We start from the raw sequence: 55,496 nt of genomic DNA, 5'->3' as shown, positions 1-55,496 counted from the left end.
CGATGTCAAGCACGTCGTCGGCGAGCCGCCGGCCGTTCGGGAAGCCCTGCAGGTCGCCGCCGAGCACACCCAACCGGTTCGGGTTCGCGGTCACCGGCACGCTCATGTTCAGCCGCAGCTCCTCGGCCGGGACGAACTGCTTCGCGTCGACGTCGGCGTTGAGGATCTGCGAGTTGAGGTCGGCTTGGATCGGCGCGCGGGTGCCGTCGAGTGTCGGCGCGTCCTTGGCGATCCCGGTCAGGAAGATCTCGGCGAGATCGTTGCGCGGCGTGGCCGGCGCCGGGATGTTGTAGAGCTGCTGGATCACCCGCGGCAACTCCGGGTTGAGGACCCGGTCGACCAGCTTGGCGTTCTTGCTGTCGTCGGCCGGCGTGCTGGCGTTGAAGCCGTCCTTCTGGTCGGCCGCCGGGACCAGTTCGTTGACCAACGGGTTGCCCAGCCGGGATACCTGCACCTGGTCACCGCCGGCCTTCGGGTCCTTGACCTGCATGCTCTGCTTCGAGGTGGCGCTCCAGATCCCGATCACCGGGTTGCGGTCCTCGTCCTCGCGGAGCGCGAGCGCCGACTTCGGCACCTGCAGCGCGACCGTCTGCACGCTGTAGCCGGCAAGGGTGTCCTGGCCCCGCTCGGACAGGTTGGCGCCGTAGATCAGGTCGAAGACCCGCAGGTCGAGGAAGAACGGGTCGTCGGCCTGCCCGGCGAACGACTGGCCGCCACCCGCGACTGGCACGATCGCCTGGTCGCGGAGCCGGCCGTAGTCCGGCATCGACGCCGGGCCCACGTTCGACGGGGCAACCGGGGCGTCCTCCACCAGGACCCGCGACTCCGTGCCCCGCAGCTCGGTGAGCGTGTACCGCTGCTTGAACAGCAGCGTCGGATCGTCCAGGTTCCGGACGACGCCGTTGTTGTAGAGGAACGTCGTGCCGTCGCGGTCGTCGTCGTTTCTGAACACCCAGCGGTAGGTGACGTCCGCCCGGGCGTCGCCGTCGTTGTCGATGTTGATGTCGTAGTTGGCGTTGGTCTGGAAGAAGTAGAAGTTCGGTCCGCCGTTCGGCTCCTCGAACGGCAGCCAGTTCGCGATCAGCGTGACCGTGTCCTGCTTGTCCGGACTGACGAACGCGTACACGTCGGTGTTGTCCACCGTCGGGTCGCCGGCGATCAGCGGCGCCTCCCGGTGACTGGACGCGTCCGCGACGTCCGACACCAGCGCCGCCCCCCCGGTGGTCGCGACCAACCCGAGTGCGCCGGCGGCGGCCAGACAAGCCCACCCCCGGCGCCCCGGATTGCCGAATGCTCTGCCGTCCCGCATCTGCCCCTCACCCCCGTGACGGACGTGTCCTCGGCGGTTCACGTCTCAGCACCGATTCAACCGATTCACAGCGGCCGAGCGGTGGAAAAGTGAGAACTTGTCCGTGCGGGTGCGGCCCCTACCCGGTGAGGGCGGCGTGCAGTGCGCTCGGCAGGTCGCGGTGGGTGTAGCTGAAGCCGGCCTTGGTCAGCACGCCGGGCAGGACCCGCGCGCTGGTCAGGGCCTCGTGGGCGAAGCCGCCGAGGGCGATCTTCAGGGCCAGCGCGGGGACCGGGATGATCGCCGGCCGGTGCAGCTGGCGGGCCAGCTCCCGGGTGAACTCGGCGTTGGTGACCGGGCTCGGGCCGGCCACGTTGACCGGGCCGGCCAGGTCCTCGCGGGCCAGCAGGAACGCCACCGCGTCCAGCCAGTCGCGCATCGAGATCCAGGGCAGCCACTGCCGGCCGCTGCCCAACTTCCCGGCGATGCCCAGCCGGAACGGCAGCAGCTGCGGCTTGAGCATCCCGCCGTCGCGGTGCAGCGGCAGCCCGGTGCGCAGCCGCACCACGCGTACGTCGGCGTCCTCGGCCGGCCGGGTCGCGGCCTCCCAGACCCGGCAGACGTCGGCCAGGAAGCCGTCACCGGCGGGCGAGTCCTCCTCCACCACCCGGTCACCGGTGTTGCCGTACCAGCCGACCGCGGAGGCGTTGAGCATCGCCGCGGGCCGGTCGGCGGCGGCCAGCCCGGCGATGGTGATCGCCAGGGTGGTGGTGCTGTCCACCCGGCTCGACCGGATCACCTTCTTGTACTCGTCGTTCCAGCGCTTGTCGCCCACCCCGGCGCCGGCCAGGTTGATCACCGCGTCGGCGTCAGCCACCACCGCCGGGTCGAGCTGTGCGGCGGACGGGTTCCACTGCCGCTCGTCCCCGGTCCGCGGCGTGCGACGGACCAGGCGGGTGATCTGGTGTCCGTCCGCGGTGAGCCGGGCGACCAGTCGGGTGCCGAGGAAGCCGGAGGCGCCGGCCATGAGGATCCGCATGCTCATATCTTCGTTTACGGAACCGGAGCCGGATGGGTTGAGCGGGATGAGTCACTCGCCGGTCCCGGTGAATGAATCAACGAACGGCGGTCGCCGTACGCAGGTCGGCCAGGTGTCGCTCCACCTCGGCGAACGCCGCGGCGGGCAGCGGGCCGAGCGCGAGCGTCGCAAAGTTCTCCTCAGCCTGGGCCACGGTGCGGCAGCCCGGGATGGGCAGCGTCCGCGGGCTGCGCGCCAGCAGCCAGCCCAGCGCACCCTGTGCGAGGGTACGACCGTCGGCGGTCAACGCCTCGCGGATCTGCGTGACCCGGGCGGACCACTCCGGTGTCGGACGGCCGTCGGTGAACCAGACCAGCCACTCCGGGGCCACCCCGCGCACGTCGTCCCGGCCGGCGGCCCGGGTCGAGCCGGTGAGCAGGCCCATCGCGAGCGGGCCCCGGTTGAGGCTGGCCAGGTCGAGCGCGTCGCAGACCGCCAGCATGTCGGGGTTGTCGCGGAGCACCGACTCGTCGTGCTGGATCGCGGTGCAGTGCGGTCCGGCCTCCGCGAAGGCTCGGGCCGACGACGCGTTGTCGGTGCTCCAGCCGTACGCCCGGATCTTGCCCTGGGTGACCAGGTCCTCCAGGGTGTCGACCAGGTCGAGCGCGGCGGACGTCGGCAGTTCGTTGATGTGCAACTGGTAGAGGTCGACGTGATCGGTGCCGAGCCGGCGCAGCGACTCCTCCAGGCTGGCCACCGCGTACGCCGGGCTGGCGTCGGTGCCGATCCACCGCCGGGTGGTCTCGTCGGAGCGGTTGCCGAACTTGGTGGCGATCACCGCGCGGTCGCGGCGGCGGGCCAGCGCTCGGCCGAGGATCCGCTCGCTGTGGCCGGCGCCGTAGTTGCTGGCCGTGTCGAAAAGAGTGACGCCGAGGTCGAGGGCGCGTCGGATGGTGCGGACCGACTCGTCGTCGTCGACCTCGCCCCAGCCGAACGGTTGCCCGCCGTCACCCCAGAGCGGCCCGCCGATCGCCCAGCACCCCATGCCGAGCGCGCTGACCTCGATGCCGCTGCGGCCGATCGTCCGTGTCATCGTCATGCGAGCCAGTGTTCGACTTCTAGCGCTCTCGAGGTCAAGTGCCGGCGGCGGTCCCGGGCCGGTTTCGTCGGCTGCCAGTTGTGGCTGATCATGGTTCCCGGGATGCTTCGCGTGGGATCGCCCAGCCGAGGAATCGGCCGAAGAGCTGCTTCGGCTCCGGCCCGTCGTCCGGGTGGAGGCTGTGCAACTGGCCGGCGGCGTCGTGCAGCATCCCGCCCAGGTAGACCAGCAGCGCCACCCGGTCGTCGGCGTACTCGCGGAGCAGGGTGAGCCGGGCCGGGGCGCACGGCCAGGGTGCGGCGCAGTCCCGGCAGAGCCAGAGCGGCCGCAGCGGCAGGTGCGCGCCGCTCACCACCGGCCGCCGTTGGCCCGCCAGGTCTGCGCCGGGGTGAGCCGGCCGACCCGCCCGACCTGCGGGTTCGCCCGGGTCGCCTCGTCCCACCAGCGGCTGTTCGGTGGCGGTGCCGGCGGCTCGGTGGGGACCGGCACGTGCCGGTCTGGGCAGGCGGTCCAGCGCAGGCCGCACGAGCACCAGCGCCGCCCGCGCCGCCAGGTCCGCCCGTGCCCGGGCGCGAGTGGCACCGGCTTCGCGTTCCGGCGCGGCCACACCGTCAGCACCCCCGATCGGGTACGCGGACCAGCAGTTCGCCGCGTTCCGCCAGCCTATCGAGCACGTCGTCGGGCAGGCCGCGCGAGCGCAGCACCCGCCGTCCCCAGCGGTGCAGCAGGCAGGGGTACGGGGTCCGGTCGCTGCGGCACAGCGGACCGGTCGGCCAGTCCTCGGGCCGGTGCACCAGCATCGCCCGGATGGCGAGCTTGACGTCCGCCATCGTGACGACCCACGGCATCGGCAGCTCGCCGAGCACCTTCTCCAACGCGTCCACCGGTTGCTCGATCACTGACCGCACGCTGCTCCGCCTCTCGTTGGTGCGGCGCCGGGACGGGCGGGGACGGCCGGCTGCGCACGGTCGGCCGGTGCCCGGCACCCGCCCCGGGCCTGCTCACGGGCCCGCCGACACCGGGTCGCGGGCAGGGGGTGGCACCCGGCCGACTACCGGGGGAGTGGCCGGCCGGGTGGTCCTACGGACGATCAGCTCCGGGGTTTGCAGACCAGGGAGCCGGTCAGGACGAACTTTGTCAGACAAGACTAGTAAAGTCAACGCCGATCTAGTCCTTGCTTGTCGTGTAAAGCTCAGGCGTGATCAAATGGCGGTGCAGACCAGGGAGTCAACATGCCCGCCAAAGCCAAGTGGGCGCAGATCGCGGATCAGATCCGCGATCAGATCGCGTCCGGAAAGCTCGCACCCGGTGAGAAGCTGCCATCGACAGCTCAGCTGAAGGAAGAACACGGCGTCTCCGCTGGCGTTGTGCGTCAGGCGATCCTGGTCCTGCAGATGCAGGGTTGGGTGGAGGGCGTCCACGGGGTGGGCGTGTTCGTCGCCGAGCAACTGCCGAACGGACAAGACAAGTCCTGATAGCGACATGTCTGTGAGACATAAATATGACTCAGAGGCATATCGCTCCTGGGCGCGGTCATCTTCCTAGGGCGACACGCCCGGCGCGTCCACGAGCGGCTGGGCACAGTCGGGCGATAGCCGATCCTCATCGTGCGAACGGGCGGCTGGCGGAAGGGCGTGCAGGTGTCGGAGCCCGGTCGTGTCACTTCAGTAGTCGGCTGCGTGCGGCCGCCAACATCCCAGGTTCGACTCCCGCCTCCATCAGATACGGCGTGACCCCGCCGTAGCGCTCGTCAAGGTGCGCCAGGGTGCGGAGCATCGTTTGAGGTGAGCACCCGTCGGTGAGGGCGTAGTCCGCGGCGACATCCTGAGCGGCGACACCCGCCACCGTCAGCAGGAGCGCCACGAGCACGCCGGTCCGGTCCTTGCCGGCCTGGCAGTGCACGACGACACCGCCCTCCGGAGCCTCGGTCACTGCCCGGAATGCCGCGCCGATCCGGTGACGGTTGTGATCGAGCATCGGGGCGTAGGTGTCCGGTGGCGGCACGTAGTCCAGCACCTCGTTGAGCATCGGCGCGTGTCGGTAGATGCGATCGCTGGCGAACGGACTGGGGCTGGTCTCACATTCCCACGCCCGGCGCAGATCAACGATCCGGCTCACCGCGCCGCCCCGAACGGCCTGGATCGTCGCGGCCGTCAGCCGGTCATGGCTGTCCGAGCGGACAAGAGCCTGCGCCCGGATTTTGCGGCCGTCCCTCGCTGGCAGGCCGCCAAGGTCGCGAGCATTACCGCAGCCTGCCCAATCCAGGATCATGTCCCGGCTCCTTCCTGTCCTGCCGAGGCGGCCCGCAGTTGCCGTCCGACTCATGCATCGCTCGGGCCCAACTTTCGCAACAGATCATCGAGATCGATGCCCGTAGCGGGCACATCAAAGCCGGTTTGCACGTACGTGCACATCATCGCCTCGGTGGGCGGACGCGCACATCCCTCGGCATGCCTCGTGGTGTGCCGTCAGTCCGCAGCTCTCAGACGGGGCAGCAAGGTGCGGAGCGGGTCGACAGCGTCGGTGCGTACGACGAAGCGGGTGATGCCCCAGCGGCGCCGGTGGGCGGCGACCGACGTGACGATCTCGTCCTCGGTGCCGATGAGCACGAACGGCGTGGCGAGCAGCTCGGCGACGGTGAGGCCGAGGCGCTCGGCGGTCGGCACCGCGGTGGCCTCGGCGTCGTCGGTCACCGTGACCTGCTGGACCAGGGCCTCCAGCGCGGGCGGCGCGCTCCGCCCGGCCGCGCCGGCGGCCACGTGCGCCAGCTGCGCCTCGATCTGGTCGGCCCGCCACCGGGCCTCGTGCATGTGCCCGTCGGGCAGGGTACGGCCGAAGCCGGTCAGGCCGACCACGTCGGCGTGCGCGCCGGCCCAGCGCAGCAGCGTGGAGTTGGCCGTACCCATGGTGAGCGGGACCCGGGCCTGCACCGGCCGCAGTTCGGTGAGCCGCGCGGCGTGGGCGGCCAGGTCCGGGGTGTCCACGGTGACCTCCTCGCCGGCGAGCAGAGCCTGCACGGCCTCGGCCACGGCGACACAGCGGCGGACCCGGCCGGCGACGTCGGGGCGTTCGCGGCCGACGGCCCGCCACTCGGCCGGGGTGTGGCCGGCGCCGAGGCCGAGCCGGGCCCGCCCGCCGGAGACCACGTCGAGGGTGGCCACGTCGGTGGCGAGCAGGATCGGCTCCCGGACCCCGGCGTTGGAGACGTACGAGCCGAGGCCGAGCGTCGAGGTCACTGCCGCCGCGGCCGCGAGCGCCACGAACGGCGATGCGCCGTGGCCGGGATGGTCGGCGGCCAGCAGCGCGTCGAAGCCGGCGGCCTCGACCCGCCGGGCCAGGCCGGTCCAGCTCGCCGCGTCGGTGGGTCGGGCCTGCACGGAGAAGATCGCCATCGGCCCAGCATTGCGGTAGCGACCATGGTCCGGCCACCTCGCGCCGCCCGATTCTGCCGACGGCCGAACCCTCGGCGGTTAGCAGGGGCCCCCCGCTACAACGCCAGGCGTTAAGAAGGGACCGCTCCGGTGGGTGGTGTGACGCCGAGCAGTTGCACGGGGTCGCCGGCCAGCTGGTTCAGCGCGGCGACCAGTTTCCGCTCCTCGTAGGTGAAGTGCGACTCCAGCAGCGCGGCCAGGCCGTCCAGCTCGGCCCGGACCGAACGGCCGTCGGCGGCGTCGCCGAGCAGCGCGTCGATCCGGCGCAGGAGGTCGGCCACGACCCGGTGGTCCGCGCTCAGCTCGGCCAGGACGGGCCGCAGCTCCGGCACCTGCTCGGCCAGCACCTGGAAGGCGCCGCCGTCCTCGCCGGTGTGGTGGCGGTGCAGCGCCGCGCAGAAGCCGACGCAGTGTGCCCGCAGCTCACGGGTCAGGCCGGTGCCGGGGTCGCCGGGGGAGTCGAGACTCGCGCGGAGCTTGGCAAGCTCCTCGCGGAGCCAGTGGTGGATCTCGATCAACTGGATGCCGAGGGCGGTCAGCCGGCCGCTCGGCGAGTGGGATGGGTGCACATGGTTCCCTGCTGTGCCGCGCCTCCATGCCCACGGCGGCCTTCGTGCCGGGTGCACCGCGACGCTTCGTCGGAGGGTACGGCATCGGGCCGTCGTCGGCTGCGCGCTCAGGTTGACGGCTCCCCGGGCTCGGGCTCATGCCAGTGGGCTCGCCAGGCCGCCTCGTGTGCCTCGTAGGCGGTCCGTTCCAGAAAGACGAATCCGCGCAGGGCCCGCCGGGCCTCGCCGAAGACGATCACCTCGGTGGCCACCAGTGCCACGCAGATCAGGGCCACCAGCGCGAGGGCGCCCAGCGCCGGCAGCCGGGTGGCCACCGGGATGCCCGCGGCGAGCACCAGCACCGCGCCGACCCGGGTCCAGGAGACCGTGCGCAGCATCCGGAACTGGAACAGCATGTTGCCGCAGAGATAGCAGATCACGCCGCCGATGAGCAGCGGCTCGCCGGGGCCCTGGGCCGGCAGGTAGCTGGGGATGTGCGGGTCGGTGATCTGATGCACGATCTGCTCGGCGCCCAGCGCGAAGAGGATGATCCCGGCGATCATCGGCAGGAAGCAGTACGCGTACCCGTCCCGGGCCATGGCCACCCGGGGGCCGTCCTCGGCGGCGTGCAGGGCGATCCGCGCGGCCGGTCCGATCATGTCGTAGTGCGCCCACCAGAGGGCTGCGGTGAAGAAGATGCCGAGGATCGCGGCGACCACCGCCGACCAGGTCGGGGGCTGGCCGAGCAGGTTGCTTCCCACGCCGACGGAGATCACCGACTCGCCGAGCGCGATGATCAGGATGAGTTCGTACCGCTCGGTCCAGTGCTCGGCGGAGGTGACCCCCCACCCCCCGGTGCCCGCGAGGATCCCGGACCCGTACTGGAGGACCACGACCGCGGCCCACAGCGAATCCCGGGCCAGCGCCGCGACGCCGTTGTGGCCGAGGATGGGCGGGATCAGGGCGGCGACGAGCAGCAGGAGCGTGCTGAGGACCAGCTCCGGTAGGAACCGCAGGAGCTGCCGCCGCTCGTTCGGGCTGTCCCGCACAGCGTGCCAGTACAGGGCCAGGTGCACCGCCCGGACGACCACGTAACTGAATGCGGCCACGAACGGACCGGAGGCGGCTTCCGCCGGTTCCTTGAACGCCTGCGGCAACGACAGGGAAAAGGTGAACAGCGCCGCCATGCCGACGGTCATCAGCACCGGTACGAAGCCCTCGCCGAGCCGGACCTTGGCGGCGACGATGCTGTGCACCACCCAGCACCACCAGAGCACGGCGAGCACCAGCACGGCGTGCAGCAGCGCTCCGGGCGTGATGGCCAGCGCGGTGGCCCGGGTGATGATGAAGAACGAGAAGACGAAGACGAGGTCGAAGAAGATCTCGAACCGGTCGACCCGGGCTGCCGGGGCCACCGGCACCGCCGGCCCGAGGCGCCCCCGCCACCCGAAGCCGCTCACCGGAGAAGTCTTTCAGCGGCCGGTGGCCGCCGGGTCGGATTCGGCTCAGTCGGGGCGGTGACGCAGGCCGTCCATCAGCAGGTCCAGCAGGCGGCCGGCCTGCTCTCGCTGAGCCGGATCGCCGGCCACCAGGGAGACCCCGCTGAGACCGGCCAGCACGTCGGCGGGGGCCACGTCGGCGCGTACGGTGCCGGCGGCGGCGCCGGCGGTCAGCAGCCGGCCGAGCGCCTCGAGCAGGCGGTCCCGGCTGTGGGCGTACGGGTTGGCGCCGGAGGCGATGGCCAGCCGCAGCGCGTCGGCCATGCCCCGCTTGGTGGAGAGGTAGTCGACGAAGCGGTCCATCCAGGCACGGACCGCCTGGTCGGGCGGGCGGGTGGCGAGCAGGTCCGGCACCGCGTCGCAGAGCCTGGCCAGCTCGTTGCGGTACGCGGCCTCCACGAGCGCCTCGCGGGTGGGGAAGTGGCGGTAGAGGGTGCCGATGCCGACCCCCGCCTCCTTGGCGATGCGCTCGAGCGTTACATCGGCCCCCACCTGGGAAAACGCGCCTACCGCGGCGTCCAACAGCCGCTGCCGGTTGCGCAGCGCGTCGGCGCGCAGTGGTCGGTCGGGCACGTCTCCTCCTCGGGGCGTCCGTCGGCTGGCGCGGTCGACCGATGGGCAACCGGAGGATCCTCCGGTTAGGCTCAGCACGTAACGGAGGATCCTCCGCTTCTCATCGTACCGGCGGGACGACCGGTCCGTGCCGAACCGACAAGGATGGATCATGACCACCAGCACACCCGTCAGCACCCCGTTCTCGGCCGAGACCACCGCCATGGAGGTGGTCCACGAAATGAATCTGACCGGCCGGCGGGCCGTCGTCACCGGCGGCGCCTCCGGCATCGGGGTGGAGACCGCCCGCGCGCTCGCCGCCGCCGGGGCCGACGTGACCCTCGCCGTCCGTAACGTCGAGGCCGGCCAGCGGGCCGCCACCGACATCACCGGCACGACCGGCAACGAGCATGTCCTCGTCGCCCCGCTCGACCTCGCCGACCTGGAGTCGGTGGCCGCGTTCCTGCGTACCTGGGACGGGCCGCTGCACATCCTGATCAACAACGCCGGCATCATGGCCTCGCCCGAGATGCGCACCGAGCAGGGCTGGGAGATGCAGTTCGCCACCAACCACCTCGGGCACTTCGCCCTGGCCACCGGGCTGCACCGGGCCCTCGCCGCGGCCGAGGGCGGCGCCCGGATCGTCTCGGTCAGCTCCTCGGCCCACCTGCGCTCGCCGGTGGTCTTCGAGGACATCCACTTCCGCCAGCGGCCGTACGACCCGTGGGCGGCGTACGGGCAGTCCAAGACGGCGAACGTGCTGTTCGCCGTGGACGCCACCCGGCGCTGGGCCGACGACGGCATCTTCACCAACGCGCTCATGCCGGGCGCCATCCGGACGAACCTCCAGCGCTACGTCACCGACGAGGACCTGGCCCGGCTGCGGGCGGAGAGCGGCGGGGGAACCACACCGAGCTGGAAGAACACCGAGCAGGGGGCGGCCACGTCGGTGCTGGTCGCCACCTCGCCGCTGCTCGACGGCGTCGGCGGCCGGTACTTCGAGGACTGCCAGGAGGCCGGGCCGAACCAGCCCGGCACCCGCACCGGCTACGCCCCGTACGCCCGGGACCCGGAGGCCGCCGAGCGGCTCTGGGCGGTCTCCGAGGAGCACCTGCGCGGCTGAGCCCGGTCAACGACGAAGGGGGCGCGCGGCGTGTGCCGCGCGCCCCCTTTCCGTCAGGAGGTCAGAGCCCGAGCTCGCCCTCGAAGTTGCCGGCCTCCAGCCGCTCCTTGACCGCGACGAGGAAGCGGGCCGCATCCGCGCCGTCGATCAGCCGGTGGTCGTACGACAGGGCCAGGTAGACCATCGAGCGGACCGCGACGACCTCGCCCAGCTCCGGGTCGTTGACCACGACCGGGCGCTTCACCACGGCACCCGTGCCGAGCATCGCCGACTGCGGCGACGGCACGATCGGGGTGTCGAACAGCGCGCCCCGGCTGCCGGTGTTGGTCAGCGTGAACGTCGCCCCGGCGATCTCGTCCGGGCTGATCTTGTTGGTCCGGGTGCGCTCGGCCAGGTCGGCGACCCGCTTGGCGATGCCGCCCAGGTTGAGGTCGCCGGCGTTGTGGATGACCGGCACCAGCAGCCCGCGCTCGGTGTCCACGGCGATGCCGAGGTGCTCCGCGTCCGGGTAGGTGATCGTCCCGGCCGCCAGGTCCATCCCGGCGTTGACGATCGGGTACGCCTGCAGCGCCTCGACCGCGGCCAGGGCGAAGAACGGCAGGAAGGACAGCTTCACGCCGTGCCGCTGCTGGAAGGAGTCCTTCGCCTGGGCCCGCAGCTTGGCGATCTTGGTGACGTCCACCTCGATCACCGTGGTGAGCTGCGCCATCTCGTGCAGCGACTCCAGCATCCGCTTGGCGATGGCCGCGCGGATCCGGGGCAGCTTCTCGGTGGTGCCCCGCTTCGTGCTCGGCTGCGGCTTCGCGGCCGGCTTGGCCGGGGCCGGCGCCGCGGCGGCGGGAGCCGGCTGCGCGGCCGGCGCGGCCTTGGTGGCCTTCGCCTGCTCGGCCGCCTCCAGCACGTCCTGCTTACGGATCCGCCCGCCGACGCCCGTGCCGTTGACCGACGAGAGGTTGACGCCGTGCTCGGCGGCCAGCTTGCGCACCAGCGGGGTGACGTAGCCGGCGGCCTCCTCGCCGCCGGCCTGGGCCGGGACGGTCGGGCGCGCCGGCGTGGGGGTCGGCGCGGCCGGCTGGGCGGCCTGCTCGACCTTGACCGGCTCGGCGGCCTGCTCGGCCTCGGCGACCGGCTGGCCGTACGACACGCCCGGGGTCGGCTCCTCCACCTTGGGCGCGGGGGCCGGGGCCGGGGCGGGCTGCGGCGCCGGCTTCGCCTCGACCTTGGGCTCCGGCTTCGGCGCCGGCTGCGGCTGGGCCGGCGCGGCGCCGGCCGCCCCGACGATCGCCAGGACGCCGCCGACCTCGGCGGTCTCGTCCTCGGCGACCTTGATCTCCAGCAGCGTGCCGGCGACCGGCGACGGGATCTCGGTGTCGACCTTGTCGGTGGAGACCTCCAGCAGCGGCTCGTCCACCTCGACGGTCTCGCCGACCTGCTTGAGCCAGCGGGTGACCGTACCCTCGGTGACGCTCTCGCCCAGGGCCGGCATCTTGACCGGGGTGCCCTCGCCTGACGGCGCCGGGGCGGCCGGAGTGGGCTCCTCGACGGCCGGCTGCTCCGCCTCGGCCTGCGGCTCGGCGACGGCCGCCGCGGCCTGCTCCGCCGCGGCCTGCGGCTCGGCGACGGCCACCGCGGCCGGCTCCGCCGGGGCGGCGGCGCCGGCCGCCTCGCCCGCACCGGCGATGATCGCCAGCTCGCTGCCGACCTCGGCGGTCTCGTCCTCGCCGACCACGATCCGGCTCAGCACGCCCGCCGCAGGCGACGGGATCTCGGTGTCCACCTTGTCGGTGGACACCTCGAGCAGCGGCTCGTCGACCTCGACGGTGTCGCCCTCCTGCTTGAGCCAGCGCGTGACGGTGCCCTCGGTGACGCTCTCGCCGAGCCGGGGCATGGTGACCGATACCGGCATGTTCTCCAGACTCCTTCATTCCCCTGGTGGGATCATCGCCCGTCGCCGGACGCCGCGGTTGTCGTGGTCAGGCGTGCGCGTGCAGCGGCTTGCCGGCGAGGGCCAGGTGCGCCTCGCCCAGGGCCTCGGTCTGCGACGGGTGGGCGTGGATGAGCTGCGCCACCTCCGCCGGGTACGCCTCCCAGTTGTAGATGAGCTGCGCCTCGCCGATCAGCTCACCGACCCGGGCGCCGACCATGTGCACGCCGACCACCGGGCCGTCCTCGACCCGGACCAGCTTCACGTGGCCGGCGGTCTTGAGGATCTGGCTCTTGCCGTTGCCGCCCAGGTTGTAGTTGTAGGTCTTGATCTTGTCGGCGCCGTACTGCTCCTTGGCCTTCGCCTCGGTCAGGCCGACCGACGCCAGCTCCGGGTCGCAGTAGGTGACCCGCGGGATGCCGGCCTCGTCGATCACGGCCGGGGTCTGGCCGGCGATCTCCTCGGCGACGAAGATGCCCTGCTGGAAGCCGCGGTGCGCGAGCTGCAGGCCGGGCACGATGTCGCCGACCGCGTAGACGTTCGGCACGCTGGTGCGCAGCCGCTCGTCGGTCAGCACGAAGCCGCGGTCCATCTTGACGCCCTGCTCCTGGTAGCCGAGGTTGGCGGTGTTCGGGCCGCGGCCGACGGCGACCAGCAGCAGCTCGGCCTCGACGGTGTCGCCGCCCTGGATGGTCAGCCTGACGCCGTTCTCGGTCTTCTCGACCTTCTCGAACGGCTTGCCGACCTTGAAGTTGATCTTCCGCTTGCGGAAGGCCCGCTCCAGCGCCTTCGAGGACTCCTCGTCCTCGGCCGCGACCAGGCGGGGCAGCGCCTCGACGATGGTCACGTCGACGCCGAAGGACTTCCACACGCTGGCGAACTCGACGCCGATCACGCCGCCGCCGAGCACGATCACCGAGGACGGGACCCGGTCCATGACCAGGGCGTGGTCGCTGGTGATGATCCGCTCGCCGTCGATCTCCAGGCCGGGCAGGCTCTTTGCGTACGAGCCGGAGGCCAGGACGATGTTGCGGCCGGTGTAGCGCTTGCCGTCCACCTCGACGACGTTCTTCCCGACCAGCTTGCCGTGGCCCTCGACGATGGTGATCGCCTTGTTGCTCTTGAGCATCCCCTGCAGGCCCTTGTAGAGCCGGGCGATCACGCCGTCCTTGTACGAGTTGACGGCGGCCATGTCGATTCCGACCAGCTCGGCCTTGACGCCGAACTGCTCCGACTCGCGGGTCTGGTCGGCGATCTCGGCGGCGTGCAGCAGGGCCTTGGTCGGGATGCAGCCGTTGTGCAGGCAGGTGCCCCCGAGCTTGCCCTTCTCGATCAGGGCGACGGAGAGGTCCAGTTGGGCGGCACGCAGCGCCGCCGCGTAGCCGCCGCTACCACCTCCGAGGATGACGATGTCGAAGGTTGCGTCGTTCGGCTCGCTCACGTCCAACTCCCAGGTCGCGTCGCTGCATCGGGGGTTACGGCGGAGTAACAGGCACACCCCACCTCGGTCATCTTGTCACCACCGGGGACCGGGCGCGTAGTGAGGTGCCCAACGACACGTCGCCGACACGTACGCTTGGCACCGTCTTCGATGACGTACGGGGGAGGAGTGGGTCTGGTGGGGCTGTTCCGACGACGCAAGCGGACGGGCGCGGTGAGTCGCGACCGGGCCGCCGACCGCGCCGATCTGGACCACCTTGAGAACTTCGTCCGCACCCGGCGGGGGGTCGAGGCGTACCTGGAACCCCGGACCACCGTCACCGAGACCACGATCATGCTGATCGCCGACGACGGCGAGTGGACCCGGCGCCGGATCGGCGGCCCCGAGGAGGCCCGCCGCTTCGCGCACCGGATCGCCATCCCGATCTACGACGTCCGCCTGATGGGCTACCCGCAGCGGATGCGCGACTACAACGAACGCCGCAAGCGCCGCCCCGAACTGTTCTGAGCCGGACACGCGGACGGGGCGCCCCCGGAAAGGGGGCGCCCCGTCGTCGCGGTGACCTCGTCAGCCGTTGGCGGCGACGTCGTCGACCAGGTGGAGCAGGGTACGGACCGGGACGCCGGTGCCGCCCTTGGTCCAGTAGCCGGTCGGCTCGCCGGAGTGGTAGCCGGGGCCCGCGATGTCGATGTGCGCCCAGGCCACGTCGTCGGTGACGAACTCGCGCAGGAACACCCCGCCCTGGAGCATGTGACCGGCCCGGTCCATCACCGCGTTGACCTGCGAGATGTCCGCGACCTCGGAGTCCATGCCCTTGCGCACGTCGTCCGGCAGCGGCATCGGCCAGGCCGGCTCGCCGGTCGCCTCACCGGCGGCCTTCACCCGCTCGCACAGCTCCGGGGTGCCCATCACGCCGGCGATCTTCTTGCCCAGCGCGATCACCTGGCCGCCGGTCAGCGTGGAGGTCTCGAACAGGTAGTCCGCGCCGTCCTCGCAGGCCCGGGCGACGGCGTCGGCCAGGATCATCCGGCCCTCGGCGTCGGTGTTGAGCACCTCCACCTTCTTGCCGTTGTACATGCTGATCACGTCGCCCGGCCGGTAGCTGGTGCCCGACGGCATGTTCTCCGCCATCGGCAGGTAGCCGGTGACCGCCACGGACGGCTTGAGCGCCGCCACCGCCAGCATGGCCGCGCCGACCGCCGCCGCGCCGGCCATGTCGGACTTCATCTCCCACATGCCCTGGGCCGGCTTGATCGAGATGCCGCCGGTGTCGAAGGTGATGCCCTTGCCGACCAGCGCGACCCGCTTGCCGCTGCCGCCGCCCTCCGGCGTGTAGGTGAGCTTGACCAGGCGCGGCGGGGCCTCGGAGCCCTGGCCGACGGCGAGGATGCCGCCGTAGCCACCCGACTTCAGCGCCGCCTCGTCCAGCACCTCGACGCCGAGCCCGGCCTCCCGGGCGGCGGCGGCCACGGCCTCGGCGAACGCCGGCGGACGCAGCTCGTTCGGGGCGGTGTTGACCCAGTCCCGGCTGGTCAGCACCGCGCCGGCCACCGCCTGGGCCCGGGTGACCTCCGCCGTGGCGGTCGCGTCCGCGGCGTCGGGGACCGCGACCAGCACCTCGGCCACCGGCTCCCGCCGGGTCGGCTGCGGCTTGGTCTTGTAGCCGGCGAACCGGTAGCCGCCGAGCAGCGCGCCCTCGGCGACCGCGCGCAGCGCGGCCGGGGCGTCGGCGTCATCGGGCAGCGGCAGGGCGAGCGCGACGCGCGACGCGCCGGCCAGGGCGCGCACCACCGCGCCGGCGGCCCGGCGCAGGGTCTCCGGCGCGGGGGCGGCGCCGGTCGGCTCGGGACCGAGCCCGACGGCGGCGACCACCGGCGCGGTGACCGTGCCCAGTGTGGCCAGCTTGATCACCTCGCCGGGGCTGCCCGTCGCGCCGAGCAGGGCCAGCGTCTCGGTCAGCTTGCCGTCGAACGCCGCGGCGATGCTCTCGGCGCCGCTGGCCAGCAGCAGGGCGGCGGCGGGTGAGCCGGACTCCTGCTCGGCGGTCTGGCTGTGCACGCCGATCACGATCGCGTCGACGGCGAGTTCGGCGGGGTCGGTGTCGACCAGGCTGAGGGTGGTGCGGGGCGATGTCACTGAAGCTACTCCGGGCGGGCCGGGCCGGCCGCGTCGTGGCGTACCGGCGATGAAGGTCTCCGGCGGCAACCTACCCGCCGGACGCGTGGCTGTCCCGCCGATGCAACTCCGACGGGTCCCGCCGATGCTAACCAGGCGCTCAGGTGACGGTAAGTTGCCACCCATGACCGAGGTGACCTCCGCCGCCGCCGCGACCCGGCTGCGCCGTTCCCCCCTGCACGAGCGACACACCGCGCTCGGTGCCAAGTTCGCCCCGTTCGGGGGTTGGGAGATGCCGCTGGAGTACGCCGGTGGCGGTGTGCTCAAGGAGCACACGGCGGTGCGTACCGGGGTGGGCGTCTTCGACGTCTCGCACCTGGGCAAGGCCCGGATCTCCGGGCCGGGCGCCGCCGACTTCGTCAACGCCTGCCTCAGCAACGACCTCGGCCGGATCGGCCCCGGCAAGGCGCAGTACACGCTCTGCTGCGACGACGCCACCGGCGGTGTGGTGGACGACATCATCGCCTACCTGTACGCGGACGACCACGTCTTCCTCGTCCCGAACGCGGCCAACACGGCCGAGGTGGTCCGCCGGCTGCGCGCCGCCGCGCCGGCCGGCGTGGACGTCACCGACGAGCACGAGGCGTACGCCGTCCTCGCGGTGCAGGGGCCGCGCTCGGCGGAGCTGCTCGGCGCGCTCGGCCTGCCCACCGAACACGACTACATGAGCTTCTCGGCCGCCTCACTGGACGGCGTGGAGCTGACCGTGTGCCGCACCGGCTACACCGGCGAGCTGGGCTACGAGCTGGTCGTCGCGGCCGAGCACGCGCTGGCCGTCTGGGACGCGCTCTTCGCCGCCGGCGAGGCGTTTGAGCTGCGGGCCTGCGGGCTGGCCGCGCGGGACACCCTGCGCACCGAGATGGGGTACCCGCTGCACGGGCAGGACCTCTCCCTGGAGATCACCCCGGTGCAGGCCCGCTCCGGCTGGGCGGTGGGCTGGGACAAGCCGGCCTTCTGGGGCCGGGACGTGCTGCTCGCCGAGAAGGCCGCCGGTCCGCGGCGTACGCTGCGCGGGCTGGAGGCGGTCGACCGGGCGATCCCGCGCCCAGGCATGGCCGTGTACGCCGGCGACCAGCAGGTCGGCACCGTCACCAGCGGCACGTTCAGCCCGACGAAGAAGCAGGGCATCGCCCTTGCCCTCATCGACACCGACCCCAAGTTCCCCGACGGCGAGACCCTCGAGGTCGACATCCGCGGCCGCCGCGCCCAGATGCGCCTGACCCGACCCCCCTTCGTCCAGCCCTCCGTCCGCTGAGTTTCGCGTTGATCAAGGAGTTTGCGTCAGGATCCGGCCCTCCGGAGACGCAAACTCCTTGATCAACTCGGCTGGGTCAGGAGGCGGAGGTCACCTCGGTGGGGGTGTAGTGGCGCATCTCCTCGATGTCGTTGACGTAGGGGCGGATCTCGCGGAAGAAGGCCGGGAAGTGCGGGCCGGTGCGGAAGCGCCGGAGGTGGTCCTCAGCCGACGCCCAACGAATCCGCAGGACGTACGCGGCCGGGTCCTCGACGCAGCGGCTCAGCTCGTAGCCGAGGCACTCGGGCGCGGCGTCCAGCGCCCGCGCCGCCCGGGCGTACGCCGGCACGAACTCCGCCTGCCGTTCGGCCGGTACCCGGTACCTGATGTACTCGACGATCATGCCCACCAGCCCACACCGGGGCCGGCGTTTGCTCAAGTACGCACTTTCCGGTGAGTAGGGGGACCGCGTGCCCAGGCGCTACCACTGTGCGGTGGAGGTGGCCGTCGACGTGATCGGCGGCCGCTGGCGCCCGGTGATCCTCGCCCACCTCAAGGAGGGCGTGCACCGCTACGGCGAGCTGCGTCGCCGGATGCCGGACGTCAGCGAGAAGATGCTCGTCCAGCGGCTGCGCGAGCTGGAGGCGGAGGGCCTGGTCGCCCGGCACGACCTCGGCACCGTGAAGGCCCCGCACGTCGAGTACCACCTCACCGAGGAGGGGCGCAGCGTCGTCCCGGTGCTGGCGGCGCTGCACGCCTGGGGGCTGGCCCGGGCCGCCCGGACCGGCACCTTGATCGAGCCCTGAGGCCGGCTCAGTCGACGGTGGGCGGCTCGCCGGCGTCCAGGACGGCCTGGGTCCACCCACCCTCGAGCACTCCGGACCCGTCGAGGACGGCCCAGTCGACGACGTCGGACGCCTCCACCACCACCGGCGCGCCGATCCGCACCGTCGGGTCGCTGGCGGCGTCGCTGGCGCTGGCGCCGACGATCCGTTCCGCCTCGTCCCACGAGGTCACCCCGGCCCAGACGAACTCCGGACCGTCGTCGCCGGGCAGCCCGTACTTGACCACGAGCTGGGTATCGGCGGGGAGCCGGCCGGCGAGGAAGCGGGCGCGGATGTCGCCCAGCCCCTCGCGGGCCGTGGCGATCGCCCGGCTCATCGCGTCGCCCGGGCGGGCGTACCGGACGTCCGGCTGGATGCCGCTGAACAGGGTGGCGCAGGCGGCGGCGAAGTAGCGGCCGGGCGGGCCCGGGTGGCCCGGCGGCGGACGCAGGGTGAGGAACGAGTCGGCGTCCGGGTCGGTCGCCGGGTCCAGCTCCAGCGCCAGCAGGACCGGTGCCGTCGCGCCGTGCTGCTCCGGATTGCCGTACGCCACCGCGATGTCGTGCCCGGTCACCGTGGCCAGCACCGGGAGCTGCACGAACGCCGGCACCTCCTCGCCGGCCAGCCCCTCGGTCCAGTCCCGCAGCAGCCGCCGTGCGGCGCCGGTCATCACCGCGCCCCAGGCCCGGGTCAGATGGTCCGGCACCCCCTGGGCCTGCAACTCCAGCAGCCCGAACCGGCGCAGCCCCTTGGTGGTGAACCAGAGCCCGTCGGCGTCCGACGAGTACGGCACCAGCACCCAGTCGACCAGCCGGATCCGGCCCTGCTCGTCGGGGAGCGAGCGCAGCGCGGCCGCCGGGTCGAGGAACTGCAGGCCGAAGACGTCCACCACGTCCCCGTCGACCGTTTCCGCGACCGCCGCGGCCACCGCCCGGGCCGCCCACTCGTGCGCCGGCGGCCAGCCCGGCCGGTATTCGGCCTGGACCACCACCAGGTGCGTGGCGGCGGCCAGCCGGGCCAACTGGTCCTCGGTGGCGCCGAACGCGGTGAGCAGGTCCGGCGGCAGCTCGGGGAACTCGCTGATCGGCCGGGTGTCGACGCTCATCAGCGGGCTGTCCAGCATCTGCTTCGCCAGCCCGTGCACCGGCTCGGCGAGCCGCCCGGCCAGGCCCGCCACGGCGGTCTTGGGGCTGACCTTCGGCAACCCGGTGATGGGCACCAGATAGGTCGCGTCCAGCGACTCCGGGACCGGTACGGGCAGGAAGTCGTCCGTGATGAGCATGCCGTCCCCCTCGACACCGCCGGTGCTGTCGTTCACGAACGCTACCCGCCTGGACGGGTGGCGCTCAGGCGGACAGCACCAGTCCCAGGTAGGACAGCGTGGTGACGATCTCCACGGTGGCCCCGAGCACGTCCCCGGTGATCCCGCCGAGCCGCCGTACCACGTGCCGGAGCAGCCCCGCCGCGACGGCGAGCGCGGCGAGGACGGCGAGCGGGCCCTGCCACGGGCGGTCCGGCACCGCCGGCACGGCCAGCAGCGCCACGGCCGCCGTGCCGGCCACCAGCGCGCCGGGCCCCACCGTGCCGGCCACCAGCGCGCCCAGCCCCTCCGGCCGGGCGGCCGGCACGCCGCGCCGGCAGGCCAGGGCCACGCCGAGCCGGCCGGCCGCCGCCGCGGCGACCACCGCCGCCAGCGCCGCCGGTCGGGACCGCCCGGCCAGCTCCGCGAGCACCGCCGCCTGGAGCAGCAGTACGACCACCAGCGCGACCACGCCGAACGGGCCGACGTCCGGCTTCTTCATGATCTCCAGCGCCGCCGCCCCACGCCGGTACGACCCCAGCGCGTCCACCGTGTCGGCCAGCCCGTCCAGGTGCAGGCCCCGGGTGAGCAGCGCGCCGACACCGACGGTGACGCCGGCCGCGACCAGCGGCGGTGTGAGCGCGGCGGTCAGCAGCAGCACTCCGGCGAGCAGGGCACCGAGCAGCGCCCCGACCGCCGGGGCGAGCGCCATCGCGGCGCCCGCCACGTCCCGGTCGACCCGGCCGGCCCGCACCGGCAGCGTGGTGAAGGTGGTGACCGCCAGCCGGAGCCCGGCGACGAGGCGCGATTCAGTCGGCACGCCGGCCGGGGTGGACCGGCTCCTCCGGCCCGGTCGTGGCGGGCCCGGGACCGGCCGGCTCCGGCTCGCTGAACTCCGGCTCGGCGAACTCCGGCTCGGTGGTGGTCGGCCCCGGTCCCGCCGGCTCGGGCTCGCCGAAGTCCTCGTCGTCCTCGCCGCCGCCCAGCGCCGGGTGCACCGGCAGAGTGGCGGCGAGCGACAGCACCGAGCGCAGCAGCGGCAGGGTGGCCAGCGCGGTGGTCCCCTCGCCCAGGTCGAGCCGCAGGTCCACCAGCGGGGTCAGACCCAGCACGTCGGCGGCGAGCCGCACCGCGGGCTGCCCGCCGTGGTCGGGCAGCAGGCACCAGTGCCGGGCCTGCCCGGCCAGGTCCCGGCTGACCATGCCGGCGGCGACACCGACCGGCCCGTCCAGCAGCACCGGGACCCGCCGGGCGGTCGCGCCCAGCAGCACGCCGGTGGCCACCGCGACGTCGCCGCCGCCCAGCTCCGCCAGCACGTCCTTGGCCTCCCGCGAGGAACGCCGGGTGCGGTGCAGTGCGTCCCGGACCGCCGCGCAGCGGACCATCCAGGCCGCGTCGTCGATCTCGCCGTGCGCGGTCACCACCCGGCCCAGCACCGCCGGGGGTTCCGCGCCGGCCGTGGCCGCCAGCACCGCCGCCGCGGCCGCCTCGGTGCCGGCGCCGCACGCCGCCAGCACCAGCAGCTGTACGCCCGCGTCGGCGGCCTGCTCGGCCAGCCGCCAGCCGTACCGCAGGGCCGCCTCGACCTGGTCGGCGGTGAGCGCCGGCCCGTCCTCGATGGCCTCGGACGTGGGCGCCTCGACCACCTGGAGGCTGGCCCCGCTCTCGGCCGCCAGCCGGGCGAGCGCGCCCTTGCCGGCGCGCGCCTGCCGGGCGCGGCGGGCCGACTCGCCGGGCACCGCGCCGGCCGACGCCCCGCCGGCGTGGTCGCAGTGCACCAGCAGCACCCGGATCGACGCCCACGGCGCGGGGGTCGTGGTGCCCTGGGTGGCGGCGGCGAAGCCGACCACCCGTTCCAGCACGCCGAGGCCGGCGCCGGGGACGTCCAGCGTGGCGAGCCGGTCGACGGCCTGCGGGCCCGCGTAGTCGTCGGGCATCGGCAGTTCCATGCCGGGCTGGATGACCAGGCCGGTGGCGACCATCGGCAGCGCCATGGTCGGGGCGGCCCAGGTGGTGCCCTGCGCCGCCGCAGTGGGGGTGGGCGCGGGTGGCACGGCCGGGGTCAGCACCTCGGGCAGGGGCTCCGGCGTCGCCACCGTCTCGTCGGCCGGCTCCCGGGCGCCGCCGTCGAGCGCGGGAGAGGCCGCCGCGAGCGCGCTGGGCGACGGCTGGCCCGGGACCGGCGGCGCGCCGGCCGGCTTCAGCCAGGCGGGCTGGCCGGCCACCACGAGGACGACCGCGTCGCAGGCGTCGGCGACCGCACGGTTGGTCGCGCCGAGCGCGTCGGTGAACGCCCGCCCCAGCGGGGTGGTCGGCACCAGGGAGAGCCCCACCTCGGGGGTGACCAGCACCAACCGGGCGGCGCTCGCCCGCACCGCCGCCGCCAGCTCGGCGATGGTGGCGGTGTCGTCGGCGGGCTGGTGCGCCGGGTCGAGCAGCACGGTCACCCAGCCGCCCAGATCGTCGACGAGCAGCGTCTCGTTCGGCTCCGCCCCGGCGATCACGTCGGCCAGCCGGCGCGGATCCGCCGCGGTCTCCTCGGTGGTCCAGCTCCCCGGCCGACGGGCGCGGTGCGCCGCCAGGCGGGTCGCCCACTCGGTGTCCTCCGGATCCCCATCCGGGGCGGTGGCCACGTACCGGACCGTGGGCGCGTCGGCGACCAGCGATTCCGCGAACTCGGACTTGCCGGATCGGATACCGCCGAGCACCAGGAGCGTGTTCCACCCGTCAACGGACATGCCCGTACCTTAAGGCCGTCCGGCCGGTCGCCGCCCGCCGGCCCGGGCGGCGACCGACCGATGACCCGGCCCGGTCAACCGCAGTGCTCGAACGGGCTGCCGTAGCTGGCCCCGCCGGTCGACCCGCCCCACTTCACGCAGACGCCGGCGGCGCTGGCCCGCACCGGCCCGGCGTAGTACTTGTACGCCGCGCTGTCGGTGTTCCGGGCCTTCCCCTGCACCTCCAGGTACGTGGACACGGTGGTGGCCCGGCCGACGTCGGTGTCCTTCATCGTGACCACGCAGTTGGCCCCGCTGGTGGTGTTGTAGAGCAGGTAGACCCGGCCCTTGCGGACCCCGTTCGCGGTCAGCGTCGCCGAGTCGACCACCTGGTAGCCGCTGCCGCACACCTGCTTGGCGGTGTACGGGTTGGGCTGCTGCGGGGCGGCGGAGCTGGTCGTCGGCGCCGGCCCCGGCGCCCCGGTGCTGCCGCCGGTCGGCGCCGGCCCGCCGGTCGACGGGCCCGTGGTCACCGCCGAGCGGCTCGGCGCGGCCGACGGCGACCGCCCGTCCCGCCCGGTACGGCTGGGTGCGGCGGTGGGCGGTTCGCCGGTGGCCAGCGGCTCGGTGCCGGGCGGGTCGGCGACCGCGGACTCCCCGGCCAGGGCGGCGGGGCGCTGCCCCGGGTTGGGGTCGTCGGAGTGGCGCAGCGCCGTCACGCTCACCGCGATCACCACCGCGACGAGGACGACCGCGGCCGTGCCGGCCAGGGCGATCACCCGCCCACGTCCCGGACGGCGGCCCGCCGACTCCTCCAGCGTCGGCGGCACCCCGGAACCGGCGTGCCGGTCCTGCTCCGGCCCGTACCCGCCGGGGCGCGGGCCGGCGCCGCCGACCGACCCGGCCGGGCCGGCGGTGGGCTGGGGGTACGGCGCGGCCGGTGGCGGGGCGAACCCGGCCGGGCCACCGAAGCCGGCACCCGGGCCCGGGGCGGCCCAGCCGGGCGCGAAGCCCTGCGCGGCGCCGCCGCTCGCCGGGCCGGAACCGGCCACGTTGCCGCCGGTCGCCGGGCCGGAACCGGCCACGTTGCCGCCGGTCGCCGGGCCGGAACCGGCCACGTTGCCGCCGGTGGCCGGGCCGGTGCCCACCGGGCTCGGTCCGCGGGCGTCAGGGGCGGAGCCGGGCGCGGGATTCGCGCCGCTCGGGCGATCGACCGCGGAAACCGGGGCCGGGCTGGCGGCGGAAGCGGGAAGCGGGTGGCCGCCGGACGGCGTACCGCCAGGTTGGCACGGGGTGGCCGGGCCGGGAGCGGCCGGCGGGCCGGGCGTGGGCAGTGCGGCGGGCCCGGGGACGGCCGGGCCGGCCACCGCCCACGGCGGGCGGGGCGGGACCGGCAGCCGGGCCAGGGTGACGTCCCGGGCGTCCTGGGCCGCCTCGGCCATGGCGAGCCCGCTCGGGTAGCGGTCGCCGGCGCGCTTCGCCAGCGACCGGCGGACCACCTCGACCACCGCCGGGGGCGTGCCCTGCGGGAGCGGCGGCGGCTCGTCCTGGACGTGCCGCATGGCCACCTGGAGCGGGTTGTCGCCCTCGAACGGCGGCCGGCCGGCGAGGCAGAAGTACGCGACCACGCCGAGCGCGTACACGTCGGTGGCGGCCGAGACGGGCTGGCCGGCGGCCTGCTCCGGCGACATGTACGACGCGGTGCCGAGCACCATGTGCGCCGCGGTGATCCCGGCCATGGTGCTGGCCCGGGCGATGCCGAAGTCGACCAGCACCACCGTGCCGTCCCGCTTGACCAGCAGGTTCCCCGGCTTGACGTCGCGGTGGACGATCCCGGCGAGATGGGCGGTGTGCAGCGCCTGGGCGGCCTGCGCCACGACCGACATGGTCGACGCCGGGTCGAGCCGGCCGGCCCGCCGGATCCAGGTCACCAGCGGTTCGCCGTCGACGTACTCCATCACGAGGTAGCTGACCTGGCTGCCGTCGGCGAGCGTGGCGGAGCCGAAGTCGTGCACCTGCACGATGCCGGGGTGGCGCAGCGCGGCCAGCATCCGGGCCTCGGCGTGGAATCGGGTGGTGAACTCCGGGTCGGCGACCAGTGACGGCAGCAGCACCTTCACCGCGACCGCACGATCCAACAGGGTGTCGGTGCATTTCCAGACGGCACCCATGCCGCCCGTCGCGATGCGTTCGCTCAGCAGATAGCGGTCGCTGAGCACCACTCCTTGAGTCAGCACCGGGTCACCGTACCGGCCGCCCGGCGCGCCCATGATCCAGCGGTGGCCCCGTCCGGCCCGTGGGGGCCGGACCGTTCCGCGCCCGGCCGACTACGCTTGCGGAGGTTTCGTCCCAGGGGACGACGGCGGCGAGGGGAGACGCGGCATGGCGTGGAGCTGGCGGTACGAGGGCGTGAACGGCGAGTCGGCCGAGGGGCCGGCCGAGTCGTTCGGCAGCCAGGCGGACGCCGAGTCGTGGATCGGCCAGGCCTGGCGGGAGCTCGCGGCGACCGGCGTCACCTCCGTCGCGCTCGTCGAGGACGACCGGGTGGAGTACCGGATGAGCCTGCTGCCCGCGGCGGAATGATGATGGGCTACGACCGGCCGGGCGATCCGCTGGTGCTCGGGGTGCCCCGGGCGGCGTTCCGGCCCAGCCCGATCTTCCTCGCCCTGGCCGCGCTCTTCGTGACCAGCGGGGTGATGATCTGGCAGGGGTTCGGCAACGTCCGCTTCGACGTGTTCCTCTTCGTGGTCTCCGGCTGGCTGGTCTCGCTCTGCCTGCACGAGTACGCGCACGCGGTGGTCGCGTACCGGGCCGGGGACCGGGACATCGCGCACCGGGGCTACCTGACGCTCAACCCGCTCAAGTACACCAACCCGCTGCTGTCCATCGTGCTGCCGGTGGTCGTGGTGCTGCTCGGCGGCATCGGCCTGCCCGGCGGCGCGGTCTGGGTGGATCGGCACGCCATTCCCGGCCGGCTGCGGCACACCCTGGTCAGCCTGGCCGGCCCGGCCACCAACGTGCTGTTCACCCTGGTCCTGGTGGTGGCGCTGCGGATCGGGCTCGGCGCCGGCGGGCCGATCGAGTTCTGGGCCGGCGTGGGCCTGCTGGCGTTCCTCCAGCTCACCGCCAGCGTGCTCAACCTCCTGCCGGTGCCCGGCCTGGACGGCGGCAACATGATCCAGCCGTGGCTCAGCCCGGCGTACCGCCGGATGTACGACCTGTTCGCCCCGTTCGGGTTCATCCTGCTCTTCGCCCTGCTGTGGAACCCGCGGATCGGCGGCTGGTTCTTCGGCGCGATCTTCAGCGTCGCGGACCTGCTGGGCCTGCCCCCGGAGCTGTACGTCGCCGGGTTGCACCTGATCCGTTTCTGGCAGGGCTGAGCGGCCCGGTCCGGCCGGCGCCACCGCGCCGGCCGGACCGGGGAGCGCTCACGGGCGCTGGGCGGGGGACTCGGTCTTCGCCGGGTCCCGCTCGGTGATCGGCTCGACGATCTCGTCGATGGCCTTGAGCAGGTCGGCGTCGAGCTTCACGCCCGCCGCCTTCACGTTGTCGTGCACCTGCTCGGGGCGGGACGCGCCGACGATCGCCGAGGAGACGTTCGGGTTCTGCAGCACCCAGGCGATGGCCAGCTGCGGCATGGTCAGCCCGGCCTGGTCCGCGAGGGGCTTGAGCCGCTGCACCCGGGTCAGCACCTCGTCGGTCAGGAACCTGGCGATGAACCCGGCACCCGACTTCTCGTCGGTGGCCCGGGACCCGGCCGGCGCCGGCTGGCCCGGCAGGTACTTGCCGGAGAGCACGCCCTGGGCCATCGGCGACCAGACGATCTGGCCGACGCCCAGCTCCTCGCTGGTCGGGATCACCTCGGCCTCGATGACCCGCCACAGCATCGAGTACTGCGGCTGGCTGGAGACCAGCGGGATACGCAGTTCGCGGGCGAGCTGGTGGGCCTCGCGGATCTGCGACGCCTTCCACTCGGAGACCCCGATGTAGTGCGCCTTGCCGGAGTGCACGACGTCGGCGAACGCCTCCATCGTCTCCTCCAGCGGGGTGCTGTAGTCGTACCGGTGGGCCTGGTAGAGGTCCACGTAGTCGGTCTGCAGCCGGCGCAGCGAGCCGTTGATCGACTCCATGATGTGCTTGCGGGACAGGCCCCGGTCGTTCCGGCCCGGGCCGGTCGGCCAGTAGACCTTGGTGAAGATCTCCAGCCCTTCCCGCCGCTCGCCCTGCAGCGCGCGGCCCAGCACCTCCTCGGCCTTCGTGCCGGCGTACACGTCCGCGGTGTCGAACGTGGTGATGCCGGTGTCCAGGGCGGCCCGCACGCACGCGGTCGCCGCCTCCTCCTCGACCTGCGAACCGTGGGTGATCCAGTTGCCGTATGAGATCTCGCTGACCATCAGGCCCGAGCGGCCTAGGTGTCGGAATTCCATGCCTCGACCCTAGTCCCGTCCGATCATGGTCACGCCGAGGCGTCTCGCGGATGTGATCCCCGGGTCAGAGCACCGGGCTGGTGTCGGTGAGCAGTTGCTCGATCTCGGCGACCACCGCGGCGCGGCTCGGGTGCACCGGGTCGATCAGCGGCTGGCCCCGCCGGTCCCGCGCGCCCCAGCGGCCCGTGTCGTCGCCGACCAGGAAGGCGACCGGGTGCACGATCAGGACCGAGTACACCGGCGCGACCAGCACCCGGCCGGTCCGGTCCACCACGCCCCGGCGGCCAGCCAGCTCCACCCCGGCCAGGCCCTCCTCGGTGAAGCCGTCCACCTGCCGGCCGTCGGCCAGGGCGGTGGTGAGGCCGTGGTACCGGGTCGGTACGACGACCTGACCGCTCCGGTCGACCGCGCCCCAGCCGCCGTTCTGGCGCACCGCCGCCAGGCCGCCCCGGAACGGCCGTACGTCCTCGAAGCCCGGTGGGATCTTCACGATGTTGGTCGGGTCGACCGCCATCCATCGGCCCTTGCCGTCCATCGACACCCAGGCCAGCCCCTCCGAGAACGAGCCCACCGCCCGGTAGCCGTTGTTCGCCTCGATCAGTGCCACGCCGGTGGTGTCGATCAGCGCCCAGCGGGACGCCTCCGGCAGGCGTACCCAGGCCATCCCCTCCTGGAAGGGCTTCACCTCGGCGTACCGGTGGTCGACCACCAGGTTGCCCTCGGCGTCCGCGAACCCCCAGAGCTCGCGCTCCTCGTCGAGCGTGGGCACCGGGTACCGCTCGCCGCCCAGGATCGTCTCCCGGTCGCGCGGCTTCGGTCCGAAACCGGTGGTCGCGGCCCGCTCGGCGACCGCGTCCAGCGCCAGCTCCGTACGCGCATTCAGCTCCGCGTCGTCACCCTGACGCAGGTCCAGGGCCCGCTCGAGGTGCAGGCACGCCTCGGTCATCCGGCCCTGGTCGTAGCAGCATCGGCCGGCGTGCTCGTGCAGCGCCGCGCGCAGCCGGTCGGGCAGCTCCGGCGAGTTGGCCTCCGCGAAGAGCCGGTCGGCCTCCGCGTACTCGCCCCGCCAGCGCAGCACCTCGGCGAGCCGCGCACGGGCCAGCGCGGTGCGCCGCAACTCGCCGGTGGCGTCCGCGTACGTGAGGGCCAGCCGGGCGTCGGCGAGGGCGTCGTCCAGGTCGCCGAGGATCCGCGACGCCACCGCCCGCAGGCTCAGCAGCCGGGCTCGGCTGCGGTTGTCCAACGCGCTGCCCAGCTTGGTGGTGAGCCCGTCCCGGATCTCGCGCAGCGCCTCCGGGTCCGGAGCCTCCTCGCGCAGCGTCTCCGGGTGCAGCCGCCACCGGACCGTGGCCAGCGCCTGCTCCGGGTCCGGGTCCGGGTCCGCCGGGCGTACCTCCGGTCGCTCGCCCTGCTCCGGCTCCGGTTCGGGGGGCTCGGCGGCCGGCGGCGCGGACCCGGGCGACGTGGCGCTCTCCGCCGGCGACGCGGAGCCCTGTGCCGGCACGGACGCGGTCGGTGCCGGCGGCCCGGAGACCGGTGCCGCCGGCGCGGGCGATGCCACGTTCTCCGCCGGCGGAGCGGGTCGAGCCGGTACGGGGGCGGTCTGCGCCGGCGGTGCGGAGACCGGGCCCGGCGGTGCCGACCCGGGCTGTAGCGATGGCGCGGTGGTCTCGGCCAGCGGCATCGACGCGCGCTCGTCGGCTCGCGCCGGCGCCGGTGCCGGTGGTGACGACGACGCGGACGACTGCCCGGCCAGTTCCGACGCGGGGGTACCGGGTGGGGCGGAATCCGGTGCGGACGGCACCGGTCGGACGGTCGCCGCCGTCGGAAGATCCGGCGCGGCCGGCTCGGGCCCGGAGGGGGTGGCTGGCGCGGCCCGGTCGGAACCGGTGGCCGGTGCCGCGGCGGGCCCCGGCACGGAACCGGCCGGCGACGTGGGGGCCGAGGCCGGCGGTCCGGACCCGGGCCGCTCCGGCGTCGGTGCCGGTGCGGGTGGTGCGTACACGGGGGGCGGGGCCATCCGGTTGGCCGCCGCCGGGCCGGGCGGCGCGGTGGGCGCGGGACGTTCCGCCGCGGGCGGTCCCGGGACCGGCCGGGTGGCGGGCGCTGGACTGCCCGACGAGGGCTGCGCGGATGCTTCGGGGCCCCATGCGGGTGGGGCCGACATCGGTCGTGCGACGGCGGGCGCGGGTCCGGCGGCCGCCGGCTGCCGGGCGGCGTCGGCGGCCGGCGCGGGCGGCCCGGACATCGGCGTCACGGAGGAAGCGCCCGGCGTCGGGACCGATGCCTTGTCCGGCTCGGCGGACGGCGCCACGGCGCGGGCCGGGGCGTGCCCGTCCTCGGCGGGTCGGTCGGTGGCGGCCGCCCGTTCGTGAGCGGACGGGGACCGGCCGACACCGTGGGCGGCGTTCGTCCCCTCGGTGGACGGTGTCGGGGCAGGTCCGGCCGGGCCCTCCGGATCGGCGGTGGGACCAGGCAGGAAGTCCACGCGCAGGCCGGCGGCCGGCGACGCCGAGACGGGTGCCTCCGGCGCGGTCGGTGGTTCGGACCGGTCGCGCGGAGCGGCCTGCGGCTGCGCGGGCATCCCGGAGACCGGCCCGCCGGAGACGGGTGGAGCCGAGACGGGCGGCCCCGAGACGGGTGGCGCCGACACCGGCGGCCCGGTGACCGGCCCGCCCGACACCGGCGCGCTGGAGACCGGGACGCCGGAGACCGGCACGCCCGCGTCCGGGCGGGTCGGGGCGGGCGGCGTCGGCCGGTGCCGCGGCTCGTCGGGCCGGGTACGGGCGGCGGGCTCGACCGGTGGTCGCCAACCGTCGCCGGGACGGGCCGGGCCGGGCTCGGCCGGGCGAGTGGGCCGCTCCTCCGGATGCGGGCGGAATCCGGGCCGCTCCTCCGGGCGGTACCGGTCCTCGGGCCGGGGGCCGACGACCTCGGGGCGGGGAGCGTCGAAGCGAGGGCCGCCGGTCTCGGGGCGCGCACCGTCGTAGCGGGTCGTCGCCTCGTCGGCCGGACGCGGTGGCCGTCCGTCGGGGCCGGGCCGGCCGGGGGCGACCGGCGGTTGGTGCCGCTCGTCGGGCCGGTACGCGGCCGGCTCGGTTCGCGGCCGCCGCTCGACGACGGGCCACTCCTCGGGGCGCGGGCGCGTCGGGTCGCCCGCCGGGCGGTGGGAGTCCCAGCGCTCGTCCGGACCGTGGGCGGCGGGGCGCGGGTCGCCGTACCGGCCTGGCTCGGGGCGCCAGGGGTCCACGGGGCGGCGCTGGCCGTCCGGCGCCTCCCGGTACGCCTCGGCCCGCGCGGCGGCCTCCCGGCGCGGATCGCGCTCGTGCGGCAGGGGACCGTCGAAGCCCGGGTCACGCCGGTCCGCCCGGCGGTCGAGGTCGGGTTCGCGCCGGTCGCGGCGTCCGTCGAAGGCCGGCTCGCGTCGGTCCGCCGGCCGGTCGAAGCCCTGCTCGCGCCGGTCCATCGGGCGGTCGCGACCCGGCTCGCGGCGGTCGCCGTGTCCGTCGAAGGCCGGCTCGCGCCGGTCACCCCACCCGCCGAGCACCGGTTCGCGTCGGTCGACCGGGCCGTCGAAGCCCGGTTCGCGCCGGTCCTGCGGGCCACGTGGCGCCGCGGTGGACCGCCCGTCGGACGTGCCCCGGCGCTGCTCAGGCCGGGCCTGGGAGCGGTGCGGGTACTCGTCGGGCTCCGGGAGCCAGCCGGGCTCGGGCGCGGGGGAGACCGGCCGGTGCGGGCCACCGTCCGGCATCCGCCGGGCCGGCTCGGGGCGTACCCAGCGCTGGTCGTGCCGGTCGTCCCGCCAGGCCGCGGGCTGGTCGCGCTGGTCGTACCGGTCGCCGGGGTGCGGCACCGGGCCGCGGTCGCCGCGTCGGTCCGCCCAGGCCCGCCGCCCGTCGGGATGCGGCTCGTCGGGCCCACGCCGGTCGCCCGGGTACCCGCCGCGGCGCTCGTCGGGGCCGGCCGGGCTCACCGGGTACGCGCCGCGCCGGTCGTCGGGGCCCGCCGGGCTGACCGGGTAGGCGTCTCCCGGTGCGGGGCTGACCGGGTGCACCTCGGCCCGGCCGACCACGGCGGACCGGCCGCGCGGGGCGGGTGGGGTCAGGTGCTCGAGGCCGATGTCGCCCGGGTAGCGCTGCCCCGGGAACTGCGGGCGCCACTCGTGGGTGGGTTCGGCGGCCCAGGACGGTTCGGCCGGCTCGCGCCAGCGGTCCCAGCCACTCATCGGGGCACCCGGTGGCCGCCCGCGCGGCGCGGCCTCGGGGCCGGCTCGCGTCGCTCGCTCACGGCGGTGTCACCTCGTTGGAAATTGTCGCGCTGGGCGCCGGGCGTGCCGGTAGAGTCGCCCGGTCCGGCACGTCGTGGCTGCGGAAGGAGGGTAGCGGCGTGGGCTCTGTCACCGCCACTGTGGCACCGCCCACGGACCCAAACGTTACCCGATGGTTTCGGACATTCACCGCCATAGTGGCATCCGGCTTCCGGCGGCACGCCACCTACCGGCAGGCCGCCGTGGCGGGCGTGGTCACCAACAGCGTCTTCGGTTTCCTGCGCTACTACATCTTCCTCGCGGCGGCGGGCGCGGCGGGCCGGGTCGCCGGCTACGACCGAGCCCAGCTCGCCACCTTCGTCTGGGTCGGGCAGGGGCTGCTGGCGGTCGTCGCGATCTGGGGCTGGACCGAGCTGGCCGACCGGATCCGCACCGGCGAGATCGCCGCCGACCTGCTCCGTCCGGTCCACCCGGTCACCAGCTACCTCGCCACCGACCTGGGCCGGGCCGGATTCGCCTCGCTGTCCCGGCTGGTGCCGCCGGTGCTGATCGGCCTGTTCTTCTTCGACGTGTACCTGCCCCGCCGCCCCGGCACCCTGCCACTGTTCGCGCTCTCCGTGCTGCTCGCCGTGGTGGTCTGCTTCGCCTGCCGCTACCTGGTCAACGCCACCGCGTACTGGCTGCAGGACGTCCGGGGTCCGTTGATCCTCTGGACGCTCTGCTCCGGCGTGCTCGCCGGGCTCTACTTTCCCGCTGGGCTTCCTGCCGGGCTGGCTGGAGGCCGTGCTGCGGTACGGCACCCCGTTCCCGAGCCTCCTCCAGATCCCGCTCGACGTGCTGGTCGAGCGGGATCCGACGCCGGTGCAGTTCGGCCTGGTCGGGGTGCAGGTCGGCTGGGCCGTCGCGCTGCTCGCCCTCTGCCGGCTGGTGCAGCGCCGGGCCGAGCGCCGGCTGGTGGTGCAGGGTGGCTGAGCCGGGGACCCTGACCGGGCCGGCCCCCGCCACCGGCGGGCCGGAGCGGCCGGGCGGGCCGGAGCCGGCCGGCCGGCGGCCGGGCCTGCTGACCGCGTACCGGGCGCTGCTCGGGGCGCAGGCGCGCTCGCAGGCCGCGTACCGGACGTCGTTCGTGGTGGACCTGGTCGGCAACGTCGGGGCGACGGTGTTCGACGTGGTCACCGTCCTGGTGCTCTTCGGCGTCACCCGGGAGCTGGGCGGCTTCACGCTCCGCGAGACGCTGGTCATCGTCGGCCTGTCGTCGTTCGCGTTCGCCACCGCGGACCTGCTGGTCGGCAACATCGAGCGGCTGCCCCGGTACGTCCGCACCGGGCTGTTCGACGCGGTGCTGGTCCGCCCGCTGGCCGCGCTGCCCCAACTGCTGCTGATGGACCTGCCGCTGCGCAAGGTGTCCCGGGTGCTCTTCGGGCTGGTGGTGCTGGTGGCGGCGGTGGCGTCGGCCGGCATCGACTGGACGCCGGGGCGGGCGGCGCTGGTGGTGGTCGCCCCGCTCGCCGGGGTGGTCTTCTTCGGCGCGGTCTTCGTCACCACCGCGACCGTGTCGTTCTACTGGATCGACTCGGGTGAGCTGGCCAACTCGGTCACCTACGGCGGGCGCGACTTCACGTCGTACCCGGTCACCGTCTACGGCGGCTGGTTCCGCGCGCTCTTCGCGTACGGGATGGGTTTCGCCTTCGTCAGCTACCACCCGGCGCTGGCGCTGCTCGGCCGGGCCGACCCGCTCGGCCTGCCGGCCTGGGTCGGCTGGGCCGCGCCCGGGGTCGCGGTCGTCGCGGCGGCGATCGCCGCCCTGGCCTGGCGGGTCGGGATCCGCCACTACCGGAGTACGGGGTCATGAGCGTCATCGAGATGAGCGGGCTGCGCAAGGAGTTCACGGTCCGGGTGAAGGCCGGGCGGCTGCGGCGGGAGAAGCGCACGGTCACCGCGGTCGACGGGATCGACCTGCGGGTGGAGCGGGGCGAGATGCTCGGCTACATCGGTCCGAACGGCGCGGGCAAGTCGACCACGCTGAAGATGCTGACCGGGGTGCTCATGCCGTCGGCGGGCGAGGCCCGGGTCTGCGGGCTGCGTCCGGTGGCCGAGCGGACCCGGCTGGCGCTGCGGATCGGCGTGGTGTTCGGGCAGCGGTCGCAGCTCTGGTGGGACCTGCCGCTGCGGGACTCGTTCGCGCTGCTCCGGCACGTCTACCGGGTGCCGGCGGGCGAACACGCGGCCCGGCTGGCGCGCTGCCGCGGCCTGCTCGACCTCGACGAGTTCCTGGACACCCCGGTCCGGCAGCTCTCCCTCGGCCAGCGGATGCGCGGCGAGCTGACCGCCGCGCTGCTGCACGGCCCGGAGGTGCTCTTCCTGGACGAGCCGACCATCGGCCTGGACGTGGTGAGCAAGCAGGCCGTCCGGGGCTTCCTGGCCGAGCTGGGCCGGGCCGGTGACACCACCCTGGTGCTGACCACCCACGACCTGGCCGACATCGAGCGGCTCTGCCGGCGGCTGGTGGTGATCGACCACGGCCGGGTGGTGCACGACGGCTCGATCGCCGCCCTGCACAGCCGCTACGGCTCCCGCCGGATGGTGGTCGCCGAGTTGGACGCCGCACTGCCCGAGCCGCCGGTGCTGCCGGGCGCCCCGCTGGCGCGGGTGGAGGCCGACGGGCACCGGCTGGTCTTCGCGCTCGAGTCGGCGAGCGTCGCCGAGGTGGTCGCCGGGCTGGCCGGGCTGGCCACGCTGCGGGACATCTCGATCGTGGAGCCGGACATCGAGGAGGTCGTGGCCCGGCTCTACCGCGCGCCGGCCGAGGTCGGCTGAGCCGTGGGTCAGGGGTGCTCCATGACGAGGACCGCGAAGGTGCCCGGGGCCAGGGCCTCGTACCGGTGCGGCGTGTCGCCGGGGAACGTGGCGTAGTCGCCGGGACCCAGCTCGACCAGGTCGGACTCCGGCCCGAGGCGCATCCGCCCGGCCGCGACCACGACGTGCTCGACGCTGCGCGGGGTGTGCGCCTCGGCCACCCGGACGGCCCCGGGCTCCAGCTCCATCACGTAGACGTCCCGGCGGGTGTGCGCTGCGCCGGCGGCGAGCAGGGTGGCGCTGAAGTCGGCGTGCTCGGAGCGGATCCGGGGGCCCTCGCCGGCGCGGACGACCCGGACGGCGGCCGTGGGTGGCTCGACGAGGCGGCTGAACGGCACGCCCAGCGCCACCCCCAGCGCCCACAGCGTCTCCACGCTCGGGTTGCCGACCCCGGACTCCAGCTGGGACAGGGTCGACTTGGCGATGCCGGCGCGGCGAGCCAGCTCGGTCAGCGAGATGCCCGCCCGGTCGCGCTCACGGCGCAGCGCGGCCGCGATGGTGGCCAGCGGGGGAGCGGGGTCGACCGCCATTGTTCGCTCCATCGTTCTACTTGTTCGGTTTGACGAACAGGGGGTTCGTGTTCAGGATAGTGAACCATGCGTACGGCATATCGAACGGGCGACGCGACGATGCTCCGCGACGTCGCCGCCATCGGGGCGGCGATGATCGCCGTGGGCGCCTCGTTCGGCGCCATGGCGGTGGCCGCCGGGCTACCGGTCTGGGCGACCCTCGCCATGTCGGTCCTCGTCTACGCCGGCGGCGCGCAGTTCATGGCGGTCGGGCTGGTCGCCGCCGGCAGCCCGCTCGCGGCGGTCCTCGCCGGCCTGCTGCTCAACGCCCGGCACCTGCCGTTCGGCCTGGCCTTGAGCGCGACCCTCGGCCCACGGCGTTGGCAGCGGCTGCTCGGCAGTCACCTGATGACCGACGAGGCGACCGCCTTCGCCCTGGCCCGACCGGCCGGGCCGGGGCGCCGGTGGGCGTTCTGGCTCGCCGGCACGCTGCTCTTCCTGGCCTGGAACGTCGGCACCGGGCTCGGCGTGCTGGCCGGCGGCGCGGTGGGCGACCCGGCCGCCCTCGGGCTCGACGCCGCGTTCCCGGCCGGGCTGGCCGCCCTGCTGCTGCCGAGCCTGGGCGACCGGGACACCCGCCGGGTGGCGCTGGCCGGCGCCGGGTTGGCCGTGCTGGCCACCCCGGTGCTGCCGGCCGGGCTGCCGGTGCTGCTCGCGCTCGCCGGGCTGGTCGCCCCCGCGGTACGCGGGCGCCGCCGGGCCGGCGCCGAGGGCGACCCGGCCGACGGCGGCCGGCCGGCGCCGGCCGGCGCCGAAGAAGCGGGGAACGTGGTGCGGACCGGGGAGGCGTCGTGCTGATCGCCGTGATCCTCGCCCTCGCCGCCGGCACCTACGGCTTCCGGGTCGCCGGGGTGCTGCTGCGTGACCGGCTGGAACTGCCCGAGTGGGCCCGGCTGCTGTTGCCGGTCGCCGCCGCCGCCCTGCTGGCCGCCCTGGTGGCGACCGCCGCGCTCACCGAGGCCGGCGGCTTCGCCGGTTACGCCCGGCCCGCCGGGGTGCTCGTCGGGGTGGTGCTCGCCTGGCGGCGGGCGCCCTTCGTCCTGGTCGTGGTCGCGGCGGCCGGCACCACCGCTCTGCTGCGACTGCTCGGGGTGGCATGATTCGGCCCCTCCCCGCGAGGGCGGGAAGGGGCCGGCGACGGCTCCAGGTCGCGGCGCGGCGACAGACCGGCCTTCATTCGGTCCGGAACGCCGCCTGGTGGCGCGGAGGCCGAATTATGGCCGCCAGCCGAGCTGGAGTTGTCGAAGTCCGGGCTCGGCCCGGTCAGATCTTGTCGCCGATGTTGACCTGGGGCGCCGGCGCGCGCATCTTGCGGAACGTGATCGAGCGCATGATCGCGTAGAAGTAGAGCGAGCCGAGCTTCTCGGTGCTCTTCGGGTAGCGCTCGCGCACCAGCTTCTTGATCTTCTGGGAGATCAGGAACGAGTCGACCACCACACCGAGCGCCAACAGGCCCCACAGCACGTTGGAGAGCAGCCGGACGATCGGCGGCATGGCCTGGTTGGAGCCGACCAGCACGATCAGCGCGCCGCCGAAGAACCAGGTGCCGACCGTACGCCGGGAGTCCACCACGTTGCGGGCCAGCAGGCGCTCCGGACCGCGGTCGCGCGGGCCGCCCTCGCGCCGGAACTCCGCCGCCGCCTCGGCGCGGGCCGTGCGGCGCTGCTCGCGGGCCTCCTCCTTGGTTAGCGGCCGGGTCGGCGCGTTCGGACGCCGGCCGGCGGTCGGCCGCTTCGGGGTCTCGCGCCCCTTGGCGGCCGTGTAGCCCCGGGGGCGGGCAGCGGTGGGCGCCTCGTCGGTCGTCACCGGAGTGACGGATTCATCGACCAGGTCGGCGGGCTTTCGGCGAAACAGCGACGGCACCCGTGAAGGGTAGCCAAACAGGCGCGCCCGGTGCACATCGCGGGTGCACCGGGCGCGGAAAGAGCGGTGTGACGTTACGGACGCTCGACGTGCGCGCCCAGGTCCGCCAGCTTGGCCTCGAAGTCCTCGTAGCCGCGGTTGATCAGGTCGACGCCGTACACCCGGGAGGTGCCCTCGGCGGCGAGGGCGGCGATCAGGTGGCTGAACCCGGCCCGCAGGTCGGGGATGACCAGGTCGGCCGCGTGCAGCTTGCTCGGGCCGGCGATCACCGCCGAGTGCTTGAAGTTGCGCCGGCCGAAGCGGCAGGGGGTGCCGCCCAGGCAGTCCCGGTAGACCTGGATGTTGGCGCCCATCGAGTTCAGCGCCTCGGTGTAGCCGAGCCGCTGCTCGTAGACGGTCTCGTGGACGATCGACAGGCCCCGGGCCTGGGTCAGCGCCACCACGAGCGGCTGCTGCCAGTCGGTCATGAAGCCGGGGTGGACGTCGGTCTCCAGCGCCACCGCGTTCAGCTCGCCGCCCGGGTGCCAGAAACGGATGCCGCCCTCCTGGCCCGGCTTGCCGGCCCGCGGCGGCCGGAGGTCGGTCACCTCGTACTCGCCGCCGACGGAGCGGAAGATGTTGAGGAAGGTCATCATGTCGGCCTGCTGGGCGCCGAGCACCTCGACGTGGCCGCGGGTGGCCAGCGCGGCGGCCGCCCAGCTCGCCGCCTCGATCCGGTCCGGGATCGGCCGGTGGGTGTAGCCGCTGAGCCGCTTCACGCCCTGGATCTCGATCACCCGGTCGGTGTGCACCTTGATGATCGCGCCCATCTTCTGCAGCACGCAGATCAGGTCGATGATCTCGGGCTCGACCGCCGCGTTGCGCAGCTCGGTCACGCCCTCGGCCATCACCGCGGTCAGCAGGACCTGCTCGGTGGCGCCCACGCTCGGGTACGGCAGCGCGAACTTGGTGCCGTGCAGCCCGTTCGGCGCCGACAGGTGCAGGCCCTCCGGGGTCTTGTCGACGGTCGCGCCGAACTCGCGCAGCGCCTGGAGGTGGAAGTCGATCGGGCGCGGGCCGATGTGGCAGCCGCCCAGGTCGGGGATGAAGGCGTGGCCGAGCCGGTGCAGCAGCGGCCCGCAGAACAGGATCGGGATCCGGCTGGAACCGGCGTGCACGTTGATCTGGTCGGTGCTGGCGCTCTCGACGTTGGACGGGTCGAAGATGAGCTCGCCGTCCTCCTCGCCGTCGCTCACCTTCACCCCGTGCAGGCCGAGCAGCCCGCGGACCACCTCGACGTCCCGGATCCGCGGCACGTCGAACAGCCGGCTGGGGGTGTCGCCCAGGAGGGCGGCGACCATGGCCTTGGACACGAGGTTCTTCGCGCCGCGCACGCGGATCCGCCCTTCGAGCGGAGTGCCTCCGTGTACGACCAGGACGTCGTCGGTCAACGCAACCTCCAGCGCGTTGGTGCTGCCGTGTAATGAGTGGGGTGCACGATCTGCATCGCTACCCGGAACGCGGCCATGTGAAAACGGCCCGCGCGTGTCCTCGCCCCGGCAGCATAGCCCTCCGTGACGAAAATGGAATCGGTCACATCACCAGCGAGGGCATGAACCGGGGGTTCCTGCGCTTTTCCGTACCAGTGCGGTCACTGTCCGTGATTAGGCGCCCGGGAGGGCGAGCATCTGGTCCAGCGCGACCCGGGCGTGGTGCGCGGTGTCCGGGTCGACGGTGATCTGGTTGACCACCCGACCGGCGACCAGTTCCTCCAGCGCCCACACCAGGTGCGGCAGGTCGATCCGGTTCATCGTCGAGCAGTAGCAGACCGCCCGGTCGAGGAACATGATCTGCTTGTCCGGGTGGGCCAGCGCCAGCCGGCGGACCAGGTTCAGCTCGGTGCCGACCGCCCACGCCGAGCCGGCCGGGGCCGCCTCGATGGTCTTGATGATGTATTCGGTGGACCCGACGAAGTCCGCGGCGGTGACCACCTCGTGCCGGCACTCCGGGTGGACCAGCACGTTGACCCCGGGCACCCGCTCCCGGACGTCGTTGACGCTGTCCAGGGTGAAGCGGCCGTGCACCGAGCAGTGCCCGCGCCAGAGGATCATCTTCGCGTCGCGGAGCTGCTCCGGGGTGAGCCCGCCGTTGGGCTTGTGCGGGTCGTAGAGGACGCAGTCGTCCAGCGAGTAGCCCATCTCCAGCACGGCGGTGTTGCGGCCCAGGTGCTGGTCGGGGAGGAAGAGCACCTTCGACCCCTGCTGGTAGGCCCAGTCCAGGGCCCGCTTCGCGTTCGACGAGGTGCAGACCACGCCGCCGTGCCGGCCGACGAAGCCCTTGATGTCGGCCGACGAGTTCATGTAGGTCACCGGGACGGTGTCCTGCGCGATGCCCAGCTCGGTCAGCACGTCCCAGGCGGTCTCGACCTGCGACAGCACCGCCATGTCGGCCATCGAGCAGCCGGCGGCGAGGTCGGGCAGGATCACCTTCTGGTTGTCCGAGGTGAGGATGTCCGCGCTCTCGGCCATGAAGTGCACGCCGCAGAAGACGATGTACTCCGCGTCGGGGCGGGCCGCCGCCTCCCGGGCCAGCTTGAACGAGTCGCCGGTCACATCGGCGAACTGGATCACCTCGTCGCGCTGGTAGTGGTGGCCGAGCACGAAGACCTTCGTGCCGAGGGCGGCCTTGGCCGCCGCCGCCCGGGCCACCAGGTCCGGGTCGCTCGGCGCGGGGAGGTCACCCGGACACTCCACGCCACGCTCGGTGGCGGGGTCGCTGCCGCGGCCCAGCAGCAGCAGCGCAGTGGCGGTGTTGGAAGGCTCAACCCAGGTCGAAGTCACGCCTCCCATGGTTCCACAGCACGGCCGCCGTACCGCCGCCGCCGGTGTGGCCTGCCACACTGCTCGGCATGCGTGTGCTGCTCTGCCCGGACAAGTTCGCCGGCACGCTGCCGGCCCAGGAGGTGGCCGCCGCGGTGGCCGAGGGCTGGCGGGAGGTGGCCCCCGGCGACGAGTTGCTGATCCGGCCGCTCGCCGACGGCGGGCCGGGGTTCGTCGCCGTGCTCGCCGAGGCGCTCGGCGGGCGGCGGCTGGCCGTGCCGACCGTCGACCCGCTCGGCCGCCCCGCCGCCGGTGAGATCCTGCTCACCGACGACGGCACCGCGTACCTGGAGAGTGCCCAGGCCTGCGGGCTGGACCTGCTCTCGGCCGCCGAACGCGACCCGAAGGCCACCACCTCGTACGGGCTGGGGCTGCTGGTGGCCGCCGCCGTCGAGGCGGGGGCGCGGACCGTGGTGATCGGGCTGGGCGGTTCCGCCACCAACGACGGCGGCGCCGGAATGCTCACCCCGCTCGGCCTCACCCCGTTGGACGAGGCCGGCCGGGCCCTGCCGTACGGCGGGGCGGCCCTCGCCGCGGTGGCCGCGCTGGACGGCGCGCCCCGAGTCCGCGGCGCCGCCCTGGTCGCCGCCACAGACGTGGACAACCCGCTGCTCGGGCTGCACGGGGCCAGCAACGTGTACGGCCCGCAGAAGGGCGCCAGCCGCGAGGACGTACTGCTGCTCGACGCCGCGCTGGAGCGCTGGTCGGCCGTGCTGGAGCGGGGACTGCCCGGCTGTCCGCCCGGATTCGCCGCGCTGCCCGGCGCCGGGGCGGCCGGCGGGCTCGGCGCGGCGGTGCTCGCCCTCGGCGGCCGGTGCGAGTCCGGCATCGGGCTGGTCACCCGGGCCATCGGGCTGGACGCCGCGCTGGACTCGGCGGACCTGGTGATCACCGGGGAGGGCTCCTTCGACCACCAGTCGTTGCGCGGCAAGGTGGTCGCCGGGGTGGCCGGCGCGGCCCGGGACCGGGGTGTCCCCTGCGTCGTGCTGGCGGGCCGGGTGAGCACCGGGCGGCGGGAGGCCGCGGCGGCCGGGGTGACCGACGCGTACAGCCTGGTCGAGCACTTCGGCGGCGAGGAGCGCGGCGGGGTGGAGGCCGCGATGGGCCGGCCCGGGGAGGGGCTCCGGGCGCTCGGTGTCCGGCTGGCCCGGCAGTGGAGCCGCTGACGCCCGCCCGCCGCCTCCCGGCGCGCTGAGTCGCGTACCCGACCGTTCGGTCCCGCAACGCCCCCTGCTGCCGGCACGTGTGCCGAGGAGGACCGGACAGGGAGGCACACCATGACTGGGAACGACACGGGACGCCGGCCCGCCCGGCTGGCCGCGCTGCTGGTGGCCCGTGCGGCGGTCGTCGCCTTCGGCGGCGCCGGCTGCACCACCGGCAAGGACGGGGCGCCGGGGCCGGCCGGCGCCGCGCCGGCCGGATCGCCCACCGGGTCGGTCCCGGCCGACCCGACGAGCCCTCCGGCCCGGCCGACGGCGGGCCCGACGAGCTCGCCGGCCCGGCCGACGCCGTCCTCCCCGGCGGCGATCCCGAGCTGCCGGACCGCAGACCTGTCGGTGGCGCCCGCCGGGTCGTCCGGACACATGGGCAGCGAGACCGATTACCTCGCCCTCACCAACCGGTCCGGGCGGCGCTGCTCCCTCTCCGGCTTCCCGCAGATCCGGCTGGCCGACGCCGCCGGCCGGGCACTCCCCGTGGAGGTGCGGCACCACCTCGCCGCGCACCGCGTCGTGCTGCGCCCGGGCGGCACGGCCTGGACCGCCGTGAACCTCAACCACGTCGCACGCGGAGACGGCGAGGGTGCGCCGTGTGACCCGCCGGCCGACGCCCTCTGGCTCACCCCGCCGGGCGGTGCCGGGCACCTGGTCGCCCGGGGCCGCTGGTCGGCCTGCGGCGGCGCGGTGGACGTCGACTCGTTCACCACCGAGCGCCCGCCGGCCGCCTGACCCGACGCGCTCCCGCCGGCCGCCCGCCGAACCTGACGAGTCCGTGGTCACGCCGACGGGTGACCGGACGGTGAGCGGCGTACGATCGGATCTGGACCACACCGGGAATGACTGGCGGACGCGCGGCGTTGGCCAGTGCGTCCGGACCCTTACCGCGCAGGGAGATTTCCACGTGACCACGCCAGCGCAGACCGAGTCGACCGAGGCCAAGGCCCCGAGCACCGTCGTCCTCACCGACGTCGCGGCGCAGAAGGTCAAGGCCCTGATCGAGCAGGAGGGCCGCGACGACCTGCGGCTCCGGGTCGCCGTGCAGCCGGGCGGCTGCTCCGGCCTGCGGTACCAGCTGTTCTTCGACGAGCGGTCGCTCGACGGTGACATCGTCACCGACTTCGACGGTGTCGAGGTAGTCGTCGACCGGATGAGCGCCCCCTACCTGGCCGGCGCGACCATCGACTTCGCCGACCGGATCGACGCTCAGGGCTTCACCATCGACAACCCGAACGCCGGCAACTCCTGCGCCTGCGGCGACTCCTTCAGCTGAGCCGACGCGGCCGGCCCGCACGGGCCGACGGATGACTGACGGAAACGGCGGGACCGCCCCTCACCCGGGGTGGGCCCGCCGTTCTGTCTTCTCCGGTGGGTGTCCGTGCGGTGACGTCCGGATGTGCGGTGGTCGACCGGTTGGCCACCGACCCCCGTCCGGCGACCGGACCGACCGGTAGGCTGACCGGCGCCGTGCTCCCGACCACGAGGGTTGACATGAAGATCGCCGTGACCGGCTCGATCGCGACCGACCACCTGATGAGCTTCCCCGGCCGGTTCGCCGACCAGCTCATCGCCGACCAACTGGACAAGGTCTCCCTGTCCTTCCTCGTCGACGAGCTGGTGCTCCGGCGCGGCGGCACCGCCGCCAACATCGCCTTCGGCATGGCCCAGCTGGGCCTGCGCCCGGTGCTGCTCGGCGCCGTCGGCGCGGACTTCGCCGACTACCGGTCCTGGCTCGAGCGGCACGGCGTGGACTGCGACTCGGTGCACGTCAGCGAGGTGGCGCACACCGCCCGGTTCGTCTGCACCACCGACACCGACATGTGCCAGATCGCCTCGTTCTACGCCGGTGCGATGAGCGAGGCCCGCAACATCGAGCTGGCCCCGGTGGCGCAGCGACTCGGCGGTCTCGACCTGGTGCTAGTCAGCGCCAACGACCCGGCCGCGATGATCCGCCACTCCGCGGAGTGCCGGCAGCGCGGCTACGCGTTCGTGGCCGACCCGTCGCAGCAGCTCGCCCGGATGGACGGCGCCGACGTGCTCAGCCTGGTCGACGGCGCCGACTACCTGATGACCAACGAGTACGAGAAGTCGCTGCTGCAGAGCAAGGCCGGTCTCAGCGACGCACAGCTGCTGGACCGGGTGAAGGTCCGGGTCACCACGCTGGGCAAGCAGGGCGTGGAGATCGCCGGCCGGGACTTCGACACCATCCACGTGCCGATCGCCCGGGAGATCCAGGCGATCGACCCGACCGGCGTCGGCGACGGCTTCCGGGCCGGCTTCTTCGCCGCCCTGAACTGGGGGGTCAGCCTGGCCCGGGCGGCCCAGGTGGGCTGCCTGCTCGCCACCCTGGTGCTGGAGAACTTCGGCGGCCAGGAGTACGAGGTCCGCCGGGACCTGTTCGTCAAGCGGCTCGCCGAGTCGTACGGCGACGAGGCCGCCGACGACGTTCGGCCGCACCTGCTGCCGTGAGTTCCGCCGGATCCGTCCCGAACGGGGGAGTGGACCCCGGCGCGGTGCCCCCGGGCGCGGGCGGCCCGATCCTCGTCGCCTTCGCCGGGCTGCCCGGCGTGGGCAAGAGCACCCTCGCCGCCCGGGTCGGCGCCGCGCTGCGCGCCCCGGTCCTGCCGGTCGCCCCGGTGGAGCGGGCGCTGGGCCGGTACGGACTGCTGGGCGACGTGCCCGGGATGGCCGCGTACGGCGCGATCGCCGGGCTCGCCGAGGTGCAGCTCGAGCTCGGGCTGAGCGTGGTGGTGGACGCGGTGAACCCGGTGGCCAGCGCCCGCGGCCTCTGGCACGACCTGGCCGAGCGGGCCGGCGTGCCGCTGCGGGTGATCGAGGTGCACTGCGGGGACGAGGCGGAGCACCGCCGCCGGGTCGAGGCCCGGCTCCCCGCCGAGCCGGACCCGCTGCTGCCCACCTGGGAGCAGACCCTGGTCCGCCGTGCCGAGTACGAGCCGATCATCGGCCCGCGCCTGGTGGTGGACACCGCCGTCGACACCGACCCGCTCCCCGGCATCCTCGCCTACCTCCGCTGACGCACCGCCCACCAGCACCCGCGCCGCCCGAAGGGCCTCTGTCACGGAAATAGTGGCCTCCGGACCCGGAGTGGGCACTCTTTCCGTGAATCAGCGCGGATCTTGAGCGGGTGCGCGCGGACCCCGGGGTTGCGTCAGGTGCGGGGTCAGTGGGTGCGGCGGACGTCGTAGGCGGGGCCGTCGGGGTGGGCGGCGAGGAACTCCTGGCCGCGCATCCGGCACCAGGCCGGGATGTCGACGGCGGCGGCCGGGTCGTCGGCGAGCACCCGGACGACCGCGCCGACCGGCAGCTCGGGCAGGCGGCGGGCCAGGTTGATCACGGGCAGCGGGCAGCGCTGGCCCCGGTAGTCGAGCACCTCGGCCGGCTGGCTCACAGCCCCGTCACCCCCGCCTCGGCCCGCAGGTCCGCGACGATCCCGGGCAGCTCGGCGAGGAACCGCTCCACGTCCGCCTCGGTCGTCTCCCGGTGCAGCGACACCCGCACGTTGCCGTGCGACAGCACCCCCATCGCCTCCAGCACGTGCGACGGGCGCAGCGTCGACGAGGTGCAGGAGGAGCCGGAGGAGACCGCGAAGCCCCGCCGGTCCAGCGCGTGCAGCAGCGCCTCGCCGTCCACGTACAGGCAGGAGAAGGTGACCAGGTGGGGGAGGCGGTCGACCGGGTCGCCGACCACCTCCACGTCCGGCACCTCGGCCGCCACCCGGGCCCGGATCCGGTCCACCAGCGGCGCCAGCCGGGTCGTCTCGGCCGCCGCGTCGGCCGCGGCCGCGCGCAGGCTCGCCGCCGCCGCGACCACCGCCGGCAGGTTCACCACCCCGGGGGTACGCCCCGACTCCCGCTCGTCGGCCGGGAACGGCGACTCCCAGCGGGTGCCCTTGCGGACCACCAGCAGGCCGACGCCCGGCGGCCCGCCCCACTTGTGCGCGCTGGCGCTGAGCACCGACCAGCCGGCCGGCAGCGGCGCCCGGCCGACCAACTGCGCCGCGTCGACGTACAGCGGCACGTCCGCCTCGGCGCAGAGCTCGGCCGCGGCTGGCACCGGTTGCACCGTGCCCACCTCGTGGCTGGCCCCGATCAGGGCGGCGAAGGCCACCCCCGGCGCGGCCACCGCCGCCGTCCAGGCGTCCAGGTCCAGCCGGCCCAGCCGGTCCACCGGTACGGAGACCGCCTCGCCGCCGCCGGCCACGTGCCGCTCGGCGGCGTGCAGCACCGCGGAGTGCTCGATCGCGGAGTGCACCAGGGTCGCCCCGACCCGGCGCCGGCCGGCCAGGCCGCCCAGCACGGCGGCGTGCGCCGCGGTCGTACCGCTCGGGGTGAAGCTGAGTTCGTCGGCGCGGACGCCGAGCGTCTGCGCGGCGGCCTCGCGGGCGGCGTCGAGCAGCTGGCGGGCGCGCCGGGCCTGCGTGTAGAGCCTGCCGGGGTCGGCCCAGCCGTCGTCGAGCGCGGCCAGCAACGCCTGCCGCCCGACCGGGTGCAGCGGGGCGGCGCTGGCCGCGTCCAGATAGACCGGGGATGCGCTCACGTCGTCGCCTCGCTCCGCTCCCCGGCGGCGCGCGGCGCCGCGCTACTGGGCCTGATGGTTCGCTCGCTTCGCTCGCCCACGAACGTCAACGCTATCGCGGGATAACGGCGATGATCCCCCCGTTGGGGGCGGACAGTGACCCCAAGACGGTCAGGCCCGTCATGGTCGAGTAATCTGCGACCGTCGGTGACGCCTTTGCCGTCGGTGCTGAAGGAAACATCCACCGCGGCGCGCTAGGGAGGCAGGACCAGGTGGTCGCAAGGAGTTCGGAGGTACGGCCGTCGGCCGTACGGCACAGCGCTTCCCCAGGAGCCGGTGGACGCCGGCGGCGTGGTGCTGGTCGGCTCGCCGGGCTCGGTCTCGGCGGAGCCGCGCTGCTGGTTCTGCTCACCGGCTGTGACGTCGGCAAGACGTTCGGCGGCTTCGGGTGGCCGCAGGGCGGCATCACGCCGGAGTCCCACCGGATGTACGACCTGTGGATCGCGTCCTGCATCGCGGCGCTCGCGGTCGGCGGGTTCGTCTGGGGTCTCATCTTCTGGTGCGTGATCCGCTACCGGAAGCGGGGCAACGTGCTGCCGGTGCAGACCCGCTACAACCTGCCGATGGAGTTCCTCTACACCATCGCGCCGATCCTCGTGGTCTCCGTGCTCTTCTACTACACGGCGGTCGTGCAGACCGACGTGATCAAGGAGTCGAAGAACCCCGACGTCACCGTCGAGGTCGTCGCCTTCAAGTGGAACTGGCAGTTCAACTACCGCGACGGCCAGGGCCGCGACGCCAACACCGTCGCCTCGGTGCTCGGCACCAGCGAGGTCATCCCGGTGCTGGTGCTGCCGACCGGCAAGTCGATCCGGTTCGAGGAGCAGAGCCGCGACGTCATCCACTCCTTCTGGGTGCCGGAGCTGCTGTTCAAGCGCGACGTCATGCCGGGCAACATCCGCAACACCTTCGAGGTCTCCAGCATCGACCAGGAGGGCGCTTACGTCGGCCGCTGCGCCGAGCTGTGCGGCAGCTACCACGCCTTCATGAACTTCGAGCTGCGGGTCGTCTCCTTCGACAAGTACCAGCAGTTCCTGGCGGCCAAGAAGGCCGGCAAGTCGACGCAGGAGGCGCTCCAGGCGATCGGCCAGAAGCCGTACGCCGAGAAGACCGAGCCGTTCGACACCCGGCGTACGAAGAACAACTTCAACCCGACCAACGCGTCGGCCGGTACGGGCAGCTGAGGGGGCCGGCATGAAGACCGAGTGGAAGATCTTCCTCATCGTCTCGACGTTCCTCTACGGCGTCACGATCCTCTACGGCGCCTGGACGTTCGGCGAGGGCGGCCGGGTCGAGTGGGTCGGCACGGTGGCGCTGCTGCTCTCCGCCCTGCTGACCTCGATGTGCGGCGGCTTCTTCTGGTTCGTCTCCCGGCGTATCGACCTGCGCCCGGAGGACCGGCCGGACGGCGAGATCGCCGACGGCGCGGGCGAGATCGGCTTCTTCAGCCCGGGCAGCTATTGGCCGTTCGGCCTGGCGCTGGCCGCGTCGATCGCCGGCCTCGGCCTGGTGTACTGGCAGATGTGGCTGCTGGGCGCGGGCCTGATCGCCGTGATCTTCGCCGCCTGCGGCCTGCTCTTCGAGTACTACAGCGGCACCCGCCGCACCGCCGAGCACTGACCTGACGGCATCCGAAAGGCCCGCGTCCCCAGGGACGCGGGCCTTTCCGCGTTCTCGCGTCTCCGCCGCCACCCGGGCCCGCGTCGATCATGGGATTGGGCGCGCGCTTCGCCGCTGTCGGTCGGCGGCGGGGACAGTGCGGCGCGGCAGACGTGGGTCGACGCGGGGGAGCGGGGCGCACCGCGCCGGGCGCGGTGGGAGGGTTGCGCCGGCAGGCGGCCGCGGGGAGTCAGGCGGCGCGGCGGTGGGCCGGGCGGGAGCCGCGGCGGCGGTGGTCCAGGCGCGGGGCGCGGAAGGCGAAGGTGGCGATCAGCAGAGCCGCTCCGCAGCCGGTGCAGACCAGCTCCGACCACTCCGGCTCGGCGTGTCTGACGCCACGCCGCGACCCGGAGCAGTCGTCGGGGCAGTCGGCGCCGTGGCCGTCGACGCAGGGCGGAGCCTCGAACAGCACAACGCCCTCGCAGGTGTCGCAGTGGAGTTCGCGGTCCGACACGGGCGTCTCCTCTCGTTCCGGTGCCCACCGGGGTCGTGCCCCCATCGGCGGAAACGGGAAATTACTCCCGTGTAGTTTGGCACGCCGGTCCGACACTCTCGGGAATGGACCCGTTTCGGCGCACCAGGGACCTCCCGACGCGACCGCCGGGCGTCAGAGGGAGTGGGCGACCTCGAGCCAGCGGTCCAGGGCGGCGGAGGCCGCGCCCGAGTCGATCGACTCCGCGGCCCGGACCATGCCGGCGCGCACCGCCTCGTGCAGGTCGCCGTCGAGCGGGCCCTGGGTGGCCAACGCCACCCCGGCGTTCACCAGCACCGCGTCCCGGACGGGCCCGGTCTCCCCGGCCAGCAGCCGGCGGGCCACGCCGGCGTTGTACGTCGCGTCACCGCCCCGCAGGTCGGCCAGGGTGGACCTCGGTACCCCGAGCTCCACCGCGTCCAGCAGCGCCTCCCTGACGGTGCCCTGCTGGGCCACCCAGACGCGGGTCGCGGCGGCGGTGGTGAACTCGTCCAGCCCGTCCTCGCCGCGCATCACCACCGCCGAGTCGCCCCGGGCCGCGAACACCTCTGCCATCACCGGCGCCATCCGCAGGTCGAAGCAGCCGACCGCGCCGGCCCGGGGGCGGGCCGGGTTGGTCAGCGGACCGAGGAAGTTGAACGCGGTGGGCACGCCGATCTCCCGGCGTACCGGGCCGGCGTGGCGCATGCCCGGATGGAACCGGGCCGCGAAGCAGAACCCGATGCCGGCGTCGGTCACGCACCGGGCCACCTGCTCGGGGCCCAGGTCCAGCGGCACGCCCAGGTGTTCCAGCAGGTCGGCGGTGCCGCACAGGGACGAGGCGGCCCGGTTGCCGTGCTTGACCACCCGGACGCCGGCGCCGGCCACCACCAGCGCGGTCATCGTGGAGATGTTCACCGTGTTGGCGAGGTCCCCGCCGGTGCCCACGACGTCGAGGGCGGTGGCGCGTACCGCCTCGGGGAGCGGGACCTCGACCGACCGGCCGAGCATCGCCTGCACCAGGCCGGCCAGCTCGGCCGGGGTCTCACCCTTGGCCCGTAGCGCCACCGCGAAGCCCGCCACCTGCGCCGGGCTGGCCGAGCCGGTCATGATCTCATCCATCGCCCAGGCGGTGTCGGCGGTGGACAGCTCCTCGCCGCGCAGCAGCGCGTTGAGCAGGTGCGGCCAGGTCCGTTCGCCCATGGTGGGCCTCCCGAGCGCGTGGAGAGCGGGTGTGGCGGCCGGTATTCGGTCCGTGGCGCCGCTTTGCGGCGCGGAGGCCGAATCATGGCCGAAGCGTCGGCGCCACGGCCGCGTCGCCGTGGCGCCGAGGGGATGACTCAGGCCGCGGCGTGCGTACGCCGGAGCAGCTCGGCGACGGTGGTGCCCGCGGTCACCGGGTCGAGCGGGTAGGTGAGCGTGGCGTCGACCTCGGCGTACGCGGCCAGCCAGCGGTCGGCGGCCCGGGCGATCACCACGCAGGTCGGCGGGGCGTCGTCCCGGTCGTCCTTGATCTGGCGGGCGATGCCGATGCCGCCGCCCGGGGTCGCCTCGCCGTCGAGCAGGAGCAGGTCGATCTCGTAGTCGTCGACCAGCCGGATGCACTCGGCGTAGTCGGCGGCCTCGGCGAACTCGATCTGAAGCCCGGCCGCGGGCCGCGTGCCGACGGCGAGCCGCATCCGGTCACGGACCTTCGGGTCGTCGCTGTAGAGCAGGACGGTGCAAAGACGATCGCTCATCGTTGGCTTGGCTCCCACCTCGTAGCTGCCCGCTGATCGTAGCGGGCGTCACATCCGGCCGGACGGCCCGCCCTGGCCCGCCGCCGGCGTACCCCGGCGGGGAGTTCAGGTGGCGGTCTCCGCGGCGCGCTCGCGGGCCTCCTGGCGGTCCAGCTCCCGGTCCAGCCGGCGGGCCTCCCGCTCGGACTGCTTGATCCACTGGACGACCAGCACGGCCAGCATGGTGACGCTGACGAACTCGCCGCCGGCCCACAGCACACCGCCGGCGACCACCTGGTCGTTCCACGGGTCCGACCAGCTCAGGTGCAGCGACGGGTACCAGTCGCCGCCGAGCAGGGTGGTGCTCTGCATGATGGTCAGCCCGAGCACGGTGTGGAACGGCACGGAGAGCACCATCAGCAGCGCCCGGGCCGGGTACGGCCAGCGCCCGGGCAGCGGGTCCAGGCCGAGCAGCGGCCAGAAGAACACGCAGCCGGTCATGATGAAGTGCGCGTGGACCAGCTCGTGCGCCCACTCGTGCTGGAGGGTGGCGTGGTAGAGGTCGCTGAAGTAGAGCGCGAACGGGTTCACCACGAAGATGGCGAACGCCACCAGCGGGAAGCTGTAGATCCGCGCGATCCGGCTGTGCACGATCGCCAGCAGCCGCTTGCGCGGCCGCACCGGCAGGGTGCGCAGGGCCAGGGTCACCGGGGCGCCGAGCGCCAGGAAGATCGGCGCGATCATGGACAGCACCATGTGCTGCACCATGTGCACCGACAGCAGCGTGGTGTCGTACGCGCCCAGCCCGGAGACCGTGACCGCGGCGATGCCGCCCAGGCCCGGGACGAGGAAACAGACCGTCCGGACCACCGGCCAGCGGTCGCCGCGCAGCCGGAGCCGGTAGACGCCGTAGAGGTAGAGGCCGGCGGCGACCACGAGCCCGAGGGCGAGCCAGCTGTCCAGCCGGGTCTCGGTGAAGACCCGGGCGATGGTGAATGGTGGCGGGACGGCCTCGCCCCCCGCCGCGAGGGTCGACGTAGCGACCGAGGTGGCGGCGAAGATCGGATCGACTTGCAGCACGCTTTTCAGGGTAGGTCAGGCGAAGCGGACCACCCCGATCGGGCCACTGTTGGCACCGGTTTGCCACCCCGCTGATCGTCGGTCCCGGTCAAGGGCAATAATGACCGCGTGACTGCGGCCCCAGCCATTGACAAGAGCCGGATCCACTCCCTGACCCGACCCAACATGGTCAGCGTCGGGACGATCGTGTGGCTCTCCAGCGAACTCATGTTCTTCGCGGCGCTGTTCGCGATGTACTTCTCGATCCGCGCCGCGGCGCCGGAGCAGTGGGAGAAGCACACCGAGATCCTCAACATCCCCTACGCGACCACCTTCACGGTGATCCTGGTGTTGTCCTCGGTGACCTGCCAGCTCGGTGTCTTCGCGGCCGAGAAGGGTGACGTCCACGCCCTCCGCCGGTGGTTCACGATCACCTTCGTGATGGGTCTGATCTTCGTGCTCGGCCAGGCGAACGAATACCGCAACCTGGTGCACGAGGGCGTCAAGATCAACGCCGACGGGTACGGGTCGATGTTCTACCTGACCACGGGTTTCCACGGTCTGCACGTGACCGGCGGTCTGATCGCGTTCATCATCTTCATGATCCGCACCACCATGGGCCGGTTCACCCCGGCGCAGGCGACGTCGGCCATCGTCGTGTCCTACTACTGGCACTTCGTCGACGTCGTGTGGATCGGGCTCTACGCCATGATCTACTGGCTCCAGTGATCTTGGCGCGTCACGAATCGCGCCGCTGCTCCGTCCCCTGAGACAAGGTCCAACCGGTTAAGGACACAGGTCATGACTTCTGACAACGACCGCCGACGCGGTCTGCTCGCGCGGTTGCGCGGGCGGCCCGTAGCGCGCAGCAGGGGCCGCCGCCGGCTGGGTGCCGCGGTCCGGCTGGCCGCCGCGCTGATGCTGGCCGGCGGCGCCTACACCGTCTTCGCCCCCGGGGCGCAGGCGCAGGACAACCCGCCCTTGAGTGCCGCCGCCAACGAGGGCAAGGCGCTGTTCGACGTGAGCTGTGTGACCTGCCACGGTCGCAACGGCCAGGGCGTCGAGGGACGCGGTCCGAGCCTGAACGGCGTCGGGTCGGCCGCGGTCGAGTTCCAGGTCAGCAGCGGCCGCATGCCGATGGCCCGGCAGGAGGCGCAGGCCCAGCGGAAGCCCGCGCAGTTCACCGACGAGCAGGTGCGCCAGCTCGGCCAGTACATTCAGGAGCTCGGCGGCGGCCCGCAGGTCCCGCAGGGCAACCTGCGCGAGGGCGCCAACCTGTCCACCGGTGGCGAGCTGTTCCGGATCAACTGCTCGCAGTGCCACGCCTTCGGCGCCGGCGGCGGTGCGCTCTCCTCGGGCAAGTTCGCCCCGAGCCTCAAGCCGGCCAGCGACCGGCAGATCTACGCCGCGATGCTGAGCGGCCCGCAGAACATGCCGGTGTTCGGGGACAACCAGATCACTCCGGAGCAGAAGGCGGACATCATCGCCTACATCCAGGAGACCCTGAAGCACGACCAGGACCAGGGCGGTTTCAACCTGGGCCGGTACGGCCCGTCGACCGAGGGTCTCGCGATCTTCCTGGTCGGCATCGTCGCGCTGGTCTTCACGAGCCTGTGGATTGCGGGCAAGTCGTGACCGAGCGGATCATTCGTTTCAGTGCTGTGGCGCCGACCCCCGGCGCCACCCGTAGCGAGGTGACGGCATGAGCACCCACACCGAGCACCAGGCCCCGCAGGGCCGGGAGCCGCTCGACGTGAACGACCCCCGGCTCTCCCGGTTCGACATCGTCCAGGAGGGTGCGCGGCGGGACGACATCGAGATCGTCCACTACGAGCCGCAGGTGGTCCCCGGCAGCAAGGCGGAGCGCCGGCTGGCCCGTTCGGTCGCCATGATGTTTCTGCTGACCTTCGCGGCCTCCATCGCGTTCCTGATCATCTACATCTGGTGGCCCTGGCAGTACGAGCCGGGCCGCGGCGGCGACAAGTTCTACACCCCGCTGCTCGGCCTCACCCTCGGCGTCGCGCTCCTCGGCATCGGCTTCGGCATCCTCACCTGGGGCAAGAAGCTGATGCCCAAGGAGGTCTCGATCCAGGACCGGCACGACCAGCCGAGCTCGCCGGACGATCGCCGGATCACCGGTGAGACCATGCTCTACCTCGCCGACGAGATGGGCATCCGGCGGCGGCCGCTGCTCGGCATCTCGCTTCTCGCCGGCCTGGTGCCGGTCGGCGCGGTCGTCGCGGCGCCGCTGGTCGGTGGGCTGATCTCCCAGCCGCACAAGAACAACCAGATGTTCACCACCGGCTTCAAGCCGGGCAAGAACGGCGAGAAGATCCGGCTGATCCGCGAGGACGGTCGGCCGATCCGCCCGTCGGACATCAGCGCCGGCGGTCAGCTCACCGTCTTCCCCGGCATCGACGGCGGCGTGAGCAACAAGCACGCCGACTCGCCGACCCTGCTCATCCACCTGCGCGAGGAGGACGCGCAGAAGTCGCGCGCGGCCAACGAGCGGGCCGGCCACGGCGACCGGATGTGGGGCAACTACGCCGCGTTCTCCAAGATCTGCACGCACGCGGGCTGCCCGGCCAGTCTCTACGAGCAGCAGACCAACCGGCTGCTCTGCCCCTGCCACCAGTCGCAGTTCCTCATCACCGACAACGCCAAGCCGGTCTTCGGCCCGGCCAACCGGCCGCTGCCGCAGCTGCCGATCGAGGTCGACGGGGAGGGCTTCTTCGTGGCGAAGTCCGACTACACCGATACCATCGGTCCCGACTTCTGGGAGCGGCCATGAAGCGCCGAAAGTTTGAGGTAGCAGCGGTGCCGGCCAAGACCGCCGGTGCGCTGGACGATCGTTTCCAGGCGGCCACCCCGCTGCGGAAGCTGCTGAACAAGGTCTTCCCGGACCACTGGTCCTTCCTGCTGGGCGAGATCGCGCTCTTCTCGTTCATCGTCCTGCTGCTGACCGGTGTCTTCCTGACCTTCTTCTTCGAGCCGTCGATGAGCGAGGTCACCTACAACGGCAGCTACGCCCCGCTGCGGGGCACCCCGATGTCGGCCGCGTACGCCTCCAGCCTGGACCTGTCGTTCGACGTCCGGGGCGGTCTGATCATGCGGCAGATGCACCACTGGGCGGCCCTGCTGTTCATGGCCTCGATCGTGGTGCACATGCTGCGGGTCTTCTTCACCGGCGCGTTCCGCAAGCCGCGGGAGACCAACTGGATCATCGGCTCGCTGCTGTTCTGGGTCGGCTTCCTGGCCGGCTTCACCGGCTACTCGCTGCCGGACGACGGCCTCTCCGGCACCGGCCTGCGGATCGCCTCCGGGATCATCCTCTCCATCCCGGTGATCGGCTCGTGGGTCAGCTCGTCGATCTTCGGCGGGGAGTTCCCGGGCACAGTCATCATCAGCCGGTTCTTCATCGCCCACGTGCTGCTCATCCCGGCGCTGCTGGTGGCGCTGATCAGCGTCCACCTGGGCCTGGTCTTCAAGCAGAAGCACACCCAGTGGCCCGGCCCCGGCCGGACCAACGAGAACGTGGTGGGCGAGCGGTTCTACCCGCGCTACGCGCTCAAGCAGGGCGGCTTCTTCATGGTCGTCTTCGGCGTGATCGCGCTGTTCGGCGGCCTCTTCCAGATCAACCCGATCTGGTACTTCGGCCCGTACGAGGCTTGGGTGGTCTCCGCGGCCAGCCAGCCCGACTGGTACGTCATGTTCCTCGACGGCTCGACCCGACTCATGCCGGGTTGGGAGATCTTGATCCCGATCGGCGACGGATACGTCATCCCGCCGCTGTTCTGGCCGACGGTCGTGCTCCCCGGCATCCTGGTCGGCCTGTCGACGATGTACCCGTTCGTCGAGGCGCGCCGCCTCAAGGACTACCGCCACCACAACCTGCTCCAGCGGCCCCGGGACGCTCCGGCCCGTACCGCTGCCGGCGCGATGGCCGTGGCGTTCTTCATCGTGCTGACCCTCTCCGGCGCCAACGACGTCATCGCCGACAAGTTCCATATCAGCCTGAACGCGATGACCTGGGCGGGCCGGGTCGGCCTCCTGATCCTGCCGCCGCTGGCCTACTACTTCACGTACCGGATCTGCCTCGGTCTGCAGCAGCACGACCGGGAGGTGCTGGCCCACGGCGTGGAGACGGGCATCATCAAGCGGCTGCCGGACGGCCGGTTCGTCGAGGTCCACCAGCCGCTCACCGCGGCCCACGACGGGCACGGCGAGCTGGACTACGTCGGTTGGGTCGTCCCCAAGAAGATGAACCGGCTGGGCGCGCTCGGCCCGGCGATCCGGGGCTTCTTCTACCCGATCGAGAAGCCGGCCGAGGCGCCGGTCTCGCCGGGGCACCCGCCGGTCGAGCCCCGGCCGGAGCGGGAGGAGATCAGCAGCGGCGAGAGCCGTCGCTGACCCACCCGGGCACGACTGACCGTGGCGCCCGCCGGATCCTCCGGCGGGCGCCACGGCCGTTTCCGGCCCGTTCGTCCCGTCCCGCCCGTCACGTGACCGGCGGTCCCGCTCCGCCGCGCCGCCGCCCCCTGACACGGACGGGTGGAATCGCAGGAATAACCCCGGTCAGCCGGGTATCCGTGCGGTCCAACGTCTCAAGGGGGGGAAAGCATGTTGGGAATCAAACGCCTGGGCCTGCTGGCCGCGCTGGTGCTCGTCGGGCTGGCACCCGCCGCGGCGGCGCAGGCGGCCGCCCAGCCGTCGACCCAGGACACCCAATACCTGCAGGCACTGCACCAGGTGAATCTGTCCGAGATCACGATGGGCAACCTGGCTCAGCAGAAGGGCCAGCACCAGCAGGTCAAGGAGCTGGGTAAGCAGTTCGTGACGGACCACACCCAGCTGGACCAGACGGTGAAGAGCACCGCTCAGCAACTGAACGTCCAGTTGCCGGCCAACCCGACCACCGACCAGCAGAAGGTCATCAACAAGCTGAACAACCTCAGCGGCGCCGAGTTCGACAAGGCGTGGGTGACCGCCGAGCTGGCCGGCCACGTCGCGGCCATCCAGGCGACGCAGACGGAGATCTCGCAGGGTTCCGAGCAGTCCGTGGTCGCGCTGGCCCAGGACGCCCTGCCGGTGCTCCAGGCGCACCTCGACGCGTTGACGGCCCTGGCCCAGACCCTGGGCATCCCCGTCCCGCAGACCAGCGCCAGCGCCAGCGGCACGCCCAGCCCGGGCGGCAGCACGTCGCCGGCACCGGGCGGCACCGAGTCCCCGGCTCCGGGCGGCACGAGCACCGAGTCGCCGGCCCCGGGCACCACGGAGGCCCCGGCGCCGAGCCAGAGCTGACACGCACGGTCGGAGAGTGGCCGGTCCGTCCCTCCAGGGGCGGGCCGGCCGCCGCGCGTACCGGGTCAGTCGGCGTTGGCCAGCCCGATCGCGAACGCCTCCTCCAGGTCGTGCTGGGAGTACGCCCGGAACGCGATGTGCGACTCGGTGTTGAGCACCCCCGGCACCTTGGAGATGCTTCCGGCGATGACCTGGGCGATCTGCTCGAACTCCCGGACCCGCACCATGGCGATCAGGTCGACGTGACCGGCGACCGAGTAGACCTCGCTGACGCCGGGCAGGTTGGCCAGGGTCTCGGCCACCTCGGGGATGGAGTCGGTGGCGCAGTCGATCAGCACGATCGCGGTGATCACGGGACATTTCTCCGTTCGTCGGCGTCGTGGACCATGCTAGTCTTGTTTTTTAACCTTTGCGTTTTTGCTGGTCGGCTTGGGTGCGGGCGCGGTGGAGGGTTTTGCCGACGTCGTGGCGGGGTGCGCGGTGTC

At 73.5% G+C, this 55,496-nt stretch carries 55 protein-coding genes and 1 pseudogene (1 of these 56 running past the window's edge); 24 read left to right on the top strand and 32 right to left on the bottom strand.

From position 1 onward, the window contains the following. The 6 genes from ACFYOS_RS23250 to ACFYOS_RS23225 all read right to left on the bottom strand — a co-directional run. Nucleotides 1–1,309, bottom strand: partial view of a DUF4331 domain-containing protein gene (locus ACFYOS_RS23250; protein ID WP_387145236.1) — the 5' portion only. Its footprint begins 329 nt before the window's first position; only the first 1,309 of its 1,638 coding nucleotides appear in the window; the start codon lies at nucleotides 1,307–1,309; the stop codon falls past the left edge of the window. Nucleotides 1,310–1,427: 118 nt separating this feature from the next. Then, nucleotides 1,428–2,327 carry a TIGR01777 family oxidoreductase gene (locus tag ACFYOS_RS23245; RefSeq protein WP_387145233.1) on the bottom strand — a complete coding sequence of 300 codons (900 nt, stop codon included), beginning with the start codon at nucleotides 2,325–2,327 and terminating at the stop codon, nucleotides 1,428–1,430. A gap of 76 nt (nucleotides 2,328–2,403) precedes the next feature. After that, nucleotides 2,404–3,405, bottom strand: a complete 1,002-nt coding sequence (locus tag ACFYOS_RS23240; RefSeq protein ID WP_387145230.1) for an aldo/keto reductase — start codon at nucleotides 3,403–3,405, stop codon at nucleotides 2,404–2,406. A gap of 88 nt (nucleotides 3,406–3,493) precedes the next feature. Continuing rightward, nucleotides 3,494–3,757, bottom strand: a complete 264-nt coding sequence (locus tag ACFYOS_RS23235) for a hypothetical protein (RefSeq protein ID WP_387145227.1) — start codon at nucleotides 3,755–3,757, stop codon at nucleotides 3,494–3,496. Next, nucleotides 3,754–4,023, bottom strand: coding sequence for a hypothetical protein (locus tag ACFYOS_RS23230; RefSeq protein ID WP_387145224.1), 270 nt, complete (start codon nucleotides 4,021–4,023; stop codon nucleotides 3,754–3,756). Before ACFYOS_RS23230 ends, ACFYOS_RS23235 begins: the two co-directional genes overlap by 4 nt. Further along, the gene (locus ACFYOS_RS23225; protein WP_387145221.1) at nucleotides 4,017–4,304 is read right to left on the bottom strand and encodes a hypothetical protein; all 288 of its coding nucleotides are present in this window, start codon (nucleotides 4,302–4,304) and stop codon (nucleotides 4,017–4,019) included. Before ACFYOS_RS23225 ends, ACFYOS_RS23230 begins: the two co-directional genes overlap by 7 nt. A 333-nt stretch (nucleotides 4,305–4,637) precedes the next feature. Between ACFYOS_RS23225 and ACFYOS_RS23220 the strand changes: the two genes are divergently transcribed. After that, nucleotides 4,638–4,880, top strand: coding sequence for a GntR family transcriptional regulator (locus ACFYOS_RS23220; RefSeq protein ID WP_387145218.1), 243 nt, complete (start codon nucleotides 4,638–4,640; stop codon nucleotides 4,878–4,880). Nucleotides 4,881–5,064: 184 nt separating this feature from the next. Here ACFYOS_RS23220 and ACFYOS_RS23215 read toward each other — a convergent pair whose 3' ends face one another. The 5 genes from ACFYOS_RS23215 to ACFYOS_RS23195 form a co-directional block, all read right to left on the bottom strand. Beyond that, entirely contained in the window at nucleotides 5,065–5,676 is a 612-nt protein-coding gene (locus tag ACFYOS_RS23215) for a tyrosine-protein phosphatase (RefSeq protein ID WP_387145215.1), read from the bottom strand. 197 nt (nucleotides 5,677–5,873) lie between these two features. Further along, complete coding sequence (locus ACFYOS_RS23210) at nucleotides 5,874–6,797, bottom strand: LLM class flavin-dependent oxidoreductase (protein WP_387145212.1); 924 nt, start codon at nucleotides 6,795–6,797, stop codon at nucleotides 5,874–5,876. Nucleotides 6,798–6,907: 110 nt separating this feature from the next. After that, nucleotides 6,908–7,405, bottom strand: a complete 498-nt coding sequence (locus tag ACFYOS_RS23205; protein ID WP_387145209.1) for a hemerythrin domain-containing protein — start codon at nucleotides 7,403–7,405, stop codon at nucleotides 6,908–6,910. Between the two features lie 107 nt (nucleotides 7,406–7,512). Continuing rightward, complete coding sequence (locus ACFYOS_RS23200; RefSeq protein WP_387145207.1) at nucleotides 7,513–8,844, bottom strand: low temperature requirement protein A; 1,332 nt, start codon at nucleotides 8,842–8,844, stop codon at nucleotides 7,513–7,515. Nucleotides 8,845–8,889: 45 nt separating this feature from the next. Next, a complete protein-coding gene (locus tag ACFYOS_RS23195; protein ID WP_387145204.1) occupies nucleotides 8,890–9,456 on the bottom strand; it encodes a TetR/AcrR family transcriptional regulator in 567 nt (188 codons plus the stop codon). A 151-nt stretch (nucleotides 9,457–9,607) separates the two neighbouring features. Between ACFYOS_RS23195 and ACFYOS_RS23190 the strand changes: the two genes are divergently transcribed. Further along, entirely contained in the window at nucleotides 9,608–10,558 is a 951-nt protein-coding gene (locus ACFYOS_RS23190; RefSeq protein WP_387145201.1) for an SDR family NAD(P)-dependent oxidoreductase, read from the top strand. A gap of 61 nt (nucleotides 10,559–10,619) precedes the next feature. Here ACFYOS_RS23190 and sucB read toward each other — a convergent pair whose 3' ends face one another. Next, nucleotides 10,620–12,464 (bottom strand): 2-oxoglutarate dehydrogenase, E2 component, dihydrolipoamide succinyltransferase, encoded by a 1,845-nt coding sequence (gene sucB / locus ACFYOS_RS23185; RefSeq protein ID WP_387145198.1) that lies wholly within the window; start codon nucleotides 12,462–12,464, stop codon nucleotides 10,620–10,622. Between the two features lie 67 nt (nucleotides 12,465–12,531). Next, on the bottom strand, nucleotides 12,532–13,923 hold the full coding sequence (gene lpdA, locus ACFYOS_RS23180; RefSeq protein WP_387145194.1) for a dihydrolipoyl dehydrogenase: 1,392 nt from the start codon (nucleotides 13,921–13,923) through the stop codon (nucleotides 12,532–12,534). 177 nt (nucleotides 13,924–14,100) lie between these two features. Between lpdA and ACFYOS_RS23175 the strand changes: the two genes are divergently transcribed. Beyond that, nucleotides 14,101–14,430: a hypothetical protein gene (locus ACFYOS_RS23175; protein WP_387145191.1), complete on the top strand. Its 330-nt coding sequence runs from the start codon at nucleotides 14,101–14,103 to the stop codon at nucleotides 14,428–14,430. Nucleotides 14,431–14,490: 60 nt separating this feature from the next. Here the strand turns inward: ACFYOS_RS23175 and ACFYOS_RS23170 are convergent, their stop codons facing one another. Next, entirely contained in the window at nucleotides 14,491–16,059 is a 1,569-nt protein-coding gene (locus ACFYOS_RS23170; RefSeq protein ID WP_387145188.1) for a leucyl aminopeptidase, read from the bottom strand. 163 nt (nucleotides 16,060–16,222) lie between these two features. Between ACFYOS_RS23170 and gcvT the strand changes: the two genes are divergently transcribed. Further along, nucleotides 16,223–17,353, top strand: coding sequence for a glycine cleavage system aminomethyltransferase GcvT (gcvT, locus tag ACFYOS_RS23165; RefSeq protein WP_387145185.1), 1,131 nt, complete (start codon nucleotides 16,223–16,225; stop codon nucleotides 17,351–17,353). 76 nt (nucleotides 17,354–17,429) lie between these two features. On the opposite strand, the gene ACFYOS_RS23160 is transcribed toward gcvT, so the two are convergent. Further along, nucleotides 17,430–17,735 carry a putative quinol monooxygenase gene (locus ACFYOS_RS23160; RefSeq protein WP_387145182.1) on the bottom strand — a complete coding sequence of 102 codons (306 nt, stop codon included), beginning with the start codon at nucleotides 17,733–17,735 and terminating at the stop codon, nucleotides 17,430–17,432. Between the two features lie 67 nt (nucleotides 17,736–17,802). On the opposite strand from ACFYOS_RS23160, the gene ACFYOS_RS23155 reads away from it, so the two are divergent. Beyond that, nucleotides 17,803–18,138 carry a winged helix-turn-helix transcriptional regulator gene (locus tag ACFYOS_RS23155; RefSeq protein WP_387145179.1) on the top strand — a complete coding sequence of 112 codons (336 nt, stop codon included), beginning with the start codon at nucleotides 17,803–17,805 and terminating at the stop codon, nucleotides 18,136–18,138. Nucleotides 18,139–18,145: 7 nt separating this feature from the next. On the opposite strand, the gene ACFYOS_RS23150 is transcribed toward ACFYOS_RS23155, so the two are convergent. From ACFYOS_RS23150 to ACFYOS_RS23135, 4 genes are all read right to left on the bottom strand, one after another. Then, nucleotides 18,146–19,438 (bottom strand): DUF2314 domain-containing protein, encoded by a 1,293-nt coding sequence (locus tag ACFYOS_RS23150; RefSeq protein ID WP_387145374.1) that lies wholly within the window; start codon nucleotides 19,436–19,438, stop codon nucleotides 18,146–18,148. A gap of 64 nt (nucleotides 19,439–19,502) precedes the next feature. Continuing rightward, a complete protein-coding gene (gene cobS / locus ACFYOS_RS23145; protein WP_387145176.1) occupies nucleotides 19,503–20,276 on the bottom strand; it encodes an adenosylcobinamide-GDP ribazoletransferase in 774 nt (257 codons plus the stop codon). Further along, nucleotides 20,266–22,194, bottom strand: a complete 1,929-nt coding sequence (locus ACFYOS_RS23140; RefSeq protein ID WP_387145173.1) for a bifunctional adenosylcobinamide kinase/adenosylcobinamide-phosphate guanylyltransferase — start codon at nucleotides 22,192–22,194, stop codon at nucleotides 20,266–20,268. The genes cobS and ACFYOS_RS23140 overlap by 11 nt, the downstream gene beginning before the upstream one ends. Nucleotides 22,195–22,268: 74 nt before the next feature. Further along, entirely contained in the window at nucleotides 22,269–24,410 is a 2,142-nt protein-coding gene (locus ACFYOS_RS23135) for a protein kinase (protein WP_387145170.1), read from the bottom strand. A gap of 145 nt (nucleotides 24,411–24,555) precedes the next feature. Here ACFYOS_RS23135 and ACFYOS_RS23130 point away from each other — a divergent pair, with 145 nt between their 5' ends. Both ACFYOS_RS23130 and ACFYOS_RS23125 read left to right on the top strand, forming a co-directional pair. Next, on the top strand, nucleotides 24,556–24,756 hold the full coding sequence (locus tag ACFYOS_RS23130; protein ID WP_387145167.1) for a hypothetical protein: 201 nt from the start codon (nucleotides 24,556–24,558) through the stop codon (nucleotides 24,754–24,756). Then, on the top strand, nucleotides 24,756–25,553 hold the full coding sequence (locus ACFYOS_RS23125) for a site-2 protease family protein (RefSeq protein ID WP_387145165.1): 798 nt from the start codon (nucleotides 24,756–24,758) through the stop codon (nucleotides 25,551–25,553). Before ACFYOS_RS23130 ends, ACFYOS_RS23125 begins: the two co-directional genes overlap by 1 nt. 48 nt (nucleotides 25,554–25,601) lie before the next feature. Here ACFYOS_RS23125 and ACFYOS_RS23120 read toward each other — a convergent pair whose 3' ends face one another. Then, nucleotides 25,602–26,600, bottom strand: coding sequence for an aldo/keto reductase family protein (locus ACFYOS_RS23120; protein WP_387145163.1), 999 nt, complete (start codon nucleotides 26,598–26,600; stop codon nucleotides 25,602–25,604). 64 nt (nucleotides 26,601–26,664) lie between these two features. Further along, nucleotides 26,665–30,825, bottom strand: coding sequence for a WG repeat-containing protein (locus ACFYOS_RS23115; RefSeq protein WP_387145160.1), 4,161 nt, complete (start codon nucleotides 30,823–30,825; stop codon nucleotides 26,665–26,667). Between the two features lie 161 nt (nucleotides 30,826–30,986). Here ACFYOS_RS23115 and ACFYOS_RS23110 point away from each other — a divergent pair. The 3 genes and pseudogenes from ACFYOS_RS23110 to ACFYOS_RS23100 all read left to right on the top strand — a co-directional run bounded on the left by ACFYOS_RS23110 (nucleotide 30,987) and on the right by ACFYOS_RS23100 (nucleotide 33,684). After that, nucleotides 30,987–31,839 (top strand): annotated as a pseudogene (locus ACFYOS_RS23110) (ABC transporter permease). An 88-nt stretch (nucleotides 31,840–31,927) separates the two neighbouring features. Further along, on the top strand, nucleotides 31,928–32,719 hold the full coding sequence (locus ACFYOS_RS23105) for an ABC transporter permease (protein WP_387145371.1): 792 nt from the start codon (nucleotides 31,928–31,930) through the stop codon (nucleotides 32,717–32,719). Then, on the top strand, nucleotides 32,716–33,684 hold the full coding sequence (locus ACFYOS_RS23100) for an ATP-binding cassette domain-containing protein (RefSeq protein WP_387145157.1): 969 nt from the start codon (nucleotides 32,716–32,718) through the stop codon (nucleotides 33,682–33,684). Before ACFYOS_RS23105 ends, ACFYOS_RS23100 begins: the two co-directional genes overlap by 4 nt. 8 nt (nucleotides 33,685–33,692) lie before the next feature. Here the strand turns inward: ACFYOS_RS23100 and ACFYOS_RS23095 are convergent, their stop codons facing one another. Continuing rightward, nucleotides 33,693–34,253 carry a helix-turn-helix domain-containing protein gene (locus ACFYOS_RS23095; RefSeq protein ID WP_387145154.1) on the bottom strand — a complete coding sequence of 187 codons (561 nt, stop codon included), beginning with the start codon at nucleotides 34,251–34,253 and terminating at the stop codon, nucleotides 33,693–33,695. 66 nt (nucleotides 34,254–34,319) lie between these two features. Between ACFYOS_RS23095 and ACFYOS_RS23090 the strand changes: the two genes are divergently transcribed. Together ACFYOS_RS23090 and ACFYOS_RS23085 are read left to right on the top strand one after the other, a co-directional pair. Next, a complete protein-coding gene (locus ACFYOS_RS23090; protein WP_387145151.1) occupies nucleotides 34,320–35,090 on the top strand; it encodes an AzlC family ABC transporter permease in 771 nt (256 codons plus the stop codon). Further along, nucleotides 35,084–35,392, top strand: a complete 309-nt coding sequence (locus ACFYOS_RS23085) for an AzlD domain-containing protein (protein ID WP_387145148.1) — start codon at nucleotides 35,084–35,086, stop codon at nucleotides 35,390–35,392. Before ACFYOS_RS23090 ends, ACFYOS_RS23085 begins: the two co-directional genes overlap by 7 nt. A 163-nt stretch (nucleotides 35,393–35,555) precedes the next feature. Here ACFYOS_RS23085 and ACFYOS_RS23080 read toward each other — a convergent pair whose 3' ends face one another. The 3 genes from ACFYOS_RS23080 to nadA all read right to left on the bottom strand — a co-directional run bounded on the left by ACFYOS_RS23080 (nucleotide 35,556) and on the right by nadA (nucleotide 38,974). Further along, complete coding sequence (locus ACFYOS_RS23080; protein WP_387145145.1) at nucleotides 35,556–36,155, bottom strand: DUF3043 domain-containing protein; 600 nt, start codon at nucleotides 36,153–36,155, stop codon at nucleotides 35,556–35,558. Between the two features lie 74 nt (nucleotides 36,156–36,229). Further along, complete coding sequence (murA, locus tag ACFYOS_RS23075; RefSeq protein ID WP_387145142.1) at nucleotides 36,230–37,585, bottom strand: UDP-N-acetylglucosamine 1-carboxyvinyltransferase; 1,356 nt, start codon at nucleotides 37,583–37,585, stop codon at nucleotides 36,230–36,232. Between the two features lie 213 nt (nucleotides 37,586–37,798). Continuing rightward, entirely contained in the window at nucleotides 37,799–38,974 is a 1,176-nt protein-coding gene (gene nadA / locus ACFYOS_RS23070; RefSeq protein WP_387145140.1) for a quinolinate synthase NadA, read from the bottom strand. 68 nt (nucleotides 38,975–39,042) lie between these two features. On the opposite strand from nadA, the gene ACFYOS_RS23065 reads away from it, so the two are divergent. The 5 genes from ACFYOS_RS23065 to ACFYOS_RS23045 all read left to right on the top strand — a co-directional run bounded on the left by ACFYOS_RS23065 (nucleotide 39,043) and on the right by ACFYOS_RS23045 (nucleotide 43,262). After that, nucleotides 39,043–40,179 carry a glycerate kinase gene (locus ACFYOS_RS23065; RefSeq protein WP_387145134.1) on the top strand — a complete coding sequence of 379 codons (1,137 nt, stop codon included), beginning with the start codon at nucleotides 39,043–39,045 and terminating at the stop codon, nucleotides 40,177–40,179. Between the two features lie 111 nt (nucleotides 40,180–40,290). Then, entirely contained in the window at nucleotides 40,291–40,959 is a 669-nt protein-coding gene (locus tag ACFYOS_RS23060) for a DUF4232 domain-containing protein (protein WP_387145132.1), read from the top strand. Between the two features lie 172 nt (nucleotides 40,960–41,131). Continuing rightward, nucleotides 41,132–41,500 carry an iron-sulfur cluster insertion protein ErpA gene (gene erpA / locus ACFYOS_RS23055; RefSeq protein WP_073833647.1) on the top strand — a complete coding sequence of 123 codons (369 nt, stop codon included), beginning with the start codon at nucleotides 41,132–41,134 and terminating at the stop codon, nucleotides 41,498–41,500. Nucleotides 41,501–41,718: 218 nt separating this feature from the next. Further along, a complete protein-coding gene (locus tag ACFYOS_RS23050; protein WP_387145128.1) occupies nucleotides 41,719–42,696 on the top strand; it encodes a carbohydrate kinase family protein in 978 nt (325 codons plus the stop codon). Beyond that, entirely contained in the window at nucleotides 42,693–43,262 is a 570-nt protein-coding gene (locus ACFYOS_RS23045) for an AAA family ATPase (RefSeq protein WP_387145125.1), read from the top strand. Before ACFYOS_RS23050 ends, ACFYOS_RS23045 begins: the two co-directional genes overlap by 4 nt. Before the next feature lie 146 nt (nucleotides 43,263–43,408). Here the strand turns inward: ACFYOS_RS23045 and ACFYOS_RS23040 are convergent, their stop codons facing one another. Both ACFYOS_RS23040 and ACFYOS_RS23035 read right to left on the bottom strand, forming a co-directional pair. After that, on the bottom strand, nucleotides 43,409–43,636 hold the full coding sequence (locus ACFYOS_RS23040) for a sulfurtransferase TusA family protein (protein ID WP_387145123.1): 228 nt from the start codon (nucleotides 43,634–43,636) through the stop codon (nucleotides 43,409–43,411). Then, nucleotides 43,633–44,784, bottom strand: coding sequence for a cysteine desulfurase family protein (locus ACFYOS_RS23035; RefSeq protein WP_387145120.1), 1,152 nt, complete (start codon nucleotides 44,782–44,784; stop codon nucleotides 43,633–43,635). Before ACFYOS_RS23035 ends, ACFYOS_RS23040 begins: the two co-directional genes overlap by 4 nt. Nucleotides 44,785–45,035: 251 nt before the next feature. Between ACFYOS_RS23035 and coxB the strand changes: the two genes are divergently transcribed. Both coxB and ACFYOS_RS23025 read left to right on the top strand, forming a co-directional pair. Continuing rightward, entirely contained in the window at nucleotides 45,036–46,007 is a 972-nt protein-coding gene (gene coxB / locus ACFYOS_RS23030; protein ID WP_387145117.1) for a cytochrome c oxidase subunit II, read from the top strand. Between the two features lie 10 nt (nucleotides 46,008–46,017). Continuing rightward, nucleotides 46,018–46,443 (top strand): cytochrome c oxidase subunit 4, encoded by a 426-nt coding sequence (locus ACFYOS_RS23025; protein ID WP_387145114.1) that lies wholly within the window; start codon nucleotides 46,018–46,020, stop codon nucleotides 46,441–46,443. A gap of 229 nt (nucleotides 46,444–46,672) precedes the next feature. On the opposite strand, the gene ACFYOS_RS23020 is transcribed toward ACFYOS_RS23025, so the two are convergent. The 4 genes from ACFYOS_RS23020 to ACFYOS_RS23005 form a co-directional block, all read right to left on the bottom strand. Then, complete coding sequence (locus tag ACFYOS_RS23020; protein ID WP_387145111.1) at nucleotides 46,673–46,936, bottom strand: hypothetical protein; 264 nt, start codon at nucleotides 46,934–46,936, stop codon at nucleotides 46,673–46,675. A 153-nt stretch (nucleotides 46,937–47,089) separates the two neighbouring features. Beyond that, the gene (trpD, locus tag ACFYOS_RS23015; RefSeq protein ID WP_387145108.1) at nucleotides 47,090–48,136 is read right to left on the bottom strand and encodes an anthranilate phosphoribosyltransferase; all 1,047 of its coding nucleotides are present in this window, start codon (nucleotides 48,134–48,136) and stop codon (nucleotides 47,090–47,092) included. A 137-nt stretch (nucleotides 48,137–48,273) separates the two neighbouring features. Further along, nucleotides 48,274–48,672 (bottom strand): hypothetical protein, encoded by a 399-nt coding sequence (locus ACFYOS_RS23010; protein WP_387145106.1) that lies wholly within the window; start codon nucleotides 48,670–48,672, stop codon nucleotides 48,274–48,276. Between the two features lie 105 nt (nucleotides 48,673–48,777). Beyond that, a complete protein-coding gene (locus tag ACFYOS_RS23005; RefSeq protein ID WP_387145103.1) occupies nucleotides 48,778–49,731 on the bottom strand; it encodes a cytochrome c oxidase assembly protein in 954 nt (317 codons plus the stop codon). A 108-nt stretch (nucleotides 49,732–49,839) separates the two neighbouring features. On the opposite strand from ACFYOS_RS23005, the gene ACFYOS_RS23000 reads away from it, so the two are divergent. The 5 genes from ACFYOS_RS23000 (at nucleotide 49,840) to ACFYOS_RS22980 (ending at nucleotide 55,011) form a co-directional block, all read left to right on the top strand. Beyond that, a complete protein-coding gene (locus ACFYOS_RS23000) occupies nucleotides 49,840–50,439 on the top strand; it encodes a heme-copper oxidase subunit III (protein ID WP_148802134.1) in 600 nt (199 codons plus the stop codon). A gap of 72 nt (nucleotides 50,440–50,511) precedes the next feature. Next, nucleotides 50,512–51,345, top strand: a complete 834-nt coding sequence (locus ACFYOS_RS22995) for a cytochrome c (RefSeq protein WP_387145100.1) — start codon at nucleotides 50,512–50,514, stop codon at nucleotides 51,343–51,345. A 67-nt stretch (nucleotides 51,346–51,412) separates the two neighbouring features. Continuing rightward, entirely contained in the window at nucleotides 51,413–52,501 is a 1,089-nt protein-coding gene (locus ACFYOS_RS22990; protein ID WP_387145097.1) for a ubiquinol-cytochrome c reductase iron-sulfur subunit, read from the top strand. After that, on the top strand, nucleotides 52,498–54,120 hold the full coding sequence (locus ACFYOS_RS22985) for a cytochrome bc complex cytochrome b subunit (RefSeq protein ID WP_387145094.1): 1,623 nt from the start codon (nucleotides 52,498–52,500) through the stop codon (nucleotides 54,118–54,120). The genes ACFYOS_RS22990 and ACFYOS_RS22985 overlap by 4 nt, the downstream gene beginning before the upstream one ends. A 210-nt stretch (nucleotides 54,121–54,330) precedes the next feature. Next, complete coding sequence (locus ACFYOS_RS22980) at nucleotides 54,331–55,011, top strand: DUF4142 domain-containing protein (protein WP_387145091.1); 681 nt, start codon at nucleotides 54,331–54,333, stop codon at nucleotides 55,009–55,011. Between the two features lie 65 nt (nucleotides 55,012–55,076). Here the strand turns inward: ACFYOS_RS22980 and ACFYOS_RS22975 are convergent, their stop codons facing one another. Beyond that, nucleotides 55,077–55,364 (bottom strand): Lrp/AsnC family transcriptional regulator, encoded by a 288-nt coding sequence (locus ACFYOS_RS22975; RefSeq protein ID WP_013287689.1) that lies wholly within the window; start codon nucleotides 55,362–55,364, stop codon nucleotides 55,077–55,079. Between the last annotated feature and the right edge of the window lie 132 nt (nucleotides 55,365–55,496).

This window comes from Micromonospora sp. NPDC005806 (assembly GCF_042871425.1).
Classification (GTDB): Bacteria; Actinomycetota; Actinomycetes; order Mycobacteriales; family Micromonosporaceae; genus Micromonospora.
The sequence above is the reverse complement of the archived record's forward strand: the minus strand, read 5'-3'. Positions and strand labels throughout refer to the sequence as shown.

Bases quoted from the DNA above. Each gene is read 5' to 3' on its own strand.
- ACFYOS_RS23245 (WP_387145233.1), bottom strand. From the start codon at position 2,327: ATGCGGATCCTCATGGCCGGCGCCTCCGGCTTCCTCGGCACCCGACTG.
- ACFYOS_RS23240 (WP_387145230.1), bottom strand. From the start codon at position 3,405: ATGACGATGACACGGACGATCGGCCGCAGCGGCATCGAGGTCAGCGCG.
- ACFYOS_RS23220 (WP_387145218.1), top strand. From the start codon at position 4,638: ATGCCCGCCAAAGCCAAGTGGGCGCAGATCGCGGATCAGATCCGCGAT.
- ACFYOS_RS23215 (WP_387145215.1), bottom strand. From the start codon at position 5,676: ATGATCCTGGATTGGGCAGGCTGCGGTAATGCTCGCGACCTTGGCGGC.
- ACFYOS_RS23210 (WP_387145212.1), bottom strand. From the start codon at position 6,797: ATGGCGATCTTCTCCGTGCAGGCCCGACCCACCGACGCGGCGAGCTGG.
- ACFYOS_RS23190 (WP_387145201.1), top strand. From the start codon at position 9,608: ATGACCACCAGCACACCCGTCAGCACCCCGTTCTCGGCCGAGACCACC.
- sucB (WP_387145198.1), bottom strand. From the start codon at position 12,464: ATGCCGGTATCGGTCACCATGCCCCGGCTCGGCGAGAGCGTCACCGAG.
- gcvT (WP_387145185.1), top strand. From the start codon at position 16,223: ATGACCGAGGTGACCTCCGCCGCCGCCGCGACCCGGCTGCGCCGTTCC.
- ACFYOS_RS23160 (WP_387145182.1), bottom strand. From the start codon at position 17,735: ATGATCGTCGAGTACATCAGGTACCGGGTACCGGCCGAACGGCAGGCG.
- ACFYOS_RS23150 (WP_387145374.1), bottom strand. From the start codon at position 19,438: ATGCTCATCACGGACGACTTCCTGCCCGTACCGGTCCCGGAGTCGCTG.
- ACFYOS_RS23140 (WP_387145173.1), bottom strand. From the start codon at position 22,194: ATGTCCGTTGACGGGTGGAACACGCTCCTGGTGCTCGGCGGTATCCGA.
- ACFYOS_RS23130 (WP_387145167.1), top strand. From the start codon at position 24,556: ATGGCGTGGAGCTGGCGGTACGAGGGCGTGAACGGCGAGTCGGCCGAG.
- ACFYOS_RS23125 (WP_387145165.1), top strand. From the start codon at position 24,756: ATGATGGGCTACGACCGGCCGGGCGATCCGCTGGTGCTCGGGGTGCCC.
- ACFYOS_RS23120 (WP_387145163.1), bottom strand. From the start codon at position 26,600: ATGGAATTCCGACACCTAGGCCGCTCGGGCCTGATGGTCAGCGAGATC.
- ACFYOS_RS23115 (WP_387145160.1), bottom strand. From the start codon at position 30,825: ATGAGTGGCTGGGACCGCTGGCGCGAGCCGGCCGAACCGTCCTGGGCC.
- ACFYOS_RS23100 (WP_387145157.1), top strand. From the start codon at position 32,716: ATGAGCGTCATCGAGATGAGCGGGCTGCGCAAGGAGTTCACGGTCCGG.
- ACFYOS_RS23095 (WP_387145154.1), bottom strand. From the start codon at position 34,253: ATGGCGGTCGACCCCGCTCCCCCGCTGGCCACCATCGCGGCCGCGCTG.
- ACFYOS_RS23090 (WP_387145151.1), top strand. From the start codon at position 34,320: ATGCGTACGGCATATCGAACGGGCGACGCGACGATGCTCCGCGACGTC.
- ACFYOS_RS23065 (WP_387145134.1), top strand. From the start codon at position 39,043: ATGCGTGTGCTGCTCTGCCCGGACAAGTTCGCCGGCACGCTGCCGGCC.
- ACFYOS_RS23060 (WP_387145132.1), top strand. From the start codon at position 40,291: ATGACTGGGAACGACACGGGACGCCGGCCCGCCCGGCTGGCCGCGCTG.
- ACFYOS_RS23050 (WP_387145128.1), top strand. From the start codon at position 41,719: ATGAAGATCGCCGTGACCGGCTCGATCGCGACCGACCACCTGATGAGC.
- ACFYOS_RS23025 (WP_387145114.1), top strand. From the start codon at position 46,018: ATGAAGACCGAGTGGAAGATCTTCCTCATCGTCTCGACGTTCCTCTAC.
- trpD (WP_387145108.1), bottom strand. From the start codon at position 48,136: ATGGGCGAACGGACCTGGCCGCACCTGCTCAACGCGCTGCTGCGCGGC.
- ACFYOS_RS23010 (WP_387145106.1), bottom strand. From the start codon at position 48,672: ATGAGCGATCGTCTTTGCACCGTCCTGCTCTACAGCGACGACCCGAAG.
- ACFYOS_RS22995 (WP_387145100.1), top strand. From the start codon at position 50,512: ATGACTTCTGACAACGACCGCCGACGCGGTCTGCTCGCGCGGTTGCGC.
- ACFYOS_RS22990 (WP_387145097.1), top strand. From the start codon at position 51,413: ATGAGCACCCACACCGAGCACCAGGCCCCGCAGGGCCGGGAGCCGCTC.
- ACFYOS_RS22985 (WP_387145094.1), top strand. From the start codon at position 52,498: ATGAAGCGCCGAAAGTTTGAGGTAGCAGCGGTGCCGGCCAAGACCGCC.
- ACFYOS_RS22980 (WP_387145091.1), top strand. From the start codon at position 54,331: ATGTTGGGAATCAAACGCCTGGGCCTGCTGGCCGCGCTGGTGCTCGTC.